Below are 56,095 nucleotides of genomic sequence, written 5' to 3' on the forward strand. Positions count from 1 at the left end.
CGGCGTGCGGGTTCGTGCCCGCCGAGGGCGGCGCGATGTTCGTGGTGGAGGAGGAGGACTGGGCCGTGGAGCGGGGGGCGCGGGTGCGGGCCGTGCTCGCCGGGCACACGGCGACCTTCACCGGGCCGTCCCGCTGGGCCGAGTCCCGGGAGGGGCTCGCGCAGGCGATCCGGGGCGCCCTGGACGAGGCCGGCTGCGCCCCGGAGGAGGTCGACGTGGTCTTCGCGGACGCCCTGGGCGTGCCGGAGGCTGACCGGGCCGAGGCGCTGGCGATCACCGACGCGCTCGGCGCGCACGGCCGGCGGGTGCCCGTCACCGCGCCGAAGACCGGCATCGGCCGTGGCTACTGCGCGGCGCCGGTGCTGGACGCGGCGGCGGCGGTGCTCGCGATGGAGCACGGCGTGGTCCCGCCCACCCCGAACGTCTTCGACGTCTGCCACGACCTCGACCTCGTGTCCGGCCGGGCCCGCGCCGCCGAGCTGCGCACGGCACTGGTCCTCAGCCGGGGCCTCATGGGATCGAACTCGGCGCTGGTGCTGCGGCACGGCGCCGCCGACGCCTCGCAGCGGGGCGCCGGACAGCAAAGGAGAGGAACCGCATGAGCGACCGCATCACCGTGGAAGAGCTGGCCGAGCTGATGAAGAAGTGCGCCGGGGTCACCGTCCCGGCCGCGGAGCTCGCCCAGCAGCCCGACATCGGATTCGACAGCATCGGCGTCGACTCGCTCGGTCTGCTCGGGATCGTCGGCGAGCTGGAGAATCGTTACGGCACACAGATGCCCCCGGACGCGGAACGCTGCAAGACGCCGCAGGCGTTCCTCGACCTCGTCAACAGCGCCCTGCTGGCTGGAGCCTGACATGCCCGGACACACGCAGAACGAGATCACCATCGCCGCCCCGCTGGACCTGGTCTGGGACATCACCAACGACGTGGCGAACTGGCCGCGGTTGTTCAGCGAGTACGCCTCCGCCGAGATCCTCTCCACGGAGGGCAAGAAGACGACGTTCCGGCTGACCATGCACCCCGACGAGAACGGCACCGTGTGGAGCTGGGTCTCGGAGCGGGAGGCGGACCGCGACACGCTCAGCGTGAAGGCCCGCCGGGTCGAGACGGGCCCCTTCGCGTACATGAACATCCTCTGGCGGTACGAGGAGGTCGCCGGCGGCGTGCGGATGGTGTGGACGCAGGACTTCGCGATGAAGCCCGAGGCGCCGGTCGACGACGACTGGATGACCGACAACATCAACCGCAACTCCAAGGTCCAGCTGGCCCTGATCCGGGACCGCATCGAGAAGGCCGCCGCGGAGCGCGGGTCCGTGCCGCCCCTGTCCGACTGAGCGGAAGACGCGCGGAAACCGAGCACTACGGAGGAAGGCCCATGCACCAGGCCCTGATCGTCGCCAAGATGGCTCCCGGTTCGGCCCCCGACATCGCCAAGCTGTTCGAGGAGTCCGACCGGGGGGAGCTGCCGCACCTCGTGGGCGTCGCCCGGCGCAGTCTCTTCGAGTTCGGCGACGTGTACCTGCACCTGATCGAGTCCGAGCAGGACCCCGGACCGGCGATCGCCAAGGTCGCCGGTCACCCCGAGTTCCGGGGCATCAGCGATCGGCTCCAGGCGTACGTCAGCGCGTACGACCCGGCGACCTGGCGTTCGCCGAAGGACGCGATGGCCCGCTGCTTCTACCGCTGGGAGCGGGACGGGCGCGCCTGAACCCCGCCGCGTCACCGGTCGCCGGGCCCGCGAGTTCCGCGGGCCCGGCGACCGTTTCGCGGAGGATCGTCAGGCGGGGACGGTGCAGTCGAAGGCGTGCAGGTAGGGGTTGACCGGGCGGATGTCCTCGACGACGAGGCCGCCCGCGGTCAGCCGGCGGACCATGCTGTCGGTGGTGTGCTTCGCGCCGCCGACGTTGAGGAGCAGCAGCAGGTCCATGGCGGTGCTGAACCGCATGGAGGGGGTGTCGTCGACGAGGTTCTCGATGACGACGACCCGGGTCCCGGGGCCGCCCGCCTCGCGCACGTTGCGCAGGGTGCGGGCGGTGCTGTCGTCGTCCCACTCCAGGATGTTCTTGATGATGTAGACGTCCGCCCGGACCGGGACGGCGACCCGGCAGTCGCCGGGGACGACGTTCACCCGCTCGGCGAGCGCGCCGCCGGGGCGCAGCCGGGGGTCGGCGTTCTCCACCACGCGCGGCAGGTCGAGCAGGGTGCCGTGCAGGGCCGGGTACTTCTCCAGCAGGCTGGCCACCACGTGGCCCTGGCCGCCGCCGATGTCGGCGACGGAGGAACTCCCCGAGAGATCCAGGAAGTCGGCGACGTCCTGGGCGGACTGGGCGCTGGAGGTGGTCATGGCGCGGTTGAAGACGAGGGCCGACTCGGGGGCGTCCTCGTTGAGGTACTGGAAGAACTCCTTGCCGTACAGGTCCTCGACGACGTTGCGGCCGGTGCGCACCGCCTCGTCGAGCCGGGGCCACGCGTCCCACGTCCACGGCTCGGTGCACCACAGGGTGATGTAGCGCAGGCTGTGCGGGTCGTCCTCGCGCAGCAGCCGGGACATGTCGGTGTGCGCGAAGGCTCCGTCCGGCTGCTCGGCGAAGACGCCGTAGCAGGACAGGGCCCGCAACAGCCGCCGCAGCGGCTGGGGTTCGGTCTTCACCGCGGTGGCGAGGTCCTCCACGGACACCGGGGAGTCGCCCACGGCGTCGGCGACTCCCAGCCGGGCGGCGGTGCGCAGGGCGGCGGCACAGGCCGCCCCGAACACCAGCTCCCTCAGCCGCATGGACGGCGGTGGAGCAGTCTCTGCGGTCGTCATGTGCCGCCTTCCTTCTCTCTGTGAACCCTGCGGACTCCCGGTGCTCAGCACAGGCCGGCGGGCCGGGAGGAGCGGCAGGAGTTGTTCTCGAACCTGTTCCCGACGCCGGCGGTGTCGGTGTTGACGAGGTCGGCCGGGGAGTTGTCGCTCAGCGTGTTGCCGGTGACGCGGTTACGGTCGCTGGTGGCGCCCACGAAGCTCTTGAACACCACGATGCCGCCGGACAGCGGGGAGGCGCCGGCGTGGCCGGTGATCCGGTTCCGGGTCACCTCGGTGTCCTCGGCGCCGGTGAGCACGATGCCGGAGCCCTGGAGGGCGTCGAGGCGCGCGGTCTTCGGGCAGGACTTGTTGTTGTGCTCGACGCGGTTCTCGCGGACGCTCAGCGCGCCGGTCTTCGGCTTGTTCTCGTCGCCGACGACGAAGACGCCGGCGCAGTTGTCGATGACGAGGTTGCGCGCGACGGTGAGGTTGCGCAGGCGCCGGACCGTGACGCCGATCCGGTTGTCCTCCAGCCGGTTGCGCTCGACGAGGGTCCCTCCGGTGTCCGAGGCGCCCTTCTCGGCGGTGATGGTGTTCGCGAGGAACAGGCCGGCGTCGCCGTTGCCCCGGGCGGTGTTGCGCCGGTAGACGCTGCGGACGGAGCCCTCCTCGGCGATGCCCCACACGCCGTTCTTCTCGGCGGTCACGTTCCGCACGGTCAGCCCGTCGGTGGCCGCGGCCGACACGCCGGACTTGGCGAAGCCGCTCACCTTGAGGGAGGCGACGGTGACGCCCTTGAGCGGCTTCTTCGAAGTCCCCTCCACGCAGATGCCGTTGCCGGCCGCGGCGCAGGTGGCGACGGCCTTCGGCGCGACCGGCTTGGCGGGCTTGGCCGGCTTGGCCGGCTTGGCGGGAGCGGGCTTGGGGGGCTTGGCGGGGGTCTGCTTGGCCGGAGCGGGCTTGGCGGGAGCGGGCTTGGCCGGCTTGGCAGGGGCCGGCTTCACCGGGGCCGGCTTGATCACCGTGTCGCGTCCGACGCCGCGCAGGGTGATGCCGGGGGTGGTGATCCTGACGCTCTCCCTGAAGGTGCCGCGGGTGAGCTGGACGGTGTCGCCGGGCCGGGCGGCGTCCACCGCCTTCTGGATCGACTGCCCGGGACGGACCACGTGGGTCGTGTGGCCCGCGGCGGGCGAGGCGGCGCCGAGTCCGGTGCCGACGATCGCCGCGGTGCACGCCAGATACAGAACATGGCATTTCGTCATATGTGGGACGATATGCCCGCCCTTCTCGGGGCAGGCCGGGATGGGCCATCCGATGGCGTGTCACACGAGTGCCGCCCACCCCCGGAGCGCCGCCCCGCCGGTGACCGGCACCACCGTTAGTTCGGCGTGAGGCCGGGCACCTGGAAGTGGTCAGTGTCGGCCCGGGTGATGGAGGAACAGTGGCGACTGGCCGGCTTTCCGATGACGAGCGACGCATCCTGGCGGAGATGGAGCGGGCCCTGCGCCGCGACCGCCGCCTCGACAGGCGACTGAGCACCCTGCACTGGCGTCCCGGGCTCTCCCGGATGGCGTCCTACACCCCCCATCCCCTCACGGTCGCGCTGCTGCTCGCCGTGTCCATAGGCCTGATGGTCACCGGCGTCACCACCGCGCAGCCGCCGGTGATCTGGGCGTTCGCGGCGCTGTGGCCGCTCACGCTGTACGCGCTGTTCCGCCTGGCGTACCGGCGCGCGCAGACCTGATCCCGGTCCTACGGGCGGCCGCACCCGCCCGCGACCGCTCCCCCACCCCCCCGCTCCCGCACACCTCAACCGGCCTCCTCCGCCGGCCGGTAGGCCGCCACGATCGCCCGCTCGTCCACCAGGACGTGCTGGCGCGGCGGCCCGGACAGCAGCCCGCGCACAGCCGTGAGCAGGTCGGGCGCGACATGCCCCGCACCGGCGGTCTCCTCGGGCCGCACACCCGGCCCGGGGACGAGGACGCCCTGGGCGCCCGCCCGGCGCGCGGCCTCGACGCAGTCCCCGCTCGCGCCGACGACGGCGATCCGCTCGGGCGGCGTGCACGACCTGCCCGCCGCCCACAGCACCGGCCCGGACTCTCCACGGTCGCCGTCGCGTTCGGAGGCGTGCGGGCGGACCGCCCGGACGTCGAACGGGCCGAGGAGTTCGTCGATCCGCTCGTCCACGCGACGCCGGTCCGCCTCGGCCGGCCCGCCCCGACGGCGCGTCAGCACGCCGGTGCGGACACCGCGGGAGCGCAGCAGGTCGAGCGCCTCGCGGGCGCCCGGCACGGGCCGGATCCGGTCGGGGTCACCGCCGTCGCCGCCCTCGACCAGGATGCCGTCCTGGTCGACGAGGACGAGGCGAACGCTGCTCAAGGCGTTGTGAGTGGTCACCCCACCCGGGTGCCAACTGATCCACACCCCAAACACGCAGCCCTCATCACCGCAGGTCAGGGATTATACGCGCTGTGTATAGTCCCGCCATGCCAACTCAGATCAAGACTCAGATCAAGAAGACGCGGAAAACGGCGCTCCAGTTCCGCGCGGCCAGGATCGGGGCGCTCGCCGCCTGCCTCTCCCTCGCCCTGACCGGCTGCGCCGGCCTCGACACCACCGCGCCCAGCGCCGTCCGCGCGCACGGCGCGCCCACCGCCCAGGCGGCCCGCCTCGGGCCGGTCGACTGCGGCGAGGTGAAGTGCATAGCGCTCACCTTCGACGCGGGCCCGAGCGAGAACTCCGCACGGCTGCTGGACATCCTGAAGGACAGACAGGTGCCGGCGACGTTCTTCCTGCTCGGCGAACGGCACATCACCGCATACCCGCAGCTCGTCAGGCGCATGGCCGACGAGGGGCACGAGGTCGCCAGCCACACCTGGGACCACCGGATCCTCACGGAGCTCACGCCCGAGGAGATACGCGCCGAACTGGAGCGCCCGAACGCGGAGATACAGCGCCTCACCGGACGGCGGCCCACGCTGATGCGTCCGCCGCAGGGCCGCACGAACGACACCGTGCACGAGATATGCCGTGAGCTGGGCATCGCGGAGGTGCTGTGGACGGTGACCGCGAAGGACTACACGACGGAGGACCCCGAGCTGATCCAGCGGCGCGTCCTCGACCAGGCCGAGCGGGACGGGATCATCCTGCTGCACGACATCTACGCGGGGACCGTGCCGGCGGTGCCGGGGATCATCGACGCGCTGAAGGACCGGGGGTACGTGTTCGTGACGGTGCCGCAGCTGCTCGCGCCCGGGAAGGCGGAGCCGGGGAAGGTCTACCGGTGACCCGGGCGGCGCACGCTCCCGAAGGCCCGGTCGCGCGCACACCCGTGCGCAGAATCGTTTCGCGTGCGCCGGCGCGGAAAGCCGGGACGAGGCCGAGCGTGTGACCCGGCGGGGATGTCTGCGCGCGGCGGCTCGCACTGCCTACGATCACCGTGTGGTCACCTTCCAGTTGGAACGCACGGCGCCCCTCAGCCCCGACGAGGCGTGGCGCCGCCTCACCGCGTGGCCCCGGCACGGTGACGTGGTCCCGTTGACGCGCGTCACCGTGGTCACCCCCGGGCCGACCCGCGAGGGCACGGTGTTCGTCGCCCGGTCCGGGGTGCGGCCGCTCGTCTTCGACGACCGTATGGAGGTCACCGTCTGGCGTCCGCCGACCACCGACGCGGGCGGGGACGGCCCGGGGCTGTGCAGGCTGGAGAAACGCGGCCGGATCGTGCTGGGGTGGGCGGAGATCGAGGTGCGGCCGGGGCCGGGCGGGCGCGCCCGGGTCGTCTGGCGCGAGGAACTGCGGGTGCGCTTCCTGCCGTCCCTGTTCGACCCGCTGCTGCGGGTCTCGGCCCGCACCCTGTTCGGCCGCGCCGCCAACCAGCTCCTGCGCCGCCCCTGACCGATGACCTGACCTGCCAACGACCCCCTGGGCAGCGGCCGTTGCCCATGACACGCTGAGCACATGAAGGCGGCGGACGAAGAGGCGGCACCCACGGCGGACAGGGCCGGCGGGCTCGGCGAGGTCGAGGCACTGGCCGCGGACGGGCTGCGCTGGCTGCTCGGGGCGGCCCGGGAGACGGAGGGCGGCGGGCTGGGCTGGCCCGCCCGGCCCTCGGACGCGGCGCTCGAAGCGGAGCTGTACGGCGGGACGGCCGGGATCGTGCCCACCCTGCTGGAGGCGCGGCGGCACTTCGGGGACGACTCCTACGGCGACGCGGCCCTGCGCGCGGCGCGCCATCTCGCGGTCGCCGCCGAGGAGGCCGAGGACGATTCCCTGTACTTCGGCCGCACCGGCATGGCGCTCGCCCTGCGGGCCGTCCAGCGCGAGCTGGGCGACGACGCGGCCGGCGCCGCCGCCGACCGGGCGCTGGAGCGGGTGCGCTCCCGCTTCGACGGGACGCGCTGGGGCGAGCTGTTCGAGCTCATGGGCGGCAACGCGGGCATCGGCCTGGGCGCGCTCGCCACGGGGGACGAGGGACTGGCCGTCCTCGCGCTGGAGCCGTACACGCGCACGGCGGAGGAGACGGAGGCGGGCGTCACCTGGGCGCACGCGCACCGCCCGGGCTTGGTGCCCCGGCTGCACCACATCTCGCACGGCTCGCTCGGCATCGTGTACGCGCTCGCCGCCGTCGGCGGGGCGGCCGGCCGCGCGGACTTCCTGGCGCTGGCGCGGGCCGGGGCCGCGAACGTGACGGCCCGGGACGAGGCCGGCCCGGACGGCTTCCTGGTCGCCCACTCCGATCCGCAGTACCGGCCCGACCTGGTGGAGCGGCACAGCTACGGCTGGTGCCACGGCCCGACGGGCGACGCGCAGGTCTTCCGGCTGCTGCGGGACGTGCTGGCCGAGCCCGGCTGGCAGGATCTCGCCGACCGCTGCTGGCACACGGTGACGCACTCAGGTCTCCCCCGGCGGCTGAGGCCGGGCTTCTGGGACAACAACGCCCGCTGCTGCGGCACGGCGGGCGTGCTGGCGCTGGCCTGCGACCGGATGGCCGAGCAGGGCGACGCCCCGGACTTCGCGGGCGTGCTGGTGGCCGACCTCGTCGCCCGCGCCACCCGCGACGCGGACGGGGCCCGCTGGTCGAACGTCGAGCACCGGGCCACGCCGAGCGTGCTGGAACCGGCCACCGGCTGGGCCGCCGGCGCCGCGGGCATCGTGCGCGAGCTGCTGCGCTTCGTCCGGGTGAGCGGGAAGGGCGACCCCGACTACGCGTTCGCCTGGCCTGATCAGCCGGCGGTGCGTCCGCCCGGGGTCGTTCAGGCGACGGAGCCGATCCTCCCGGCGGGCCCGGGCGCGCCGTCGTGATGGATGGGGGTGTGCGCGCCGGCCAGGGGGACGCCACTGCCGCCCCGCCGTTCGGCGACGATCTCCGCGGCGATGGACAGCGCGGTCTCCTCGGGAGTGCGGGCGCCCAGGTCGAGGCCGATGGGTGAGCGCAGCCGCGCCAGCTCCAGTTCGGTGACGCCCACGTCGCGCAGCCGGGCGGCGCGGTCGAGGTGGGTGCGGCGGGAGCCCATGGCGCCGATGTAGGCGACGGGCAGCCGCAGCGCCAGCCGGAGCAGCGGGACGTCGAACTTGGCGTCGTGGGTGAGGACGCACAGCACGGTGCGGCCGTCCACGCGGGTGCGCTCGAGATAGCGGTGCGGCCATTCGACGGCGATCTCGTCGGCCTCGGGGAACCGCTCCCGGGTCGCGAAGACCGCGCGGGCGTCGCACACGGTGACGTGGTAGCCGAGGAACTTCCCGACGCGCACCAGCGCCGCCGCGAAGTCGATCGCGCCGAAGACGATCATGCGGGGCGGCGGAGCCGAGGACTCGACGAGGACGGTGAGGGGGGCCCCGCAGCGGGAGCCCTGCGCACCGATCTCCAGGGCGCCGGTGCGGCCCGCGTCGAGGAAGGCGCCGGCCTCGGCGGCGACCGTGCGGTCCAGTTCGGGGTGGCCGCCGAAGCCGCCCTCGTGGGAGCCGTCGGGCCGGACGAGCAGGGCGCGTCCGACGAGGTCCGCGGGGCCGGACACGATCCGGGCGAGCGCCGCCGTCGCGCCGCTCGCGGCGGCGGCGAGCGCGGCCGCGACCACCGGGCGGCCGGGGTCGGCGGCCCGTACCGGGGTGACGAGGACGTCGATGACTCCGCCGCAGGTCAGACCGATGGCGAAGGCGTCGTCGTCGCTGTGGCTGAACCGTTCGAGGACGGGTTCGCCGTCCTGGAGGGCCTGCCGGCACAGGTCGTACACGGCGCTCTCCACGCAGCCGCCGGAGACCGAGCCGACCGCCGTGCCGTCGGCGTCCACCGCGAGGGCCGCGCCGGGCCGGCGGGGCGCGCTTCCGTCGACGGCGACCACGGTGGCGACGGCGAAGTCACGGCCCTGCCCGACCCACCGGTCGAGTTCCTCGGCGATGTCCAGCATGTCTGGCGTCTCCTTGCTGTGCGCTCCTGGGACGGGTTCCCGCACGGACGGCCCGTGCACGCCCGGCCGGCCACCGATCGTGCGCGGGCGCGGTGACCCGCGCGAGCGCACGCTCAGCGGGGGTGCTGTTCCCGTGCCGTGCCCGTGAGGTGTTCCGGGCGGACGGGTGTCCGGTTCAGTTCCAGGCCCGTGGCGTCGCGGACGGCCGCGAGGACCGCCGGGGTCGAGGACAGGGTGGGGGCCTCGCCGATGCCGCGCAGGCCGTACGGGGCGTGGGTGTCGGCGAGTTCGAGGACGTCGACGGGGATGGTCGGGGTGTCGAGGATGGTGGGGATCAGGTAGTCCGTGAAGGAGGGGTTGCGCACCTTCGCGGTCTTCGGGTCGACGACGATCTCCTCCATGACGGCGATGCCGAGACCCTGGGTGGTGCCGCCCTGGATCTGGCCCAGCACGGACAGCGGGTTGAGGGCCTTGCCGACGTCCTGGGCGCAGGCCAGCTCGACGACCTTCACCATGCCCAGCTCGGTGTCGACCTCGACGACGGCGCGGTGCGCGGCGAAGGAGTACTGGACGTGCCCGTTGCCCTGGCCGGTGCGCGGGTCGAACGGCTCGGTGGGCCGGTGCCGCCACTCCCGCTCGACCTCGACGGCCTCCTCGCCGAGCACGTCCACCAGGTCGGCGAGGGCCTCGCCGCCGTCGGTGACGACCTTGCCGCCCTCCAGGAGGAGTTCGGCGGTGGCCCAGGCCGGGTGCTGGGCGCCGAACTTGCGGCGCCCGATCTCGAGCACTTTCTCGCGCACCAGCTCGCAGGCGTTCTTCACGGCCCCGCCGGTGACGTACGTCTGCCGTGAGGCGGAGGTGGAGCCGGCGCTGCCGACCCGGGTGTCGGCCGGGTCGATCGTCACCCGGGCGACGCCCAGCTCGGTGCGGGCGATCTGGGCGTGGACGGTGACTCCGCCCTGGCCGACCTCGGCCATGGCCGTGTGCACGGTGGCGACCGCCTCGCCGGCGACCACCTCCATGCGCACCCGGGCCGTCGAGTAGTCGTCGAAGCCCTCGGAGAAGCCGACGTTCTTGATCCCGACCGCGTAGCCGACCCCGCGGACGACGCCCTCGCCGTGTGTGGTGTTGGACAGGCCGCCGGGCAGCTGCCGTACGTCGGCGCCCTCGCTGCTCTCCCACTGGCGCTCGGGCGGCATCGGCATCGCCTTGACGCGGCGCAGGAGTTCGGCGACGGGGGCGGGAGAGTCCACCGGCTGGCCCGTCGGCATGATCGAGCCCTGTTCCATCGCGTTCAGCTGTCGGAACTCCACCGGATCCAGGCCGAGTTCCTTGGCCAGCTTGTCCATCTGCGCCTCGTAGGCGAAGCAGGCCTGGACCGCGCCGAAGCCGCGCATCGCCCCGCAGGGCGGGTTGTTGGTGTAGAGGGCGATCGCCTCGATGTCGACGTCGTCGACGACGTACGGGCCGACGCCGAGCGAGGAGGCGTTCCCGACGACGGCCGGGCTGGCGGAGGCGTACGCGCCGCCGTCGAGGACGATGCGGCACTTGACGTGGGTGAGTTTGCCGTCGCGGGTGGCGCCGTGCTCGTAGGACAGCTTGGCGGGGTGGCGGTGGACGTGCCCGAAGAACGACTCGAACCGGTTGTAGACGATCTTGACGGGTTTGCCGGTGCGCAGGGCGAGCAGGCAGGCGTGGATCTGCATCGACAGGTCCTCGCGCCCGCCGAACGCGCCTCCGACGCCGGCCAGCGTCATCCGCACCTTCTCCGGCGGGAGGCCCAGCACGGGGGCCATCTGCCTGAGGTCGCTGTGCAGCCACTGGGTGGCGATGTAGAGGTGGACGCCGCCGTCCTCCTCGGGCACGGCGAGCCCGGACTCGGGGCCGAGGAAGGCCTGGTCCTGCATGCCGAAGGTGTACTCGCCGCGGACGACGACGTCGGCCCCGCGCGCGGCGGCCGCCGCGTCGCCGCGGACGATCGGCTGCCGGTGGACGATGTTGGGGTGCGGGACGTGGCCCAGGTGGTGGTCGGTGCGGTTCTCATGGACCAGGACGGCGTCGGGGGCGGTCGCGGAGGCCTCGTCGGTGACGACGGGCAGCTCGCGGTACTCGACCTTGATCTTCGCGGCGGCGCGGCGGGCGGTCTCCGGGTGGTCGGCGGCGACGATGGCGACCGGCTCGCCGTGGTGGCGGACCTTGCCGTGGGCGAGGACCGGGGTGTCCTGGATCTCCAGGCCGTAGTGGCGCACCTCGGTGGGCAGGTCGTCGTACGTCATCACGGCGTACACGCCCGGGGTGGCGAGTGCTTCGGCGGTGTCGAGGGAGACGATCTCGGCGTGGGCGACGGTGGAGCGCAGGATCTGGCCCCACAGCATGTCCTCGTGCCACAGGTCGGAGGAGTAGGCGAACTCTCCGGTGACCTTGAGGACGCCGTCGGGGCGCAGGGTGGACTCGCCGACGCCGCCCTTGGCCTGCGTGCCCTGGGTGATCCTCGCGGGGGCTCCGTTCGTAGGCATGGTCAGCCCGCCTCCTGCTGCCGGGCGGCCGCGAGCCGGACCGCGTCCATGATCTTCTCGTAGCCGGTGCAGCGGCACAGGTTGCCCGAGAGCGCCTCGCGGATGTCCGCGTCGGAGGGGTCGGGGTCGCGTTCCAGCATCTCGTCGGCGGCGATCAGCAGGCCTGGCGTGCAGAAGCCGCACTGGACGGCGCCGGCGTCGATGAACGCCTGCTGCACGGGCGAGAGTTCGGTCTCGTCGCCGGGGTGGGCGGTGGTGCCGTCGACGTCCGCGCCGTGCGCGCGCTGCCGGGCGTACCGCGCGAGCCCTTCGACGGTGACGATCTCGCGTCCCTCGGCCTGGCCGGCGGCGACGAGGCACGCGCAGACCGGGACGCCGTCGAGGCGGACCGTGCACGAGCCGCACTCGCCCTGCTCGCAGGCGTTCTTGGAGCCGGGCAGCCCGAGCCGCTCGCGCAGCACGTACAGCAGGGACTCGCCCTCCCATACGTCGTCGGCCTCCTGCGGACGGCCGTTGACGGTGAAGTGGACGCGCATCAGGCGGCTCCCTCGCTCGGGCGGCGACCGCCGCGGTAGGACTCCCAGGTCCAGGTCAGCGTGCGGCGGGCCATGACGCCGACGGCGTGGCGGCGGTAGCTCGCGGTGCCCCGTACGTCGTCGATGGGGTTGCAGGCGGCGGCGCACAGGTCGGCGAACCGCTTGGCGACGACAGGGGGGACGATCTTCCCGTTGTCCCAGAAGCCGCCCTCTTCGAGCGCAGCGTTCAGGAACTCCTCGGCGGTCCCGGCCCGGACGGGGGTCGGCGCGGCGGAGCCGATGCCGGTGCGCACGGTGCGCGAGGACGGGTGCAGGGCGAGGCCGAACGCGCAGACCGCGATGACCATGGCGTTGCGGGTGCCGACCTTGGAGAACTGCTGCGGCCCGTCGGCCTTGCGGACGTGCACGGCGCGGATCAGCTCGTCGGGGGCGAGCGCGTTGCGCTTCACGCCGGTGTAGAAGGCGTCGATCGGGATCATGCGGGTGCCGCGCACCGAGACGGCCTCGACCTCGGCGCCGGCCGCGAGGAGGGCGGGGTGGGCGTCGCCTGCCGGGGAGGCGGTGCCGAGGTTGCCGCCGACCCCACCGCGGTTGCGGATCTGCGGGGAGGCGACCGTGTGGGAGGCGAGGGCCAGCCCGGGGAGCTCGGAGCGCAGGTTCTCCATGATCCGGGTGTACGGGACGGAGGCGCCGAGCCGCACGCTGTCCTCGCCGACCTCCCATTCGTACAGGTCCGGAACGCGGCTTAGGTCGAGGAGGTGCTCGGGACGCCGGTGGTCGAAGTTGAGCTCGACCATCACGTCGGTGCCCCCGGCGATCGGCACGGCGGCGGGGTGCTCGGCCTTCGCGGCGAGCGCCTCCTCCCAGCCGGCGGGGCGAAGGAAGTCCATGACCGGCTCTCTTCCACGTCTCGTGATCGGACGGAGTCTCGGGATGGGTCGGATCAAGCCACTGCGCGCTCGGGCGGGGCCCGGCTCGCACAGGTGCTGTTCACGCCGGGTGGGCTCAGTACACAGCGCCGTACGCCGAGCGGGTCAGTCACCGAAACCATGAAGGAGTTGGCTGGCCAGGGAGGTCATCTTGTAGATTCGTATGAAAGGAGGCCCTCCGTAACCTCGGGGCTTTCCGATGGAAACGCACGACACACACCGTGTGACCTGGGACACAGGCTCTCGCCGATGATCCTCTCGGATTCGGCGCGATCCATCTGCCTTCATCGTGTTTTCCATTGTGTTTTCCATCGTGGTTTTCGAGACAAGGAACGGCGGCGACGAGAATGCGGCTGCGCGCACTGCTGGACACCGACGCCCTGGGCCTCAGGCTGCTCGGCGGCGAGGCCGAGCTGGACCGCACGGTGCGCGGTGTGATGACCACCGACCTGCGCGACCCCAGCCGCTACCTCTCGGGCGGTGAGCTGGTGCTGTCCGGTCTGGCCTGGCGCCGGGACGCCGCCGACTCCGATCCTTTCGTACGGATCCTGACGCAGGCGGGCGTGGCCGCGCTGGCGGCGGGCACGGCGGAACTGGGCGACGTCCCCGAGGACCTGGTGGTGGCCTGCGCCCGGCACCGCCTGCCGCTGTTCGCGGTGCACGAGTCGGTGGCGTTCGCGACGATCACCGAGCACGTGGTGCGGCAGGTGTCCGGGGAGCGGGCCGGGGACCTCGCGGCCGTCGTCGACCGGCACCGCCGGATGATGACCTCCGGTCCGGCGGGCGGCGGCCCGGACGTGGTCCTGGACCTGCTCGGCACCGACCTGGACCTGCGCGCCTGGGTGCTGTCGCCCACGGGTCGGCTCATCGCGGGGGCGAAGGGCGGGGGCGGTGCGGCGGTCCGGAACGGCGGCTCGGCGGTGGGGGCCGGTTCTGGGGCCGTGAGCGGTTCCGGGGCCGTGAGCGGTTCCGGGGCCGTGAGCGGGGGTTCCGCGGGCGTGGCCGGTTCCGCGTCCTCGTCCGCTCCTGCTGCCGTGAGCGGTTCCGCGGCGGGTGACCGGGGGGCGTCGTCGGGGTCCGGGACGGGGCCCGTGCCGTCGGCCGAGGTGTGCGCGCGGCTCGCCGGCGAGCATCTGGCGGCCGTCCGCACGGGCCGTCGCGGCCCGCACCGGGTCATCGTCGGCCAGACGACGTACTCGCTCTTCCCGATCCGCAGCGCCGGCCGCCCACCGCAGTCCGGGCACAGCGCGCAGCCGCAGAGTGACGTGCGCGAGACCGTGCTGTCGGACTGGCTGCTGGCCGTCGAGGCGGACGCCGGGGACTGGGCGGAGGAGCGCCTCGACCTGCTCCAGGGCGTGACCCAGCTGATCGCAGTCGAGCGCGACCGCCGGGACGCGGCGCGCACGGTGCGCCGCCGGCTCGCGCAGGAGGTGCTGGAGCTGGTGCAGACGGGTGCCGCGCCCGCCGAGATCGCGGCGCGACTGCGGGTGGCGGCCCCGGTGCTGCTCCCGGGGCTGGGCGCGGCCCCGCACTGGCAGGTGGTGGTGGCCCAGGTCGAGTGGAGCGGCGCGGGCGTCCCGGCCGGCGGCGCCGACGGGACGTACTCGGGCGGTGTGGCGGCGGCCGGCGCGGGTGGGTCGGGCCGGGCCGCGGCTTCGACGGCCGCTCCCGCCGGCGGCCGTCGCCCGGGCGGCGCGAGCGCCTCGCAGACGTCGGGCGCGACCAGCGCCGCAGGCTCCGCCCCGGGTGGGGACTTCGCGGGCGGTCCGGTGGCGCAGGCGCTGCTGGAGGAGATCCTCGTCGACCCGCACGCCACCGGCCCCGAGCCGTCCGACCGTATCGCCGTCGCGCACACCGGCGGCGAGGCCGTCGCCCTCGTCCCGCTCCCGGCGGTCGCCGCGGAGCACGACGGCACGGAGACCGGCGTCATCGCCGACGCGCTCCTCGCCGCCGTGCGGGAGCCGCTGTCGGCGGGGCTGGGCGACGACGGCCGGATCACGCTGGGCGTCAGCGCGGCGGTGCATTCGGCGGAGGGGCTGCGGGGCGCGCTGGAGGAGGCGCGGCACGCACGCCGGGTGGCGGCGGCCCGTCCCGGCCGGGTGTGCGCGGCGGGACACCAGGAGCTGGCCTCGCACGTGCTGCTGCTGCCGTTCGTCCCGGACGACGTACGCCGCGCGTTCACCGCCCGTCTGCTGGACCCCCTGCGCGACTACGACCGCCGGCACCGCGCCGAGCTGATCCCGACGCTGGAGACGTTCCTGGACTGCGACGGCTCGTGGACCCGGTGCGCGTCCCGACTGCACCTGCACGTCAACACGCTGCGCTACCGCGTCGGCCGGATCGAGCAGTTGACGGGTCGTGACCTGTCGCGGCTGGAGGACAAGCTGGACTTCTTCCTGGCGCTGCGGATGAGCTGACGAATCGGCGTGCGCGGGCCGAAACCCCGACGGCCCGGGGATCCCACGACTTTGTGAAATCCTTCACCCGCCCCCTTGGCCCGGCCCCGCGATCCGTGCTGAGATGCCGCCACCACTCATAGCTCGATGGCGTGCTCGGGGAGGGCAACGTGGCGCACTCCGCCATGTCTGGCAACGGAACGACCGCCGGCGACGATCCGCTCCAGACCGCGGTATGGCGGCTGCGCTCACGCGCCTGCTGGGCCGACGCCGCGGCCCTCCTCCCGGCCGGGACCGCGGCGGGGTCGGCGCAGAGGGCCGCGCTGCTGGTCGAACGGTGTCTCTACACCGAGCAGGGCTGGCAGGAGGCGGAGGACGCGCTGCGTACGGCGGAGGCTCTCGCCCACAGCGACGAGGAGCGCGGGGCGGCGGCTTGTGAACGGGGGCACTTGGCGTACGCGGCGACGGTGCACCGGGTGCGCGACCGGGTCGACGAGGCGCGCGCCGCGCTCGGCCGGGCCGCCGCGCTGATCCCGCCGGGGGCGCCGGGCCGGGCGCTGCTGGACTTCCGGCGGGGGCTGCTCGCGGAGAACCTGACCCGTGCCCCGCAGGCGGCTCGGGCCGCGTACCGGCGGGCCCACGCGGCCGCGGCGGAGCACTCGGACACGCTGCTGCTGTCGTTCACCTGGCGGCACCTCGCGGGTCTGGCGCTGCGGGACGGGGAAGTGGCGGAGGCTCGCAGGGGGTTCGCCGAATCGCTGCGGATCAGGGAGGAGCTGGGCTACCTCGTGGGCACGGCGCCGGCGCTGGCGTCCCTGGCGGACGCGGAGACGGAACCCGAGGCGTCCCGCCTCCGGGAGGAGGCCCGCCGTCTGCACCGCCTCCTCGGAGGAGTCCCGACCTGGCTGACACGCCACCTGACCCCACCGGCGGCGACGGCATGACGCCGCCCACCTACAGCCCGTCCGGCGCTTGAGGACGAGGCCGTCCAGGCCGAAACGGGGGGTCCGGGGGCGGAGCCCCCGAGGCTGTATCCGGCGCTACCCCCGGAGGGAGGCCGCGCCGGCGAAGTGCTCGCGCACCAGCACCTGCACCACGTCCAAGTCCCCCGCCCCCAACGCCTCCAGCAGAGCCATGTGCTCCGCCGCGTCCGCGAGGAGGTCGGCCCGTCCCCGCGCCGCCGGCCCGCCGCCGCCCACCAGCGGCCACTGCGACCGCCGATGCAGTTCCTCCGCGACGCCGACCAGCTGCTCGTTGCCGCACAGTCCCAGCACCGCCCGGTGGAACGCGCGGTCGGTCTCCGCGTACGTCGCACGGCAGCCGGAGCCGGCCGCGCGGACGGTCGCCTCGGCGAGGGGGCGCAGTTGCGCCCAGCGTTCGGCGGGGACCGTACGGGCGAGCCGCAGCATGACCGGGACCTCGATCAGCGCGCGCACCTCGGCCAGTTCGGCCAGCTCCCGCGCGCCCCGGACGACGACCCGGAACCCCCGGTTCGGCACGACCTCCACCGCGCCTTCCAGCGCGAGCTGCTGCATCGCCTCGCGGACCGGGGTCGCGGAGACCCCGAAGCGCTCGCCGAGGACGGGCGCCGAGTACACCTCGCCCGGTGTGAGCTCCCCGCCGACGAGCGCGGCACGCAGGGCGTCGAGGATCTGCCCGCGCACGGAGGCCCGCTGCACGGCCGGCCGGGGCCGGGGCGGCATCGCCTCACCATGGGTGTGCTCGCCGCGCACGGCGCCGGCGCCCCCGCCGCTCCCGGGCCCGAGGCCCGCCGCACCCCGGACCGGCCCGCCGGAGGTCCGCCCCCCGCCACCGCCGGCGCTCCCGCCGGGCACCCGCTCGGCCCGCGTCTGCGCCGGCACCCGCGCACCGCCGTCGAGCCCCCCGGGAACCCCCGTCCCGGCAAAGCCCTGGGTGCTTCGCTCCACGGGGTCCTCCTGACGGACGTGTCGGTACTCGGGGTCATTACGGCGGCTTGTTACTCGTCCGTCAAGAACCATAGGCGTACCGACCGCCAGTTCAAATCCCCGCCCAGTTGGGTAAGGTAAGGCTTACCTCTCACCCCCTCGCGATTCGGTGGTCCCGGAATGCCCGTACCCCCGTCGGCCATGTCCGCCGTGACGGACGCGTACGCCCGCCTCACCGAGGTCTTCCCCGGCCTCACCGTCACCGAGGTCCCGCAGGGCGACCCGGCCCCGAGCGGCGGCGGCTGGGTCGCCGCGGCCGAGCTCGCGCAGGGCGGGGCGGCCCTGGACGCGTTCCTGGCCTGGGACGACGAGCAGGTCACGCGTGACTACGGCCACAGCGCCCGCCCGGACGTCGTCGCGAGCTTCGGACTGCACCGCTACTCCTGGCCCGCCTGCCTGCTGATCACCGTCCCGTGGTTCCTGCACCGCCGCGTGCCCCGCTTCCCCGTGACGCACGTCTCCTACGACCGCACCGGCGCCGGCATGCGGATGGCGGTCCGCGCCCCCGTCTCGTTCGCCTGTCTGCCCGGCGATCCGGCGGCCGCGCTGCCCGGCGCCCGGGTGGTCGCGGACGAGGAGGCGCTGCGCGCGGAGGTCCGGGAGGCGGTGGCCGAGCACCACGAGCCGGTCCTCGCCGCGTTCGGACCGCGGGCGCGCCGCCGCGGGCGGGCCCTGTGGGGGATGGTGACGGACGAGATCGTCGAGGGCCTGTGGTGGGTCGCCGAACTGCTCGGCGAGGGCGAGAAGGAGCGGGCGCGGCACGAGCTGGGTCTGCTGCTGCCGGGCACGACCCGGCCGTACGTCGGTTCGGCGGCGTTCCGTGAACTGCCCGGCCCCGACGGGCAGTCGCTGCCCACCCGGGACCGGGCGAGCTGCTGCATGTTCTACACGGTGCGCCCCGAGGACACCTGCGCCACCTGCCCGCGCACCTGCGACGCGGACCGGGTTGCCAAACTCACGGCGGCGGGCGTGAGTTGACGCCCGCTCCGCGGCATGATGCACGACTTCCCCACCCGGCTCGGGAACTATCCGTGGAACCACGCGTACGGGTAGTGTTATTCGAACTCAACTCCTGTCGGCCACGCGGCAGTTCGAGCGGATCGTCGCCCTGGGCATCCCCTTGCACCTCCTTGGCGGCCTCTTGCCCCGAAATCCCCTGAGCGCGGACGGGAGTGGGCCACTATGGCGGGCGTCACGCCCTATCCCAATGCAAGGGACCCCAGATGAGACTGACCGACATATCGCTGAACTGGCTGCTTCCGGGCGCCGTGCTGCTCCTGGGCATGCTGGCGGCGGTGGCGGTGCTCGCGCGCGGGAAGCGCACCTCGGGGGAGAACGCGAGCGCGGACGATTCGTGGGAACGCAGTGAGGAGCGCCGCAGGCGCAAGGAGGCCCTGTACGGGACCGCTTCCTATGTACTGCTGTTCTGCTGCGCGGCGGTGGCCGCCGCGCTCTCCTTCCACGGACTGGTCGGCTTCGGCCGGCAGAACCTCAACCTGTCCGGCGGCTGGGAGTACCTGGTGCCGTTCGGCCTGGACGGGGCGGCGATGTTCTGCTCCGTGCTCGCCGTGCGCGAGGCCAGCCACGGCGACGCGGCCCTCGGCTCCCGGATACTCGTGTGGACGTTCGCCGGCGCCGCCGCCTGGTTCAACTGGGTGCACGCGCCGAGGGGTCTGGGACACGACGGCGCGCCGCACTTCTTCGCGGGCATGTCGCTGTCGGCGGCGGTCCTCTTCGACCGGGCGCTGAAGCAGACCCGCCGGGCCGCGCTGCGCGAGCAGGGCCTGGTGCCGCGCCCGCTGCCGCAGATCCGCGTCGTGCGCTGGATGCGTGCCCCGCGTGAGACCTACAGGGCCTGGTCGCTGATGCTGCTGGAGGGCGTGCGCACGCTGGACGAGGCGGTCGACGAGGTGCGTGAGGACAAGCGCCAGAAGGACCAGACCCGCCTGCGCCGCCGCGAGCAACAGCGCGTGGAGCGAGCCCAGTTGAAGGCGATCAGCCGGGGACACCGGGGCTTCCCGGGCCGTGGCGGACGTCAGGGGGAGACACAGGCGACCCTGGAGCGGGCCACCGCCGAGCGGGTCTCCGCGGAGCCTGCCATAGCGAACGCGCCGGAGCAGCTGCCCGTGCGTACGCGGCCCTCCCTGCAGCCCGTCCGCCAGAGTTCTGATCCGATCACCGTCGACCTCACCGCCGAGGACGACACCATGGCGCTGCCGCGTCTGGACTCCCTGGAGCGCAAGCTCAAGGACCTGGAGCAGCAGTTCGGCTGACGCCACGCGGTACCGGGAAGGGGGCGCGACCACAGCGGTCGCGCCCCCTTCCGGTCGTCCGCCGGCCGCCTTCTCACGGCCGTGACGTCGCCGGTCGCGGTCAGGCCGCTCCCGCCGCCAGTTCGAACCAGACCACCTTGCCGACGCCGTGCGCGCGCACTCCCCACGCGTCCGCGAGGGACTGCACGAGGAGCAGGCCCCGCCCGTGGGTGCCGTCGCCGGACGCGGCGGACGGCGGGCGCGGTTGCGGGCGGCGGGCCACGAAGTCCCGTACCTCGACCCGCAGTCCGTCCGGTCCGACGGTGGCCGTCAGGACCGCGTCGTGATCGGTGTGGACGAGCGCGTTGGTCACGAGCTCGCTGGTGAGCAGTTCCGCTATGTCGGAGCGTCCGGGCTTGCCCCAGTGCCGCAGCAGCTCGCGCAGCGCGCGGCGGGTCTCGGGCACGGCCCGTAAGTCGGCCCGCCCGAGTCTGCGCCGCAACTGGGGCGCCCCCGCTCCCCCGTCGCCGCCGTCCGCCTCGTCCTCCCCCGTCCGTGTCGCCGTCGAGGATCCCGCGATCGTCGAACCGCTGCCTCGTGCCTGCCTCTTCATGACCCCCGCCCGCGTGCCGATGTCGGTTTCCCTCCTGCTCGAACACGTTCACGGGGATGCTTGCCCCGCCGACACGGCGGCAGTCATGTCCAAGGGTCAACGACCATGTGTTCGGCCAGAGTTGAGCGGGCAACCGGATCAGTTACCGCCGGGCGCGCCGGTCCGTGCCGGTGGACGCCCGACGCCGCGGCGTCACCGTCAGGCCCCCGGAGGGACATCCGGCGAACCGCCGGGCGCTCCGAGGGGTCTGAGACGGCGGCGCGAACACGGCGCGGGGCCGGGCGGGACGTGCGCCCGGCGCGTCACAGGGCGCGGGCGCATCCGGTCCCGCCCGGGGAAAGCGCTGTAGTGCGCGCGGTGAAGTTGGCCTGAATCAGGCGGTCGTCCGGGGTCGCGCCCAGGACATGGTCCTGAGCGCGGCATGTCACGGCCGGGGCACGTTGCGCAGGTTGGACCGTGCCATCTGGAGCATGCGGCCGACGCCGCCGTCCAGGACGATCTTCGACGCGGACAGCGCGAAGCCGGTCACCATCTCGGCGCTGATCTTCGGCGGGATGGACAGGGCGTTGGGGTCGGTGACGATGTCGACGAGGGCCGGCCCCTTGTGCTTGAAGGCCGACTTCAGGGCCCCGGCGAGATCCTTGGGCTTCTCCACGCGCACCCCGTAGGCGCCGCAGGCGCGGGCGACGGCGGCGAAGTCGGGGTTGCTGTTGGCGGTGCCGTACGAGGGCAGACCGGCGACCAGCATCTCCAACTCCACCATGCCCAGCGAGGAGTTGTTGAAGAGGACGACCTTCACGGGCAGGTCGTACTGGACGAGGGTGAGGAAGTCGCCCATCAGCATGGAGAACCCGCCGTCGCCGGACATCGACACCACCTGCCGTGACCGGTCGGTGAGTTGGGCGCCGATCGCCATGGGCAGCGCGTTCGCCATGGAGCCGTGGGAGAAGGAACCGATGATCCGGCGGCGGCCGTTGGGCGAGATGTAGCGGGCGGCCCAGACGTTGCACATGCCGGTGTCGACGGTGAAGACGGCGTCGTCGTCGGCCATGTCGTCGAGCACGGAGGCCACGTACTCCGGGTGGATCGGGACGTGCTTGTCCACCTTCCTGGTGTACGCCTTGACGACGCCTTCGAGGGCGTCGGCGTGCTTCTTCAGCATCTTGTCGAGGAAGCGCCGATTGGTCTTCTCGCGCACCCTCGGGATGAGACAGCGCAGCGTCTCCCGTACGTCGCCCCACACGGCGAGGTCCAGCTTCGAGCGCCGGCCCAGGTGTTCGGGGCGCACGTCGACCTGCGCAATCTGCACGTCGTCGGGAAGGAAGGCGTTGTAGGGGAAGTCCGTGCCGAGGAGGATCAGCAGGTCGCACTCGTGGGTGGCCTCGTAGGCGGCGCCGTAACCGAGGAGCCCGCTCATCCCGACGTCGTAGGGGTTGTCGTACTGGATCCACTCCTTGCCGCGCAGGGCGTGTCCCACCGGGGACTTGACCTTCTCGGCGAACTCCATGACCTCGGCGTGCGCGCCGGCGGTGCCGCTGCCGCAGAACAGGGTGACCTTGTCGGCCGCGTCGATCATGCGGACCAGCCGGTCGATCTCCTCGTCGCCGGGGCGGACGGTGGGCCGGGAGGTCACGAGCGCGGTCTCGGCGGCCTTCTCCGGGGCGGGCTCGGAGGCGATGTCGCCGGGCAGCGAGACGACGCTGACGCCGCTGCGCCCGACGGCGTTCTGGATGGCCGTCTGCAGCAGTCTGGGCATCTGCTTCGGGCTGGAGATCAGCTCGCTGTAGTGGCTGCACTCCTGGAAGAGACGGTCGGGGTGGGTCTCCTGGAAGAAGCCCAGGCCGATCTCGCTGGAGGGGATGTGGGAGGCGAGGGCGAGCACGGGCGCCATGGAGCGGTGGGCGTCGTAGAGGCCGTTGATGAGGTGCAGGTTTCCGGGACCGCAGGAGCCGGCGCACGCCGTGAGCTTTCCGGTGATCTGGGCTTCCGCGCCGGCGGCGAAGGCGGCGGTCTCCTCGTGCCGGACGTGCACCCAGTCGATGGCGGCGTTGCGGCGGACCGCGTCCACCACCGGGTTCAGGCTGTCGCCGACGACGCCGTACAGGCGTTTGACTCCGGCGCGGACGAGGATGTCGACGAACTGCTCGGCAACGTTCTGTTTGGCCATGACGCTCTCATGCCCCTTCGGTCCCCGTACATCGGTTTCGGACCCCCGCGGCTTCCATGAATTCACAGCGGACGACGTCATGCCTCCCAAACGGCGGCGGCCGTACGGTCGTCCGCATGACCCTTGACCCGGATCTGGGTGTCGGCGAGGAAAGCGGCGAGCCCGGGCGGGGCGGGCTCGGACCAGCGTTCGACCAGGTGTGCGGGGAGAGCGGGCTCGTCGCGGAGCGGTTCCGCCAGACCGGCGGTGCACATGAGCAGCGTGTCACCCGGGCGGGCGACGGAGGCCCGGAAGCGGAAGGGCTCATAGGGGGGCGGCGGACCGTCGGCGGTCTCGGGGGCTGCCGGGACTCCGGGCACGCCGGGAGCCCCGGTAGGCCCGGGGGTTCCTGGGGCCGGCGGCGTCGCGGCTCGCGGGGAGCCGAAGCCGACGACCGCTTCGCCGGCGACCGCGCCGACCGCCGGTTCGATGTCCTGCCACCGGCCGTCCCGCAGCCGGAACAGCCCGCCGGGCCCGACACCGAAGAAGATGCGGGTACGGCACTCCGGGTCGGCCGGCAGCAGGAGGCAGCGCAGCCCGGCCGCGTACTCCTCCGCGCGCAGCCCCCGTTCGGCGGCGGCGGCGCGGAGCCGGCCGAGGCTGCGGTCGGTGAGGCGGTGCAGTCCCGACTTCAGGTCGCCGCGGCGGGCGGCCCTCAAGTCCTGCGCGAGCCGGACGTGACTGCGGCCGACCGCCTGCCCTATCCACCGGCACGCCTCGGCGGCCGCCCGGTGCGCCCCCGGCGTGGTCCGCGCCCCGGTCGCCATCGCGACCAGGACGAGGGCCTGGTCGCCGGCGCCGAAGCGGGCGGTGAGCATCGCGTCGCGGCGCGGCTCGCCCCGGTACCGCGCGGAATCCCCCCGCACCGACGCCGCCCGCAGCGTGCACGTCCCGTACCGGGCCCCGTCCAGAACGGTGTCCGCGACCAGGTCGTCCAGCCCGTCGGGATCGGCGGCGGGCAGCGCGGTGGGCTCGGCGTCGTAGGTGGGCGGCCCGGAGCCGACGCGGGGCGGGGGCGCGGGCCGGGGCGCCACCGCCGGTTCCGCCGAGGGCGGAGGATCCGCGGACGGCGAGGGCTCCTGCGGCCCCGTCGCCCACCACTCCTCCGGCCGCGGCCCCGGCGACGGACGCTCGCCCTCCCCCGGGCCCGCGGAGTTCACCGTCTCCGCCGCCGAGGCGAAGCGGTCCTCCAGCGAGTCGGCGGAGGGCGCGGGGCCGGCGTCGCCGGTGGAGTCGTCGTACAACTGCCCCCACCAGTCGTCGTCGTGACCGGTGGGCCTTCCCCCCTGCTGGCTCATGCCTCTGATTGTCACCGCAGGGGCCGCGCGGAAACGGGACATCGGGAAAACGCGCCCCGGACGGGGCTCGCCCCCGGCCGCGCCGGCCTGCGCGTCCGGTGGGCGTCCGGCAATCTGGCCAGATGGAGGCGTGGGAACTCCTGCTGGTCGGGCTGGTCATCCTGTTCGGCCTGTGCGGGGTGCTGCTGCCGGGCGTGCCGGGCTCGTGGCTGGTGTGGGCCGGGGTCCTGTGGTGGGCGCTGAAGGACCCCGAGCCGGTCGCCTGGGCGGTGCTGGTGGGTTCGACCGCCGTGCTCTTCCTGTCGCAGGTGGTGCGCTGGGCGCTGCCGCCCCGCCGGCTGCGGGTCAGCGAGGCCACCCGTCACATGGCGCTGTACGCGGGCACGGGCGCTTTCCTCGGCTTCTTCCTCGTCCCCGTGGTCGGCGCGATCGGGGGCTTCGTCGGCGGCGTCTACCTCGCCGAACGCCTGCGCCTCGGCAGCCCCGACGCCGCCCGGGCGTCGCTGCGGACGGTGATGCGCGCGGGCGGCACCAGCGTCCTCACCGAGCTGTTCACCTGCCTGCTGATCATGGGTGCGTGGATGGGCGCGGTGGTGTGGGGATGACACCGGGCGCGGGAAGCGCCCGCTCGGGGACGGGAAGCGCCCGCTCGGGGGCCTCCGGCGCCCCCTGCGCAACCGGCAGCGCCCCCTCCAGCGTCAGCAGCCGCACCTTGCGGTCCAGGCCGCCCGCGTAGCCGGTCAGCGCGCCGTTCGCGCCGATGACGCGGTGGCAGGGGCGGACGATGAGCAGGGGGTTGGCCCCGATGGCCCCGCCGACGGCGCGGACGGCGGCCCGGGGCGCTCCGACGCGGGCCGCGATCTCGCCGTACGTCGTCGTGGAGCCGTAGGGCACGGAGTCGAGCGCGGCCCACACCCGCGTCCGGAACGCGGTGCCCTCGGCCCGGACCGTCAGCCGGAACTCCTTCAGGTCGGCCGCGAAGTAGGCGTCCAGCTGCTCCACGGCCGCACGGAACGGTCCCCGATCGCGCCGCCACCCCTCCTGGACGCTCCGCCCGCCCTTCTGGCCGGGCACGGACACCGACGTCAGCACGCCGTCGGGATCGGCGGTGAGCAGCAGCGGCCCGAGCGGGCTGTCGACGTCAGTCCAGAACACGGTGTGTCTCCGTTTCCCCCGCGATACGCAGGTGGTGCAGGGCGTACGTCCGCCAGGGACGCCAGCTGTCGGGGACGCCGGCGCCGGGCGGCGCGACGTCGGGGTCGCCAAGGGCGCGAGCCCGGATCCGCGCCACGACAGCGGCGTCCAGGCCGGGCAGGGCGAGCAGCGCCGCCTGCGCGTCGTCGCGGTCGGCGCCCGCGTCCAGGCGTACGGCGCCGTCGGCGAGCGCGGTGGCGAGGGCTCCGAGCGGGCCGGGGCGCCCCGCCAGTGCCGCCGGTTCGGGGAAGAGGTGGGTGAGGGCGCCGCTGGGCGCGTCCAGGGTCTTGCCGTGCGCGCGGACCAGGCGTTCCGCCTCCGCGCGGCCCGTCAGCGCCCGCAGCGCGTACTCCTCCGGGTCGGCCGCGCCCGGCGCGCGTAGCCCGGGGCGGGCGGCGACGAGCGGGGCGAGCCGGGGGTCCGCGCCGAGCCGCCCGTCGACGGCGTACGGGTCGGCGTCGAGGTCGAACAGCCGGCGCAGCCGCTGCACGGCGGTGGTCAGGTCGCGTGGGTCGGTCAGCCGCAGCCGCGCGTCGAGCCAGCCGCCGGGGCGGACGGCACCGCCGGGCGCGGAGCCGGTGCGCTCCTCGACGGCGGCGATCCCGGTGCCGTACGGCAGGCGCAGCGTCCGGCGGTACGTGCGCCCGCCCGCCGGGCCGCTCACCTCCTCGACGCCGGCGACGGCCTCCCGGGCCAGCAGGTCGAACACGGCACGCGCGTGATAGGGGCCCCGGTGGGCGAGCCGCAGCTCGATCCCGGCGCCCGGGGCGGCCGTACGGCCCGTGCGGGGCGCGGCGGCCCGCAGCTCGGTGGGGTTCGCCGCGTACACGGCGCGGACGGTGTCGTTGAACTGGCGCACGCTCGCGAAGCCGGACGCGAAGGCGATCTCGGTGACCGGCATCGCGGTCGTCTGGAGCAGCACGCGCGCGGTGTGCGCGCGCTGCGCCCGGGCGAGCGCGACGGGACCGGCGCCGAGTTCGGCGGTGAGCTGCCGCTGCACCTGCCGGGCGCTGTAGCCGAGGCGGGCGGCGAGCCCGGCGACGCCCTCCCGGTCGACGACCCCGTCGCCGATCAGCCGCATGGCGCGGCCCACGACGTCGGCGCGCACGTTCCAGTCGGGCGAGCCGGGGCCGGCGTCGGGCCGGCACCGCCGGCAGGCCCGGAAGCCCGAGCCCTGCGCGGCGGCGGCCGTCGCGAAGAAGCGCACGTTGCGCCGCTTCGGCGTCACGGCGGGGCAGCTGGGCCGGCAGTAGACCCCGGTCGTCGCGACGGCGAAGAAGAAGGCGCCGTCGAAACGGGCGTCCCGGCTGCGGACGGCCTCGTACCGGGTGTCCTGGTCGGGGGTGTCCTCATGCGTCACGGGTCCCAGTCTTGGCCCGTGACGCACGTGCCCGCCAGCGGGAATCGGACATGGCGTTCAGTGATCCCCGTGACTCACCACTCCCCGCGCTTGGCGCGCGCGGCCGCGCGCCCCGTCGCCTGCCTGCGCTTCCACTCCTTGCGCTGGCCGGCCCGGGAGCGGGCGTCGGACTTGGCGACGATCCACTGGTTCTCCCGGACCAGCTTGCGGTAGCTGTCCAGCCGTCGGACGGACAGTTCGCCGCTGTCGACGGCGGCGAGCACCGCGCACCCGGGCTCGGCCTGGTGCGCGCAGTCCTGGAACCGGCAGCGCGGGGCGAGCTCCTCGATCTCGGAGAAGACCTGCCCCACCCCGTGCCCGGCGTCCCACAGCCCGACGCCGCGCAGTCCCGGCGTGTCGATCAGGACCCCGCCGCCGGGCAGGGGCAGCAGGTTGCGGGTCGTGGTGGTGTGCCGGCCCTTGCCGTCCATATCGCGCGTGGCCTGCACGTCCATGACGTCCTCGCCGGTGAGCGCGTTGGCGAGCGTCGACTTGCCCGCGCCGGAGGCGCCGAGCAGCACGGAGGTGCCCCGGCCGAGGAGAGCGGCCAGCGCGTCGACGCCCTCCCCCTCACGCGCGCTGACGGTGAGCACGGGCACCCCGGGGGCGCTGCGGACGACGTCCTCGACGAGGTGCGCGAGGACGTCCGCGTCCGGCACGAGGTCGGCCTTGGTGAGCACGACGACGGGCTGTGCGCCGGACTCCCAGGCCAGCGCCAGGAACCGTTCGACCCGGCCGAGGTCCAGTTCGACCGCCAGTGACAGGGCGACGACGGCGTGGTCGACGTTGGCGGCGAGGATCTGCCCCTCGGACCGCTTGGAGGAGGTGGACCGCACGAAGGCGGTGCGGCGCGGCAGGTACGCGCGCGCGTAGCGGGGGTTTCCGCCGGGATCGACGGCGACCCAGTCGCCGGTGCAGACCACCCGCAGGGGGTCGTGCGGGGTGACGAAGGCGGTGTCCGCTCGGAGGACGCCGGCGCCGGTGACGACGTCGCACTGCCCGCGGTCGACCCGTACGACCCGGCCGGGCACGAGGCCCTGCTCGGCGTACGGGACGAACTGCGCCTGCCAGTCCTCGTCCCAGCCGTACGGAAGGAGAGGGTGCGACGAAGCGGAAGAAGCCGAAGAAGAAGAGGAACTCAAGGGGAACCCTTCACAGGGCGGCCCCGGCACTGCGCACGCGTGCGCCGTGAGAAAGGTCAGCCGGAGGCCACGGAGGTGGAGTGAACGGACTTCTGATCGCGGGCAACGCCCGTCGTGAAGACAGTCATCGGTCAACACCTCCCGTTTCTCACCTGCCGAACGACGGCGGCCGCCGGCCACCGCCTGAAGCGGAACTCAGCCTAGACACGGCCGCATTCCGGCACCACCGGTTTTCTCCCGCCGGCCGCATACCTGAAGAAGGCCCGTGCGTGCCCCGGCGAGAGCCTCGCCTGTGACGATCCGACCCGGCGTTCGGGCGTGCTGCCGTACTGGGCCGGACCAACGGGGGCAGGGCCCCTCGGCGGGCGGACGGTTTGGTCGTCCGGGGTGGCGAGGGGCCCTGCTGTCGTGCGTGTGCGTCGGCTGCGACGGGTCAGAAGGCGTCGGCCGTCTTCGGGTCGGGGCCGTACTCGTTGGGGCCGCGCTTGCCCTCGCTGGCGAGGAACACGATCAGGACGATCGCGCCGATCAGCGGGACGAGGGCGATGAACAGCCACCAGCCGGACCTGTCGGTGTCGTGCAGCCGGCGGATCGCGACGCCCAGGGAGGGCAGCAGGACGGCGAGGGAGTAGATGATGCCGAGGATGCTCGACCCGATCACCGCGTCGATGATCGCCAGCACGATGCTGACGATCACGCTGAACAGGGTGAACATCCAGTATTCCTGCCGACGCGCACGTCCGCCGAACACCGCGTACTTCTTCAGTACGTCCACGTACCAGTGCATTGCTCGTCCCCCCAGGAGAAGTCCTCTGTGTGATCTCCAGCAGATCAGGCCAGTTGGCCGGAATCCAGAGTTCTTGGCGTGTGCTGGTCAACCTGTTATACGGCCGCAGCGCTACGGTTACCAGGCGTGAGGACGTGATCGACTGCTCCACGGCGCCGATCCCGCCGTAAGATCTCTCGGCAGCACACCCGTGGGCCGTGGGCGGCCCGATCGAGAGGCCTTGGGGGTACGCGTGGCAGACGCCCATGGAGCGGACGTTCCGCAGAGGCTGTCCGTGTCCCGCAGCACCGTGGACGGCGTCGACGTCGTCAGCCCGCGCGGTGAGATCGACCATGACACCGGCCGTCTTTTCCGCGCGGCCCTGGAGGCCACCGACGGCTGGGGCGGCGGCCGGATGGTCGTCGATCTGAGCGAGGTGACCTTCATGGACTCCACCGGGGTGAACGTCCTGGTCACCGCCCATCACGCGGCCCTGGCGGGCGGCGGGCGGCTGCGGCTCGCCGTGCCCCGGGGGCCGGTGCTGCGGGTGCTGGAGCTCGTCGGCCTGGACGGCGTCATCGCCATCTGCCCGACGGTCGAAGAGGCGCTGGCCGACTGAGCCGGAGCGGACGGCGGGCGGGTGCGGACCGGGGGCGGTTCCCGGCGGGGGAAGCTCTCGAACGGGCGGCCGGGCGCGGTAGGCTGCCTGGCCGGAAAGGCCATCACTCGTCCGTGCCGCGTTCGACCGGGCCGGGCGGTCGCGGCGAGACGCCGAGGGAGCCTGAGAGGAACGAGTGTGGATGCGGCACACGAGATGGGGGAACCCGCACTGGTGCAAAGCGGGACCGTGCTGGAGGTGAGTCCGTTGTCCGGTCGTCCCGGGATATGTGTCAGTGGCGAGATCAGTGTCGCGACCCGTCCCTCCTGGGAAGGCGCCCTGGCCGAGTTGGCCCGGCGCCACACTGACGTGTCCTACGTGGAGCTGTCGGGTGTGGGTTTCGTCGACGTCGCCGGGGTCTCCGCGCTCGCCCGCACGGCCATGAACCTGCCTGCCGGCCGGGTCGTGGTCGAGAGCCCGCCGCCGCAGGTGCCGCGGGTGCTGAACCTGTTCTGGCCGAGTCTCGGCGGGATCGAGGTGACGCCGCGATGAGCTCTGTGGCCGTGGAGGAGGTGTTCGCGCACCCCGCGCTGTTCTACAGCAGCGAGCACGAGTACGTGCGGGAGACGGTGTCCTTCGTACGGGAGGGCCTGGCCGCCGGCGAGCCGGTCGCCGTGGCGGTGCCCGGACCCAACCTGGAGCTGATCCGGGCCGGACTGGGCACGGACGCCGGGGACGTGCGGCTCCTGGACATGACGGAGGCCGGCCGCAATCCCGGACGGATCATCCCGCGCGTCCTCAGGGGCTTCGCCGACGCCCACCCCGAGCGGCGGGTACGCATCATCGGGGAGCCCATCTGGGCCGGGCGCAGCGCGGTGGAGTACCCGGCGTGCGCGCAGCACGAGGCGTTGATCAACGCGGCCTTCACGGGGCGCGCGGTGACGATCCTCTGCCCGTACGACGAGGCCGGGCTGGACGCCGACGTGCTGGCCGACGCGCGTGTCACCCACCCGACGGTCATCGCCGGGGGCAGTGAGGACGTCAGCGAGTCCTACGACTGGCGGTCCGTCGTCGAACGCTACAACGAGGCGCTGGTCCCGGCGCCGGACGCCGCCGCCTTCGCCTACGGCGCTCAGGAGCTGCCGGACGTGCGCCACTTCGCGGCCGGCGAGGCGGCGCGGCTGGGTCTCGCCGGGCAACGGCTGCAGGACGCGGAGCTGGCGGTCGCGGAGCTGACCACCAACAGCGTCGTCCACGGCGGCGGAGCGGGGACGCTGCGGATCTGGGCCGAGGCGGGACAGGTCGTGTGCGAGGTCCGCGACGGGGGCCGGCTGATCGACCCGCTGGCTGGTCGCAGGCCCCCGGAGCGTGGGCAGATCGGCGGCCGGGGCCTGATGCTGGTGCACTACGTCGCGGATCTGGTCCGCGTGCACACCTCCGACGAGGGCATGACGATCCGCTTCTACCTCGGCATGTGAGACGACGAGCCGCGCGCCCCGGCGGCGGGTCCGGACGCCGGCCCGGGGCGGCGAGGACGTGACCGCGAGGGGGGCGGCACGGCCCCGAGACCGGGGCGGTGCCTCCCCGGCTGCGCGACAGTCGCGCCGAACCCGCGGCCGGGCGTCCCCATCGGCGCGCCCCGGCCGAGAGCCCCCCGCCGCTGCCGGCCTCCGGCGCGCGAACCCGCGGTGAGCCCACCCGAAGCAGCACGCCGCCGGCGGCGGCCGCAGCCTCACGTCCCGGGCAGCAAGGAAGCGGCTGCGCCCCGCCGGTGGCACGCCCCCGGCCGAGAGCCCCCGCCGCTACCGGCCTTAGGCGCGCGAACCCGCGATGTGCGCACCCCAAGCAGCGCCCCCGGCGGCAGCCGCAACCCACGCAGCCCACCCCCGGTGGCGGCCGCAAGCGAACATCCCCGGCCGCAAGGACGCGCTGCGCGTCCCCCGCGGCATGCCGCCGCCCTCAGCGCCGTAACGGCGCGTCCCCGCCAGTGCGCCCTCCCGTGCGCCGTGCGCGGCGTGTGGCGTAAGCGGCCTGGCGTGGCGCGCAACTGACGGTCAGTCACACCTGCCCGGTATACGCGCTTCGTGTGCTTAGCATCGTCGTGCCTGCCGTCCCGCAGGCTCCGGCCCGCGGTGGCCGCAGACGTCCCTGAACACACCGGGAGCCGAGCCCCCATGCGTCCGACAGGCCGTCACCGACCCCTGCCCGAGCGCCGCTTCCCCGACCACGATCCAGTACTCCGCTCGGCCGCACGGCACTTCGCCGGGCGTCGTCGCTTCCTCACCCTCGGCGCCGCCGCTGCGGCGCTGGCGTTCGCCGTCCCCGCGCCCGCCGCGGGCGCGGCCACGGCACGGGCGCTCGACGCGGCGCGGATCACCGAGAACCCCTTCACCCTCGGCGTCGCCTCCGGGGACCCGCTCCCCGGCTCCGTCGTCCTGTGGACGCGCCTGGCCCCCGACCCGTACGAGCCCGGCGGGGGGCTGGCCGGGCAGTCCGTGACCGTCGGCTGGGAGGTGGCCCGGGACGAGCGGTTCGCCGCGGTGGTGCGTCGCGGTACCGCGACGGCGGTGCCCGAGTACAACCACACCCTGCACCTCGACGTCGACGGCCTCCAGCCGGGCCGGGTGTACTACTACCGGTTCAAGGCGGGCCCCTGGATCAGCGAGACGGGCCGGACCAGGACCGCGCCCGCCCCCGGCGCCGCCGTCACCGGCCTGTCCCTGGCCGCGGTGTCCTGCCAGGCGTACCACGACGGGTACTACACGGCGTACCGCCATCTCGCCGGGGAGGACGTCGACGTCGTCTTCCACCTCGGCGACTACCTGTACGAGTACGCGGTGGACGCGGCCGGCGGGGCCCGCAAGTACACCGACCGGGTGCTGCCCGAGGCGTTCAACCGGGAGACCGTCACGCTGGAGGAGTACCGGCTGCGGTACGCCCTCTACAAGAGCGACCCCGACCTCAGGGCCGCCCACGCCGCGCACCCCTTCGTGGTCGCGTGGGACGACCACGAGACCGAGAACGACTACGCCGGCGGGATCGACGAGAACGGCGGCCCGCCGGAGGAGTTCCTGCTGCGCCGCGCCGCCGCCTATCGCGCGTACTGGGAGCACCAGCCGCTGCGCGCGGCCCAGTTGCCCGCCGGGCCGGACATGCGGATGTACCGGCGGCTGCACTGGGGCGACCTCGCCCAGTTCGACGTGCTCGACACCCGGCAGTACCGCTCCGACCAGGCCCACGGCGACGGCAGGCAGGTGCCGGGACCCGAGTCGGACGATCCGTCGCGCACCATGACCGGCGCGGCCCAGGAGCGGTGGCTGCTGGACGGCTGGCAGGCCTCGCGGGCGCTGTGGAACGTGATGCCTCAGCAGGTGTGCTTCTCCCAGCGCAAGCTGGACCTGAACGAGCGGGCGCTGATGTCGATGGACGCCTGGGACGGCTACCGCGCCTCCCGGCGGCGCGTGCTGGACGGGGCCAAGGCCGCCGGTGTGGACAATCTCGTCGTCCTGACGGGTGACGTCCACGTCGGCCACGCCTTCGACATCAAGGACGACTTCGACGATCCGGGGTCGCGGAACCTGGGCGCCGAGTTCGTCGTCACGTCCATCGCGAGCGGCCGGAACGGCGCCGAGCGCCCTTCCACCTGGCAGACCTATCTCACGGCCAACCCGCACATGAGGCTCTACGACGGTCGGCGCGGCTATGTGCGGGTGGGGCTGGACCGGGAGGCGGCGCGCGCCGACTTCAGGACCGTCTCGGCGGTCACCACGCCCGGCGCGCCGCTCTCCACGGCGGCGTCGTTCGTGACCGAGGCGGGCAATCCGGGGCTCGTGCCCGTGTGACGGGCGCGAGCCCCGCGAGAGCGTGCTGCGCCGGGCGTCACGCCCCGGTGCAGGGCGCGCCGTTGAGGGTGAAGTCGTACGGGGCCGAGTTCCCGCCCTGCCAGGAGGCGAGGAAGCCGAAGGAGAGGCTGCCGCCGGCCGGGACCTTCTTGTTGTAGTCGGCGGACGTGGCGATGACGCGCGAGCCGTCCTGAGAGAAGCCCGCGTCCCACATCTGGTCGACCCGCTGCCCGTTGCGGAAGGCCCAGGCGACGCTCCAGGAGTCGACAGGGGCGGTGCTGGTCACGGTGACGGTGGCCTGGAAGCCGGCGGGCCACTGGTTGACGAGTTCGTAGCGGACCTCGCACGCCGACGCGTCAGGGCTCTCGTCGGCGCCGGGGCCCGTGGTGGCGGAGGAGGTGCCCTGGGGTTCGGGGTCGGGCTTCTCCTTCGCCGTGGGCGTCGCGCCGCCGGAGGGCTTCGCCGAGCCGGAGCCGGACGCGGAGGCGGGGGCGGGCCCCCGGGAGGTGGCCGAGGTGGTGGGCAGCGTGGAGGGCAGGGCGGGGACGCCGGGGCCGGCCACCGGGGTGCTGTCGGCCGGCGAGCCGCTGAGCGCGCTGTCGTCGGCCTTGCCGCCGAACGGCGTCAGCGATGCCGCGAGGGCCAGCCCGGAGACGAGGACGGCGGCCACGAGGAGGCTGTTGCGCACCGTGCGTGCCCTGCGCGCCGCGGCGTCGACGGGCACGCCGTCGGCGCCGGGCGCGGTGGGGCGGCCGGCGCCCATCCGCACCTCGGCGGCGCGGCGGCGGCGCTCCAGGTAGGCGAGTCCGCCCCAGCCGATGACCCCGCCGGCGAGGGCGGCGGGCAGTCCGCCGCCGTGCAGGCGCAGGCAGGCCGCGGCCTCCGCGCACTCCACGCAGGTGGCGAGGTGCCGGGAGAGGTCGTCGGGCGTGTCGGCGACGGGCGAGCGGGTGACGGCGTCCAGGAGGCGGACGTAGCCGCGGCAGTCCGAGTTGATCGGCGTGTCGAGGTGGTTGCGGTGGCAGCGGTCCCGGAACAGGCCGCGGACCTGGTTGAGTTCCTCCATGGCGGCCATCGGGTCAAGGCCCTGACGGCGGGCCACCGCGTGCAGCGGCAGCGCCTCGACCTCCGCCAGCCACAGCAGGGCCGCGTCCGCCTCCTGCATGTCGCGCAGACCGCGCAGGGCGAGGGGGCGCTGCAGGGGCGGCCCGGTGTAGCGAGCGGCCTTCTCCGAGTTCAGCCACAGCCGCAGGTCCGGGTCGAGCTTGTGGCCCTGCCCCTCGAACTCCCAGGCGGCCGCCGTGGTGCGTACGGCGGTCAGCAGCAGCGGGATCCGGGGCAGCCGGGAGGAGCGCCGGCCGGCGGAGTGCCGGGGGTCGTCGTCGGCGGCGCGTGCCTCGCGGATGCCGAGCGCGAACGCCTCGCGGGCCAGTTGGTTGGCCGCGGCCGATCCTGACGTGCACAGGTCGGCGTAGGACAGGACGGCGTCCCAGCACTCCGAGAAGAGCGCGGCCTCGGCGGCGTCCTTCGGGGTCGGCAGGTCGGGCATGAGTCTCCTGCATTGAAAAGCGAGGTCAACTCAGCATGACGGCAATGGAGTTGGGGGGAACCTCGCGGCAGGGGCGAAGTTTTTCACGCCGCCTGCACAAATGACAAGCGCCCTGTTCAGATGTCAGCACAGGGCGGCCTCGCCGCGGTTCCGGTCTCCCGTACCGCTTCTTACGGACGGCGGCCGCCCTGTGTTCAACGTCGCGGCGACTTCATCCGCCGACGTGTCCGGGCTCCTCGGCGACCGGGGCGCCCCGCTCCGGCAGGCTGTCCATGAAGGAGCTGACGGAGAACACCGCGCGGCCGGGGCCGGGCGGGCCGTAACCGGGGGGCGAGGAGAGCCCGAACTCGTCCATGGTGGCCCGGTAGGCCTCCAGCAGCCGGATGTGGTACTCCAGCGGCGCGCCCTGCGGGTTGGCCTTGCCGAGCGGGGTCGTCGGCTCCGGGCACCAGGTGGTGAACCGGGGCGTGATCCCGTGCGACATGAAGAAGCGCAGGCCCTCGGTGGTCGAGGCGATCGCCTCGTCGACGGTGGTGAAGCCGAACGGCTCGGCCATCTCCACGCCCGCCACGAAGTTGGGGATGACGTTGCGCGCCCCGAAGACCTCGGCCGAGTCGAGGATCCGCTTGTGCCACTCGTCGCGGCCGACGTACCGCTCCTTGCCCGGGCAGTACATCTTGAACAGGTACTCGTCCCACACCTCGTAGTTGGGGTGGTAGATCTGCACGCCGTAGTCCTTGAAGCGCTGCACGTCGTCGCGGGGCAGCGCCTGGGCGACGACCTTGCCGATCCAGCGGCCGGGGAAGCGCTCCTCGATGGCCTTGGCGTAGTGGCCGTAGAAGTCGGCCTCGTCGCGGCCCGAGACCGTCTTGGTGATGGCGCCGCCGGTGAGGGTGTAGGCGGTGGAGGCCTTGGCGGTGTCGTAGCGGTCGATGATCTCCAGCGCTTCCAGGACCTCCTCCACGTCCTTGACGCCGGTGTACGGCCGGCCGGCCGCCTTGTGCTGGCGCCAGTTGTGGTTGATGTCGCAGTACTGGCACTCCTCCTTGGCGCCGAAGTACTGGCAGACCCGGAAGACGGTCAGGTAGATCAGATAGCCCCACTGGATGGTGGGGGCGACCTCCATGACGGACTTCCCGTTGGAGAGGGTGTGCCGGTAGTACTCCGGCATGGGCGGCACACCGACGTCGGAGATCCGCTTCCCGTCGAGGTACAGCCCGAGCATGCCGTCCTGGTCGGCGGCCACACGGTAGGGCGAGGACGGGTTGACCCGCACGGAGACGACGGTGCGCCGCAGGTCGTAGGGGCCGCCGGTGAGGATGATCTCCTCCGGCGGGCGCCTGAGCGCCGCCTCGCCCAGCTCGGGCAGGGTGCCGTGGTCGAAGGAGAAGATGAAGTACGACTTCGGCTTCACCTCGCCCGACTCGTTGTCGCTGAGGGCGGAGGGGTCGAAGGCCACTCCCCCGCGCAGCAGGTCCTCCTTGAAGACGGCCTCCCGCGGAACATGCGGAAACCGCTCCATCAGATCCTCGACCAGCGCGGTACGGCTGCCCATCCGACTCTCCTCCCGGCTCAGGCGTACGACTCCTCACGGTATGCCCCGGCGCGGACGAGGGTGGGGGCGGGGGGCCCGGTGTCGCCGGCGAGGTAGGTTTCACCTGGGAACTCGGGGTTCCCACCGGCTCGGGAGGGGCGACCGCATGACGGAGAGCGTGAGGAACTGGGCGGGCAACGTCACCTTCGCGGCGAGCGGCACGCACCGTCCGCGCACCCTCGACGCGCTGCGCTCGCTCGTCGCGTCCGCCGCCCGGGTGCGGGTGCTGGGCAGCGGGCACTCCTTCAACCGGATCGCCGACCCGGGTGCGGACGGGATGCTGCTGTCGCTGGACGCGCTGCCCGCCGAGACCGACGTGGACACGGCCGCCCGCACGGTGCGGGTGGGCGGCGGCGTGCGGTACGCGGAGCTGGCGCGCCGGGTGCACGCGCGAGGGCTCGCGCTGCCCAACATGGCCTCGCTGCCGCACATCTCCGTGGCCGGTTCGGTGGCGACCGGGACGCACGGCTCGGGCGTGCGCAACGGCTCGCTCGCCGCCGCCGTGCGGGAGGTGGAGATCGTCACCGGGGACGGCTCGGTCCTCACCGTCGGGCGCGGGGACGAGCGGTTCGGCGGGGCCGTCACCTCGCTGGGCGCGCTCGGGGCCGTCACCGCGCTCACCCTCGACCTGGAGCCGGCCTTCGAGGTCGAGCAGCACGTGTACACCGACTTGCCCCTGGAGGGGCTGGACTTCGAGGCGGTGGCGGGGGCCGCCTACAGCGTGAGCCTGTTCACCGACTGGCGGGAGCCGGGCTTCAGGCAGGTGTGGCTGAAGCGGCGTACGGACCAGCAGGCGGCGGTGTTCCCGTGGGCTGCGCCGGCGACGCGGGCGCTGCACCCGGTGCCGGGGATGCCGGCGGTCAACTGCACCGAGCAGTTCGGGGTGGCCGGGCCCTGGCACGAGCGGCTGCCGCACTTCCGGGCGGAGTTCACCCCGAGCAGCGGCGACGAACTGCAGAGCGAGTACCTGTTGCCGCGTGCGGACGCGCTGGGCGCGCTGCGCGCGCTCGACGGCGTCCGGGAGCAGGTCGCCCCCGTGCTCCAGGTCTGCGAGGTGCGCACCGTCGCCGCCGACGAGCAGTGGCTGAGCCCCGCGTACGGCCGTGATTCCGTCGCCGTCCACTTCACCTGGGTCGCCGACGCCGAGACGGTGCTGCCCGCGGTCCGCGCGGTGGAGGCGGCGCTGACGCCGTTCTCACCGCGGCCGCACTGGGGGAAGGTCTTCGCGATGCCGGCCGCCGAGGTGCGCGGCCGTTTCCCGCGGCTGGGCGACTTCGCGAAGCTGGTGCGGGAGACGGACCCGGCCGGGAAGTTCACGAACGCGTTCGTCCGGGACGTCCTTTCCGGCTGACGCCGCCACACCCGCCCCACGACTTTGTACACCCCCTTTCCTAACCCCTTGTAGAACCTCGTGCCGCGTCATAGCCTGGCGCGGCGCCGGTGCCGTCGCGACGCCGGTCCGGCAACGGAAGGGATGGAGGCCCAGCCGGTGAAGCGCACGTCACGTGACATCCGGACCGCGAACCGCTACGAGGTGCTGCGCCAGATCATCGCCAGTTCGCCCACCTCCCGGCAGGAACTGGCCGCCGCCACCGGTCTGAGCCTCGCCACCGTCGCCACCCTGGTCGGCGAACTGCTCGACCTGCGCATGATCACCGAGGTCGGGTTCGAGGACTCCGCGGGCGGCCGCCCCCGGGGCCTCGTCGCCGTCAACGCGTCGGGGGGCGCGTTGATCGGTGTGGACATCGCCGAGACGTACGTCCACGTCGAGCTGTTCGACCTGGCGCTGAACGTGCTGGCCCGGGCCGAGGAGGACATGCGTCCCGGCGAGAGCAGGCCCGAGCAGGTGGTCGGCCATGTCGCCGCGGCGGCCGGCTCGGTGGTCGCCCAGGCCGGGGTGGAGACGGCGCGCGTCCTCGGCGTCGGGGTGAGCGTGCCGGGGCAGGTCGACCGGGACACCGGCATCTGCGAGTACGCCCCCAACTGGGACTGGCACGACGTGCCCTTGCTCGACCTGCTCTCCGAGCACATCGCCTACCCGCTCTACCTGGACAATCCGCTGCGCGCCTGCGCGGTGGCGGAGCTGTGGTTCGGGGCGGCGCGCGGACACGCGGACGCCGTCGTCGTCAACCTCGGCACCGGGGTGGGCGCCGGGCTCGTCCTCGGCGGGGGGCTGCACCGCGGGGTCAGCAACAGCGCCGGGGAGTGGGGGCACACCACGCTCGTGCTCGACGGCCGGCTGTGCCACTGCGGCGACCACGGCTGCGTGGAGACCTACGTCGGCGCGCCCGGCATCATGCAGAACCTGCGGGAACTCAGCCCCGACAGCGCCCTGCTGCACCCCGAGGACCAGACGGCGACCATCGACGCCCTGGCCCGCGGGGTCGCCGCCCACGACCCGGTGGCCGTCAAGGTGGTGCGCGACACCGCCCGCTACCTGGCGGCGGGCATCGCCGACCTGGTCAACCTGCTCAACCCCGAGGTCGTCGTGCTGAGCAGCTGGGTCGCCGTACGGCTCGGGGAGCCGCTGCTGCGCGAGGTCCGCGAGGCCGTGTCCCGGCACGCGCTGCGCCGGCCGCTGGACTCGACCGAGATCGTCCTGTCCCCGGTCCCCTCCGACCCCGTCTGCCTGGGCGCGGCGACCTTCGCGCTCGAAGGGGCGCTGCAGGCCGTCGGGCAGCGCAGACGGCACCCCTCCAGACCCGACCCCGCCGTCGGTTAGCACCCCCCTCGTCCGGTATCCCGAACGTCGCACAACGCTTCGTACAGACTTCGTCCAACCCCTTGCCGAAGGCTTAGCCGAAGGTTAACGTCCCGCACCGCAACGCCATTCAAGCCATCTGGCGCTGAAGCCGTGTGAGCCGCAGCCGTACTCGAGACAAGGACGTCAGCATGTCGGCAATGAGCAACAGCAACTTCTCCCGCCGTTCACTCTTCAGGGCCGCGGCGGGCATGGCCGCCGCCGGCTCCCTGGCCGCCTGCGGCGGGAACAACGGGCGGGGCGGCGGGGCAGGTTCGGGAGTCAACCTGACGCAGTTCTTCCACGCCTACGGCGAGGCGGGCACCGAGCAGGCCATCAGGAAGTACGCGAAGGCCTACGACAAGGCCCATGTGACCACGCAGTGGATCACCAGCGCCGACTTCGAGAGCAAGCTGTTCGCGACGCTGCTCACCAAGAACGCACCCGACATGTTCGAGTTCCACCCGCAGATCCAGATGGTCAAGAGCGGCCAGGTGGCGGACCTGACCGACATCATCTCCCCGGTCAAGGACGACTTCAACCCGGCCGACATCAAGTCGCACACGGTCGACGGCAAGATATACGGCGTCCGGATGATCGACGACCCGCAGTTCTTCTTCTACCGCAAGTCGATGCTGGAGAAGGCGAAGGTCGACGTCCCGACCACGTTCGACGAGCTGATCGAGGCCGCCGCCAAGCTCACCACCGGCAAGGTCAAGGGCCTGTACATGGGCAACGACCTGCACGGCGTCATCAACCCGATGATCTGGTCGGCCGGCGCGGACACCCTCGACGAGAAGAACCAGATCGCCTACCACACCCCCGGCGTCATCGAGGGCATCAAGAAGATGCGCAAGCTGTTCACCAGCGGCGACCTCCTCCTCGGCGCTCCGACCGACTCCTGGGACCCGTCCTCGTTCAACCAGGGCCTGTGTGCCATCCAGTGGTGCGGCATGTGGGCGATGCCCGCGATCCAGAAGGCGCTCGGCGACGACTGGGGCGTCTTCCCCTTCCCGAAGACCGTCGACTCGGGCAAGCCGTCGGTCTACAACGGCGGCTGGTCGATGTTCGTCAACGCCAAGGGCAAGAACGTCGACGCGGCCAAGGAGTACGTCAAGTGGCTGTGGATCGACCAGAAGGAGTACCAGGAGGAGTGGGCCACCTCCTTCGGCTTCCACATCCCCCCGCGCACCTCGCTCGCCCAGAGCGCCACCAAGCTCAAGTCCGGCAACGCCGCCGAGGGGGTCAAGCTCTTCAACGAGTTCGGGCACTTCGACAACATCGGCTGGACGCAGGCCATGATCACCTCCCTCGAGGACGTCTTCGCCAACAGCGTCCGCAAGGACATGGACCCGGAGGCGGCACTCGACAAGGCCGACGCGGCCGTCAACCGCGAGCTCAAGAAGCTGTTCGGATAGACCGCGGGACGGACCACGACATGTCGACGACCAAGACGCGTGTCCTCGCGCCCCCCGCCCCGGTGCAGGCCTCATCGGCCAAGCCGCGGCGGGGTCTGCGGGGCAGCCCCACCTTCAACTTCTGGCTCTTCTGCGGGCCGTTCCTCATCGGCCTGGCGATCTTCGTCTACGCGCCGATCGTCTGGAGCCTCTACCTCAGCTTCTTCGAGGCCCGCTTCACCGTCACACCCGACAAGTTCGTCGGCTTCGAGAACTACGTCTACATGCTGACGAACGACGACTTCGTCGGCTCGCTCGGCACCTTCACCGCCTTCGCCGCCTTCATCGTGCCCACCACCTGGGCCCTCTCGCTGGGTCTGGCCCTGTTGGTGAACCGGCTGCGCTTCATGCGGGCGTTCTTCCGGTCGGTCTTCTTCCTGCCGACCGCGTGCAGTTACGTGGCCGCCTCGCTCATCTGGAAGATGTCCATCTTCAGCGGGGTCCGCTTCGGCCTCATGAACACGGTCCTCGGCTGGTTCGGGATCGAGAACATCGCCTGGCTCGCCGACCCCAACCCGCCCTGGTACTGGCTGGTCATCGTCACCGCACGACTGTGGCTGCAGGCCGGCTTCTACATGATCCTCTTCATCGCGGCGCTGCAGAACATCCCGGACGAGCTGTACGAGGCCGCCTCCATCGACGGCGCCAAGCCCGGCTGGCAGACCTTCCGTCACATCACCCTGCCCCAGCTGCGCGCCACGTCCACCGCGGTGATCCTGCTGCTGCTGATCGCCGCTTACCAGGCCTTCGACGAGTTCTTCAACCTCCTGTCGAAGACCACGTGGGGCCGTCCGCCCCTCGTCGAGCTGTACTACAAGGCCCTGGGCGAGAGCCAGGACTACGGTTCCGGCAGCGCGGGCGCGGTCATCCTGACCGTGCTGATCTGCGCCGTGACCCTGCTCCAGGGCAAGCTCATGGGCTTCGGAAGGGGGGACGAGTCCAAGTGACCACCACGATGCCCGAGGCCGAGAAGGCCGCCCCGGAGTCAGGCAGGCCCCGCCGCGGCGGGCGCGGCGGCGGCGTGATGAGCTCGACCGGGCTCTACATCGCCACCGGGATCTCCGCCTTCTTCTTCCTGGTCCCGTTCTACCTGCTGGTGCGCAACGCGCTCTCGACCGACGCCGAGATCACCGGAGAGAACTGGAAGTTCTTCCCCACCGACATCCAGTGGGGCAACATCAGCGAGCTGTTCACCGACGAGACGGTCCCCTTCGCCCAGTCCCTGTGGAACTCGGCGGTGGTCGCCACCCTGCACACCGCCGGCGTGCTGCTGGTGTGCTCCCTCGCGGGGTACGCCCTCGCCCGCATCCCGTACAAGCACGCCAACAAGGTCTTCTACGCCGTGCTGGGGACCCTCATGGTCCCGACCGCCGTCACCTTCGTCCCGAGCTTCGTGCTGGTCTCGTCACTGGGCTGGGTGGACACCTACCGGGGCCTCATCATCCCGGGCCTGTTCAGCGGCTTCACCTGCTTCCTGTTCCGGCAGTACTTCCTGGGCTTCCCCAAGGAGCTGGAGGAGGCGGCGCGCGTGGACGGACTGGGCTACTGGGGTGCGTACTGGCGCATAGTGGTACCCAACTCCCTGAACTTCTTCGCCGCGATGGCGACGATCACCTTCATCGCGGGATGGAACGCCTTCCTGTGGCCCCTGGTCATCGGCCAGGACCCCGGATCGTGGACCGTCCAGGTCGCCCTCTCCAACTACATGACCAACCAGACCGTCGTCTTCCACATGATCTTCATGGCCACCGCCTTCTCCATCCTGCCCCTGATCTTCGTGTTCCTCTTCCTCCAGCGCTGGCTGGTGCAGGGGATCGCGCAGACCGGCATCAAGGGCTGATGCCGGCCACCCCGACCGCCCACGATCGAGCACCTGGAGACCGATGTCCTTCCCCATCACCACGGCCGTCGACTACGTCGAGGACGTCTCACCCGGCAGCGGCGCCCTCGCGCCCCGCGCCTGGTACGCGTCCTCCGACGCCGACTCCCTCTCACTGAACGGCAGCTGGCGCTTCCGGCTGTCGCCGACCGCCGACGCCCAGGACGACTCGTTCGCCGCCGAGGGGTACGACGCCGGGGACTGGGCCGAGGTCACGGTCCCCGGACACTGGGTCCTCCAGGGCCACGGCTCCCCGATCTACACCAACCACCTCTACCCGTTCCCGGTCGACCCGCCGCGCGTCCCGACCGAGAACCCGACCGGTGACCACCTGCGCGTCTTCGACCTGCCCGAGGACTGGCCCGCCCTCTCGGAAGGCGGCGCCGTGCTGCGCTTCGACGGCGTGGAGTCCTGCGCCCGGGTCTGGCTGAACGGCACGGAGATCGGCGAGTTCAAGGGCTCGCGGCTGCCGCACGAGTTCGCCGTCGGCCCGCTGCTGAAGACCTCCGGCAACGTGCTGGCGGTCCGCGTCCACCAGTGGTCGGCGGGCTCCTACCTGGAGGACCAGGACCAGTGGTGGCTGCCCGGCATCTTCCGTGACGTGACGCTGCTGCACCGCCCGGCGGGCAGCGCGGGCGACTTCTTCGTGCACGCCTCCTACGACCACCGCACGGGCGAGGGCACCCTGCGCGTCGACTCCGACGTCGCGGGCCGGGTGATCGTCCCCGCGCTGGACATCGATGTCGCGACGGGCGAGCCGGCCACCGCACGGGTGGAGCCGTGGACGGCCGAGACGCCCCGCCTCTACGACGGTGAGTTGGTCACCGCCGGCGAGCGCGTCCCCCTGCGCGTCGGATTCCGCACGGTCGTCCTGGAGGACGGCCTGATCAAGGTCAACGGCCGGCCCGTGCTGTTCAAGGGCGTCAACCGGCACGAGTGGCACCCGGAGAAGGGCCGCTCGCTCGACCTGGAGACGATGCGCGAGGACGTGCTGCTGATGAAGCGGCACAACATCAACGCCGTCCGCACCTCGCACTACCCGCCGCACCCGGCCTTCCTCGACCTGTGCGACGAGTACGGCCTGTGGGTGATCGACGAATGCGACCTGGAGACCCACGGCTTCGTCGAGCAGGACTGGCGGGACAACCCCGTCGACGACGACCGCTGGACCCCGGCCCTGCTGGACCGCGCCGCCCGCATGGTCGAACGCGACAAGAACCACCCGTCGGTGGTGATCTGGTCCCTGGGCAACGAGGCCGGCACCGGGCGCGGCCTGACCGCGATGGCCGAGTGGATCCACGGCCGTGACGCCTCTCGCCTCGTGCACTACGAGGGCGACCTCAACTGCCGTGACACGGACGTCTACTCGCGTATGTACGCCTCCCACGAGGAGGTCGAGCGCATCGGCCGCGACCTCGACGGCGGCACCCACAGGCGACGTGAACTCCCCTTCATCCTCTGCGAGTACGGCCACGCCATGGGCAACGGCCCCGGCGGCATCGCCGACTACCAGCGGCTGTTCGAGGCGCACGAGCGGCTCCAGGGCGGCTTCATCTGGGAGTGGATCGACCACGGCGTCAAGGACGACCGCTACGGATACGCCTACGGCGGCGACTTCGGCGAAGAGCTGCACGACGGCAACTTCGTCTGCGACGGACTGCTCTTCCCGGACCGCGAACCTTCCCCGGGACTCGTGGAGTTCGCGAAGGTCGTCGAACCCGTCGCGATCACCGGTGACGGCGCGGACGGCACCGTGCGCGTCACCAACAAGCAGGACTTCGCCGACCTGTCGGCGCTCGCCTTCGAGTGGGACTTCCAGGCCGACGGCGAGACGGTCGAGTCGGGCAGCCTGCCGGTGCCCGCGCTGGCGGCCGGCGAGTCGGCCGAGGTGAAGCTGCCGCACCCGGCGCACGGCGTCCCCGGCGGCACGGAGACGCGGTGGACGGTACGGGCCGTACTGGCCGAGGACACCGCCTGGGCGCCCCGGGGCCATGTCGTGGCCTGGGGTCAGGTGCTGCTCGCGGAAAGGTCGCTGCCGACGGTCGCGGCGACACGCGGCCCGGAGGCCGGCGACGGCGTCGTCACGCTCGGCCCCGGCGTCTTCGACGCCCGCACCGGCGCGCTGAAGACGATCGGCGGGGTCTCCGTCGAGGGACTGCGCCTGGACGTGTGGCGGGCGACCACCGACAACGACGACGGCGCCTCCTGGCAGACCGACGTCCGGCACGCCGAGGTGTGGCGCAAGCTGGGCCTGCACCGCATGCGGCACCGCCTGGACGCGGTGGAGACCGGCGAGAACGCGCTGACGGTCCGCACCCGGGTGGCGCCGGCCGCCTGGGAGGTGGGCCTGGCGACGGAGTACCGGTGGACGTCCGACGGCGACCGGCTGCGGCTGACCGTCTCGGTGACCCCCGAGGGCGACTGGACGGTGCCGCTGCCCCGCCTCGGCGTCCGCTTCGGGCTCTCCGAAGCCGACCGGGTGACCTGGTTCGGCGGCGGCCCCGGCGAGGCATACCCCGACACCAGGGCGGCGTCGATGGTCGGCCGCTGGGAGTCGACCGTGGACGCGCTGCAGACGCCGTACGTCCGGCCCCAGGAGAACGGCGCCCGCGCCGACGTCCGCTGGGCACGGCTCGGCGGTCTGCGCATCGAGGGCGACCCGGAGTTCTTCCTCACCGCCCGGCGCTGGACCACCGAGCAGCTCGACGCCGCGCGGCACCGCACGGACCTGACGCCGGGCGACACGGTGTGGGTCAACCTCGACCACGGCCAGCACGGCATCGGCTCGCAGTCCTGCGGACCGGGCCCGCTGCCGCAGTACTTCCTGAACGCCGATCCCGCCGAGTTCTCCTTCGTGTTCTCGGCGTCCGACTGAACCCGCCACGACGCACGGCATCGTCCGGCATCGATAAATCGATTGACCGACTGATCGACAATCCGACACGGTGTTGACGACTCCCGCGGCCGGCCGGCTCCCCAGCCGGCCGGCCGCGCTCCTCCGGAGGTTGAACGAGTGAGCGGCACCATCGAGGTGCGCGGCCTGTCCCGCACCTTCCACACCACTGTCCGCCGTCCCGGCTTCACCGGCGCGCTGCGCTCCCTGGTCGACCCGCAGCGGGTCGCCAAACACGCCGTCAGCGACGTCACCTTCGACGTGGCCGCGGGCGAACTCCTCGCGCTGCTCGGCCCGAACGGCGCCGGCAAGTCCACCACCATCAAGATGCTCACCGGCATCCTCACGCCCACCTCCGGTGAGGCGCGCGTCGCGGGCGTGGTGCCGTACCGGGAACGCGAACGCAACGCCCGTAACATCGGGGCGGTGTTCGGGCAGCGCACCCAGCTGTGGTGGGACCTCCCGGTGCGCGAGTCGTTCGCGATCCTCAAGGACATCTACGGGGTGCCGAGTGCCGAACACGCGGTCCGGCTGAAGGAGTTCGACAAGCTGCTCGACCTGTCGTCGTTCTGGGACACCCGGGTGCGCCATCTGTCCCTCGGCCAGCGGGTCCGCTGCGACCTGGCCGCCGCGCTGCTGCACGACCCGCCCGTGGTCTTCCTCGACGAGCCGACCATCGGTATGGACGTGGTGGTCAAGGAGCAGGTCCGCGAGTTCCTGCGGCACCAGGTCGAGGAACGCGGCCGGACCGTCCTGCTCACCACCCACGACATGACGGAGGTGGAACGGCTCGCCGAACGGGTGGTGCTGATCAACCACGGCCGGCTCGTCCTGGACGGCTCACTGGACGAGATACGCCGGGAGTTCGGCTCCACCTGGCAGGTGCGGGCCACCCTCGCCGACCCGTACGCCGAGGTCGTGCCGCTGCCGGGCATGGCGGTGCTGCGACGGGAGGGGGCGCGGGTCGTCTTCGGCCCCGACGGCGACGGCGCCCCGGCCGTCCACCAGGCGCTGAAGGCCGTCATCGAACGGTACGAGGTGAACGACATCGCGCTCGACGAGGCCGACCTGGAGGACGTCATGCGGGCGGCATACGCGCAGGCCGGGGAGGCGTGATGGCCGTCCTCCACGGCTGGCGCGCCGCGCGCGTCACCCCGCTCGGCGAGCTGAACACGCCGCCCCGGATGACGGCCGCGCTGCTGCGGCTGACCGTGCAGGTGGTGCTGGTGGCGTCCCTGTGGCGCGGCCTGTACGAGCAGACCGGCACCACCGCGGGACTCGACCGCGACCAGGCCGTCACCTACGCCGTGATGGCCGTACTGGCCTCCCGACTAAGGGAGTTGGATCAGTTCGCCGGCCGGGACACCGTGATCCAGCACATGCACTTCGGCACCATCGTCTACTGGTACCTGCGCCCGCTGCCCCCACAGCGCTACTACGCGCTGCGCGCCCTGGGCGAGCAGGTGTACGGGTTCGCGTGGGCCCTCGGCGGATACGCCGTCTGCCTCACGGCCGGCGTGGTGCGGCCGCCCCAGTCCGCGGCGGCGGCGGGGGTGTTCGCGGTGAGTCTGCTGCTCGGGCAGTGGGTGCTGTACTACGTGATGCTCGCCCTGGACCAGTTGTGCTTCTGGACCCTGCGCAACAACGCGGCGATGCTGATCCTCATCTTCGCGCAGAACCTGCTGTCCGGGGTGTACGCGCCGCTGTGGTTCTTCCCCGACTGGTTCATCACGCTGAGCGCGTTCCTTCCGTTCCAGGCCACGCTGAGCGTGCCGCTTTCGCTGTACGTGGGCCGGATCGAACTGGACGACGCGCCACTGCAGTTGGGCATCCAGGCGGCCTGGGTCGTGCTGCTCGCCCTGTTCACCCGGCTCCTGTGGCACCGGGCCGCCCGCCGAGTGATCTCCCAAGGAGGCTGAGGCCCGTGAACGGCGTCCGGATCATGTGGCGGGTCACGCTGCTCAACTTCCGCGCCCAGCTGGAGTACCGCACCGAGTTCCTGATGATGATCGCGATCGGCGCGGTCTGGCAGGTGTCGGTGATCGTGTTCGCGACGGTGCTGCTGTCACGGTTCACCGGGATGGGTGGCTGGGACAGCTCCGACGTCCTGCTGATACCCGCGACGCGGATGCTCGCGCACGGGCTGTTCGTGCTGTTCCTCGGCCGGGTCCACGGTCTGGGCCGGCACATCCAGGAAGGGGTGATCGACACCTGCCTGGTGCGCCCGATGCCGGTGCACCGGCAGATCCAACTGGCGTACTTCCCGACCAACGCGATCGGCGACCTGACGGTGGCGGCCGGTCTGATGGCGGGCGCGCTCAGCCGCAGCGACCTGGACTGGACGGCGGGCCGGATCGCGTACCTGATCGCCGCCGTGCTCGGCGGGATGCTCCTGGAGGCCGCCCTGTTCACGGCGCTGGCCTGCGCCTCCCTCCGCTTCCCGGCGGCCGACTACTGGGGCCGCTGGCTGGAGGAACTCCTCGGCACCTTCGGCAGCTACCCGCTCAACGTGCTCCCGAGGGCCGTGGGAGGCTTCCTGACCTACGGCCTCCCCCTCGCGTTCGTCGCCTACTTCCCCGCCGCCGTGCTCACCGGCCACACCACCGCCGTCCCCCACTGGCTGGCAGCGGCCTCACCCCTGCTCGGCGCACTGGCCTACCTGGCCTCCCGCCTCCTGTGGCGCTGGAGCCTGCGGCACTACACCGGGGTGAACGGCTGAGACCGCCCGCCACCGCCGCCCGTTGCTGCTGCGGCCCTGGCAGTGACCGTCCGGCTCGGGAAGGCGGTCGGGCGTCGTCGGGAGCTTTACACTCCTCCGTGTCGATCCCGACTTTCCCGCCACCGGCCCGAGTGACGAGCGAGGCCCCATGCCCCGAGCCGGCCTCACCGCGGACCGCCTGGTCGCGGCCGCCGCCGACCTCGCCGACGAGGTGGGCTTCGACGGCGTCACCGTCTCCGCGCTGGCCCGCCGCTTCGGCGTGAAGGACGCGAGCCTGTACTCGCACGTCCGCGGCCTGAAGGACCTGCGGACCCGCGTCGCGCTCCTCGCCGGCGGTGAGATGATCGACCGGATCGCCGCGGCCGTCGCCGGGCGGGCCGGCAAGGACGCGCTCGCCGCGTTCGCCGACGCCTACCGCGAGTACGCGCTGACCCATCCGGGCCGGTACGCGGCCACCCAGATCCCCGTCGACCAGGACCTCGTCGCCGACGCTCCCGCCCTCCGCCGCACCGCCGAGATCACCTACGGCATGCTCCGCGCCTACGGCCTGGAGGAACCCGACCTCACCGACGCCGTCCGCCTGCTGCGCAGCACCTTCCACGGGTACTGCGCCCTGGAGGCCGGCGGCGGTTTCGGCGCGCCCCGGGACGTACGGCGCTCCTGGGACAAGGCGATCGACGCGCTGCACATCGCCCTCACCCATTGGCCCCGTGAGCCCTGAGCGAGCGCGCGTCAGCCGGCGGCCGCCCGCTCCGCCGCGCTGCGCTCCACGCAGAACTCGTTGCCCTCCGGGTCGGCGAGCAGCGCCCAGCCCGTGCCGTCAGGCTTGCGGTGGTCGGCGACGAGGGTGGCGCCGAGGGCGAGCAGCCGGTCGACCTCCTCGTCGCGGGTGCGGTCCTGCGGCTGGAGGTCGAGGTGGACGCGGTTCTTGACCGTCTTCTTCTCCGGGACCGTGACGAACAGCAGCCCCGCGCCCTCGATCAACGCCTCCGGGTCACCCGGGTTGTCGTCGTCGTGCAGGGGCTCGCCGAGGGCCTCGGCCCAGAAGCTTCCGAGGGCGTAGGCGTCGGAGCAGTCGATCGTCACGTGCCGGATCTTCGATGTCATGCCGAGGATTGTTGTGCACACGGCGACATGCGGGCAACGGGTATTCGGCCGGTCAGCAGGGCGCGACCGACCACGAGGGGGATGCCGGCCCCGCGTCCGGGGAGCCGGGCGGGCCGGCGTCCGTGGACGCTTCCGGAGCGCCGAACCGGAACCGGGCCGACTTGCCCGAAGCCCAGCGGACGGTCAGCTCCCGGGCGTCCCGCCCCTCCCCGGACACCCCGACGGACACCAGGTCCGTCAGCGGCGCCGGATCGGGGTCGGCGGTGAGGCGGGCCAGCGCGACGAAGAGGGTCGCGGGGGTGTCTTCCGTCGTCCCGGTCAGCATGGTCGTGCCCGACAGGGCGTGCACGGGCAGCAGTTCGGCCCGCTGCCCTTCCTCCGCCGCCCAGCCCGTGACCCGCACCTCGGTGCCGGGGTCCGCGCCCGCCACCAGATGGGCGCGGACCTCCGCCGCGCCGTCGGCCACCACCAGGCTGGTGATCTCGGCCCCGGAGCCGACCGCGTGCCGGGACGCCGCCCAGCCCTCCCCCACACCCAGCGGGACGATGCCCTCGCGGTGCGGATCGCCGCCGACGAGGACGGAGTTGTCCGGGGGCGTGCCGCCCGAGGGGCGGGTCGCGGTCGAGTAGGCGAACCGCGTGTAGTGCGGGTCGTAGCGCACGTCCTCGCTCCCGTGGTTGTGCAGCCGCACCAGGCCGTCCGAACGTGTGCTCTGCAAGAGCCAGTTGGGAGGGACCAGGGAGGTGACGGCGTCGCAGCGTTCCACCGGTCCCGGCTCCTCCACCGCCGTCCACACCTCGTGCTCGGGGGGCAGGAGGAGGCCGATGAACCCCTTGCTCGCCCAGTACGGGGACGCCGGTCCCGAATAGCCTTGCAGCACGGTGGAGTCGGGGCCGTGCCAGCCGAGGGTGAGCAGCCCGCGGGAGTCGACCGCGCCGCGTTCCAGAAAGTACTTCAGCGCGCCCGACGCCAGCCGGCGGGTCTCGCCGGGCGCCAGCGGGGTGTGGCCGGCCAGCGCGCCCAGCCAGAGGGGGGCGGTCGTCGCGAAGCGGTAGGTGAGGGAGCGGCCTTGATGCAGGGGCGCGCCGTCACCGCCGAACAGGCGGGCGTAGTCGCTGAGATGGCGTGACAGACGGCCGCCGTACAGGTCGAGGAGCCGGGTGTCGTCGGCGAGCCAGGCGTGCAGCACCGTATAGAGGTGCATGGCCCAGCCGTTGTAGTAGTCGAAGGCGCGGATCGGGCCGTCGGTGTACCAGCCGTCGCCGACGTACCACTGCTCGATCCGTTCCAGGCCCCGGTCGACGGCCTTGCGGGAGGCGTCCGCCTCGAAGCCGACGGACTGGAGAAAGCCGCCCACCGTGACGGGGAACAACTCCCAGTTGCAGGGCCACGGTTCGGCGGTCAGCGCCTCGCTCAGCCAGGCGGCGGCCCGCTGTCGCACACCGTCGTCGAGGCGGTCCCAGAGCTCCCGCCTGGTGAGCCGCAGCGCGAGGGCGATGGACGCCGCCTCGACGAGCGGCTGGGTCCGGTCCTCGATCCGGGGCCAGACGCCGGACACGCCGGCCGCGAGTCCGTCGGCGTAGCGTTGGAGGGCCGTCTCGTCGCGGCGGAAGGCGGCGAGAAGGAGGGTGCGGGCGTAGCCTTCCAGGCCGTCGGACAGGCGGCCCGTCCAGCTCTGCCGGTCGCCGGGCAGGTGGTAGAGGGCGCGGTCGTCGGTCGCGTACGGCTCCACGGCGGCGAGCAGGCCGTCGGCGGCCGCCTCCCAGTGGGCGCGGGTGTAGCCGGTACGGGGACTGAGGGCGCGGTCGGGCGGGGGGAGGTGCATGGGCGGTCGCTTCCGGTAGAACAAGCGGCGGGACAAGGGGAGAGGGGCGGGAAGAGGCGGGAGAGGCGGGCGCGGGAAACCGGGTCGGAGTGGAGGGCCGGGCTGGGACCTGGGGGCGCCCCGGTTCCGGTCGGGGCGCCCCCAGGAGCTCATCCCACCCGCACCATGCCCTTCGGCACCAGATGCCGGGCGAGGAGTTCGTCGCGGACCAGACCCGCGTAGACCGTGGCGCCGTGCACGGACGTGTGAGTGTTGTCCCGCTTCTCGTTGTAGAGGTACAGCGCCTTGGAGCCCTCCACGCCCAGCGACTCCACCAGCGTCTTGGTCTTCGCCGTGAGGTCGACGACCGGGACGCCCCGCGCGGCGGCGACCGCGCGGACGACGGCCGGGTGGTCGACGCCGAGGCCGTTGACGAGCAGGGCGGTGCCGTTGTTCAGGGTGCCGTCGGCGTTGAACCAGCGGCGCACGATCGGTGTGACGAGGACCGGCTTGCCGCCCTTGTCCCGGACACCCGCCACCAGCGTCTCCAGGTTCGCCCGGTACGTCGCCTCGTCGGTGGTCTTGTCGTTGTGGGCGAGCTGGATCAGCACCAGGTCACCGCGGCCGATCTGCGGCTGGACGGTGGCCCACAGCTGCGGGTTCCCCAGATAGGTGACCGTACTCTCGCCGGAATCGGCGTAGTTGGCGACGGAGACGCCCTTGTGGAAGTACTGCGGGAGCCGCTGGCCCCAGCCGGCGTAGGGGTCGCCGGGCTGGTCGCAGACCGTGGAGTCGCCGACCAGGAAGATCTGCTGGGTGTGCCGGGCCGGCGTGACCCTGATCCGGTCGAGGGCGGGAGCGGCGCCGCCGAGGGCGAGGTCCAGGCCGTCGGTTCCGGCGGCGCCGGTCGGCTCGCCCTCGGGGGTGCGGACGTTCACCGTGAAGCTGAGGGCGAGGCGCTCACCGGCGGGGACGGCGGTCTCGGGGAGCAGAGCGCGCCGTGTCTCGCCGAGGATCGCGGTGCTGGACGCCTCGTCGCCACCGAGGACGACTCTCACGTCGTAGGTGCCCGCCGGGACGTCGAAGTGGCACGCGGTGGGAGTGCAGCCCTCGGTGCGGGAGCCCGGCGGCTGTGCGGCCTCGGCGGCGGGTACGGCCGTCAGCGCGGCGGTCAGGGTCAGCGCGGCCAGCAGGGCTGGGGTGAAACGTCTCACTGCGGTTCCTCCGTCAGGGCTACCGGTCCTGGCGGCTGGACCGTACCGCCTCCCGCAAGCGCTTTCTAGACCTCGGGCTCAATTCACGGCATTGTCAACCTCCTCTCGGTGAAAGCCCTTTCGGAAAATCGATTCAACTGCGACGCTGCCCAGCACACCCGCTCCCCCACACCTCCCGAAGGAGGCACCCCCATGTCCGGATCCACGCCACGACGGCCGGTCCGACGCCGCACCTTCGTGCTCGGCGCCGTCGCGGCCGGCTCGGCCGCCCTCGCCGGCCCGCTCGCCGCCCCCGCGGCCGCCGCGGGTTTCGGCTGGAGCGACGACGGCTCGCACTACGTCGTCGACACGGGCGCCCAACTGGTGTTCAAAGTCAGCAAGTCCAACGGCGACCTGACCTCCCTGGTCCACCGGGGCGTCGAGTACCAGGGCTACGGCGGCATGAACTCGCATGTCGAGTCCGGCCTCGGCGCCTCCACGGTCACGATCAGGCAGTCCGGAGCGACGATCCTGATCTCCGTCGCGCACGGCACGCTGAGGCACTACTACGCGGCCCGCAGCGGCGAGAACAACGTCTATCTCTGGACCGACAAGGCTGACGCCTCCGTCTCGGCGACCCGGTACATCGTCCGGGTGCGGAAGGGCCTGTTCCGCAACGACGAACCGGACTCCTACACCTACACCGACAGGACCGTCGAGGCGTCGGACGTCTTCGCGAAGTCCGACGGCCAGACCCGCAGCAAGCACTACTCGAAACTCCGCGTCATCGACTACACCCATACCGGCTGGTCGACGGGCTCCGTCGGCCTGTGGGTGGTGCGCAGCAACCACGAGAAGGCCTCCGGCGGCCCCTTCTACCGCTCGCTCCTGCGCCATCAGAGCGCCGACGGCGGCGGCCTGTACGAGATCCTGTACTACGGCCAGAACCAGACCGAGGCCCAGCGTTTCGGCCTCCAGGGGCCCTACGTCATCGCCTTCACCGACGGCGGCGCCCCCTCCTCGTCCCTGTTCCCCGGCACGCTGACCACCCCGTGGGCCGACTCGCTCGGCATCCCCGGGTACGTCGGCGCCGGCGGCCGGGGCCGGGTGGCCGGCGTCGGCATCACCGGGCGGAACACGGCCTACCCGTACACGGTCGGCCTCGCGAACGCGGCCGCGCAGTACTGGGGCCCGGCGCGGGCCTCGGACGGCCACTTCTCGATCGGCGGGGTGCTGCCGGGGACGTACACCCTCACCGTCCACAAGGGCGAACTGGCCGTCCACAGCACGCAGGTGACCGTGTCCGCGGGGGCGACGACCACGCTCAACACCCTCGCGATCCCGTCCTCGAACGACCCGTCCAACGCGAGCGCGATCTGGCGGATCAACGACTGGACGGGCACGCCGAGCGGTTTCAAGAACGCCGACCTGATGACGTACGCGCACCCCTCGGACGTCCGGGCCGCCGCCTGGACCGGCAACGTCGTGATCGGCGACGGCGGCGAGGCGGCCGCGTTCCCCTGCTACCTCTGGAAGGACGTCAACAGCGGCCTGCTCGTGTACTTCAGGCTCACCGCGGCCCAGGCCGCCGCCGCGCACACGCTGCGCATCGGCGTGACGACGGCCTACGCCAACGGGCGCCCGCAGGTCGTCGTCAACGACACCTGGACGTCGGCGATCCCCTCCCCGCCCACCCAGCCGAACACGCGGTCGCTGACCAACGGGTCCTACCGGGGCAACAACCACACGTTCACGTACAGCGTCCCGGCGAGCGCCTGGCTCACGGACACCGGCCGGTACAACGTGTTGAGGATCAACGTGGTGAGCGGGTCGGGGACCACGGGCTTCCTCAGCGCGGGGACCTCGATCGACGCGATCGACCTCCTGGCCTGACCGGCTGATTGGCCGTCATGTTCCGCGTGTCCACTGCTGGTTGGTCCCTCCGTTGCACGTGTACGTGATGACGGCGGCGGAGTCGGCGGTGGACGCGCCGTTCACGTCGAGGCACTTGCCCGTCGCGCGGGACTTGACGGTGACGTATCCGCCGGCCGCGGTGAGGGACCACTGCTGGCCGGCGGCCGCGGCGTCGCAGTTCTCCTGGGTCACCGTGCCCGCGTTCTCCCGCACGCACAACGAGCTGTTCCGTGCCACGAGTTGGTGGTAGCCGCCGCCGACCGGTTTCGACCAGTACCTCTGGTTGGCGCCGCCGTTGCAGGTCCACTGCTTGATCTGCGCGCCCGGCCAGAGGGACTGGCTCGTGACGTCCGCGCACTTGCCGCTGTGCCGGGCGGCCAGCGTGCCGTACGCGGCGCTCGTGCCGGTGACAGTCCCGGCGGCCGTGTCGACGGTGACCTCCGGCGACCACGACATGGACAGCGTGGCCGAGGTCGGGAAGGCCAACGGCAGCCAGACGTAACGGGAGTCGTTGACGGTCCCGCCGAAGGAGTTGCCCCAGCGGTCCCCCAGGTACAGATAGGAGGTGCCCGAGGAGCCCTGCACCGGCAGCACGTAGGCGGTCTGCGACCCGTAGGCCGTCGGGTCACCGACGTTCGCCATGGCGGTCCACGGCCCGGCGATGCTGGTGGCGGTGGCGTACTGCTGCTGGTTGGGGTTCCAGCCGGTCGCGCCGGAGGTCAGCATGAAGTAGACGCCGCCGCGTCTGAACAGCGCCGGCGCCTCGCGGTGCCCGCCGTGCCAGGGGTCGGCCACCAGGCTCGCGACGCCGGTGTAGTCGGCGGTGAGCCGGTAGATGTGGAGGTCGTAGTTCTCGCGGGCGGCGGAGATCATGTATCCGGCCCCGTCGGTGTCGACGAAGACGGTGAGGTCGCGGGACATGTGCCCGCCGAGCGGGCGGAAGCTGCCCCGCCAGGCGTAGTTCCCGTCGACGGTGTCGGACACGGCGACGGCCGCGCGGGCCTCGCTGTAGTCGACGCCGTTCTCCTTGTGCATCCAGAGCACGAACTTGCCGGTGGCCGCGTTGTACATGACCTTGGGCCGCTCGATGTTGGCGGTGGCCAGCTCGGGGGCGCTCGCCCGGGTCAGGACGTGGTTGCGGAACTCCCAGGTCTTCAGGTCGGTGGAACGGTAGGCGTCCACGTACCGGAAGGTGTTGTCGGCGTTGCGGTTCTCGCCGAACCAGTAGTAGTAGCCGCCGACTTTGAGGATCCCGCCGCCGTGGGCGTGCACGGGGTTGCCCGAAGTGTCCGAGAACTGCGTGCCGTTGGCGATCGTACGAGGGGCGGCCTGGGCCGGTCCGGCGGTGGCGAGGGCGGCGGTGAGCGCCAGGCAGAGGGCGAGCAGGACCGCGTGGACGCGTCTCATCTCACGAGGCCCCCTTCGCGGAGTCGGCGACGGGGACGCCGAAGTCGGGGGTGCCGTCCGGCTTCCAGCCCAGGCGCTGGACGCGGGTGTGCCGGTTGGGGTCGTTCAGCGGGTCGCCGACGATCTCCTTGTACTGGCGGGCGTGGTAGACGAGGACGTCGGTGCGGCCGTCCTCGGCGACCGTGAAGCTGTTGTGCCCGGGCCCGTACTGCCGGGTGGTGTCGTTGCTGGTGAAGACCGGCGTCGGGGACTTCGACCAGTTCGCGGGGTTCATGAGATCTGCGTCCGCGTCGACGGTGAGCAGGCCCATGCAGTAGTTGAAGTCGGTCGCGCTCGCCGAGTACGACATGAACAGCCGCCCGTTGCGCTTGATCACCGACGGCCCTTCGTTGACCTTGTAGCCGATGCACTCCCAGTCGAACTCCGGGGTGCTCAAGCGGACCTGAGGTCCCTTCAGGGTCACCGGATCGGCCATCTCCGACAGCCAGATCGCGGTGTTGTTGCCCATGTCCGGCTCGTGCTGCGCCCAGGCGAGGTAGCGGGTGCCGCGGTGGGTGAAGGTGGTGGCGTCGAGCGAGAACGTCTCCCAGGCGGTCTTCAGCTGTCCGCGCTCCACCCAGACGCCCTTGAAGGGGTCGCGGTGGCTGTTCTCCAGCACCCAGATGCGGATCGCCCAGATGTCCTCGGCGGGCGCGGAGGCGAAGTAGATGTACCACTTGCCGTCGATGTGGTGGATCTCCGGCGCCCAGATGTGGGCTCCCATGGCGCCGCTCGCGTGCTTGCGCCAGACGACGGCTTCGGCGGCCGAGCCGAGGCCCCGCAGGGTGCGGGACCTGCGCAGGATGATGCGGTCGTACTCGGGCGCGGTGGCGGTGAAGTAGTAGGAGCCGTCGGTGTGGCGGTGGATGTGCGGGTCGGCGCGGTTGCGGACGAGCGGGTTGGCGTAGGGGACGGTCGCGCCCGGGCAGGCCGGCGAACCGGCCGCGCGGGCGG

The 56,095-nt window shown here is 72.7% G+C and carries 50 protein-coding genes (2 of these 50 running past the window's edge); 28 read left to right on the forward strand and 22 right to left on the reverse strand.

All coding sequences use genetic code 11. The features are described from left to right. The 4 genes in view from EV567_RS07895 to EV567_RS07910 are tightly spaced (at most 41 nt apart) and all read left to right on the forward strand, a layout consistent with a single transcriptional unit that may run on beyond the window. A protein-coding gene (locus EV567_RS07895; protein WP_130437925.1) for a ketosynthase chain-length factor crosses the window boundary here: on the forward strand, nucleotides 1-602 show its 3' end. Its footprint begins 685 nt before the window's first position; 602 of the gene's 1,287 nt are visible here — the last part of the coding sequence; its start codon lies beyond the left edge, outside the window; it ends in the stop codon at nucleotides 600-602. Then, complete coding sequence (locus tag EV567_RS07900; protein WP_130437926.1) at nucleotides 599-856, forward strand: acyl carrier protein; 258 nt, start codon at nucleotides 599-601, stop codon at nucleotides 854-856. The genes EV567_RS07895 and EV567_RS07900 overlap by 4 nt, the downstream gene beginning before the upstream one ends. Before the next feature lies 1 nt (nucleotide 857). Continuing rightward, nucleotides 858-1,337, forward strand: coding sequence for an SRPBCC family protein (locus tag EV567_RS07905; RefSeq protein WP_130437927.1), 480 nt, complete (start codon nucleotides 858-860; stop codon nucleotides 1,335-1,337). Between the two features lie 41 nt (nucleotides 1,338-1,378). Beyond that, nucleotides 1,379-1,711: a TcmI family type II polyketide cyclase gene (locus EV567_RS07910; protein WP_130437928.1), complete on the forward strand. Its 333-nt coding sequence runs from the start codon at nucleotides 1,379-1,381 to the stop codon at nucleotides 1,709-1,711. A gap of 69 nt (nucleotides 1,712-1,780) precedes the next feature. On the opposite strand, the gene EV567_RS07915 is transcribed toward EV567_RS07910, so the two are convergent. Both EV567_RS07915 and EV567_RS07920 read right to left on the reverse strand, forming a co-directional pair. After that, nucleotides 1,781-2,809, reverse strand: a complete 1,029-nt coding sequence (locus EV567_RS07915; protein ID WP_130437929.1) for a methyltransferase — start codon at nucleotides 2,807-2,809, stop codon at nucleotides 1,781-1,783. Nucleotides 2,810-2,853: 44 nt separating this feature from the next. After that, nucleotides 2,854-4,050 carry a nitrous oxide reductase family maturation protein NosD gene (locus EV567_RS07920; protein WP_130437930.1) on the reverse strand — a complete coding sequence of 399 codons (1,197 nt, stop codon included), beginning with the start codon at nucleotides 4,048-4,050 and terminating at the stop codon, nucleotides 2,854-2,856. 179 nt (nucleotides 4,051-4,229) lie between these two features. Between EV567_RS07920 and EV567_RS07925 the strand changes: the two genes are divergently transcribed. Next, nucleotides 4,230-4,532: a DUF3040 domain-containing protein gene (locus EV567_RS07925; RefSeq protein ID WP_130437931.1), complete on the forward strand. Its 303-nt coding sequence runs from the start codon at nucleotides 4,230-4,232 to the stop codon at nucleotides 4,530-4,532. A gap of 65 nt (nucleotides 4,533-4,597) precedes the next feature. Here EV567_RS07925 and EV567_RS07930 read toward each other — a convergent pair whose 3' ends face one another. Beyond that, nucleotides 4,598-5,167 (reverse strand): haloacid dehalogenase, encoded by a 570-nt coding sequence (locus EV567_RS07930; protein ID WP_130437932.1) that lies wholly within the window; start codon nucleotides 5,165-5,167, stop codon nucleotides 4,598-4,600. Nucleotides 5,168-5,274: 107 nt separating this feature from the next. Between EV567_RS07930 and EV567_RS07935 the strand changes: the two genes are divergently transcribed. From EV567_RS07935 to EV567_RS07945, 3 genes are all read left to right on the forward strand, one after another. Further along, a complete protein-coding gene (locus tag EV567_RS07935) occupies nucleotides 5,275-6,075 on the forward strand; it encodes a polysaccharide deacetylase family protein (protein WP_130437933.1) in 801 nt (266 codons plus the stop codon). 154 nt (nucleotides 6,076-6,229) lie between these two features. After that, complete coding sequence (locus EV567_RS07940; protein WP_130437934.1) at nucleotides 6,230-6,682, forward strand: SRPBCC family protein; 453 nt, start codon at nucleotides 6,230-6,232, stop codon at nucleotides 6,680-6,682. A gap of 63 nt (nucleotides 6,683-6,745) precedes the next feature. Beyond that, on the forward strand, nucleotides 6,746-8,089 hold the full coding sequence (locus EV567_RS07945) for a lanthionine synthetase LanC family protein (protein WP_130437935.1): 1,344 nt from the start codon (nucleotides 6,746-6,748) through the stop codon (nucleotides 8,087-8,089). Here EV567_RS07945 and EV567_RS07950 read toward each other — a convergent pair. The 4 genes from EV567_RS07950 to EV567_RS07965 all read right to left on the reverse strand — a co-directional run bounded on the left by EV567_RS07950 (nucleotide 8,041) and on the right by EV567_RS07965 (nucleotide 13,134). Beyond that, nucleotides 8,041-9,192 carry an XdhC/CoxI family protein gene (locus EV567_RS07950; protein WP_130437936.1) on the reverse strand — a complete coding sequence of 384 codons (1,152 nt, stop codon included), beginning with the start codon at nucleotides 9,190-9,192 and terminating at the stop codon, nucleotides 8,041-8,043. The two genes, EV567_RS07945 and EV567_RS07950, sit on opposite strands and share 49 nt — an antisense overlap. A gap of 113 nt (nucleotides 9,193-9,305) precedes the next feature. Then, the gene (locus tag EV567_RS07955; protein ID WP_130437937.1) at nucleotides 9,306-11,708 is read right to left on the reverse strand and encodes a xanthine dehydrogenase family protein molybdopterin-binding subunit; all 2,403 of its coding nucleotides are present in this window, start codon (nucleotides 11,706-11,708) and stop codon (nucleotides 9,306-9,308) included. 2 nt (nucleotides 11,709-11,710) lie between these two features. Next, nucleotides 11,711-12,244 carry a (2Fe-2S)-binding protein gene (locus tag EV567_RS07960; RefSeq protein WP_130437938.1) on the reverse strand — a complete coding sequence of 178 codons (534 nt, stop codon included), beginning with the start codon at nucleotides 12,242-12,244 and terminating at the stop codon, nucleotides 11,711-11,713. Then, entirely contained in the window at nucleotides 12,244-13,134 is an 891-nt protein-coding gene (locus EV567_RS07965) for a xanthine dehydrogenase family protein subunit M (protein WP_130437939.1), read from the reverse strand. The genes EV567_RS07960 and EV567_RS07965 overlap by 1 nt, the downstream gene beginning before the upstream one ends. Before the next feature lie 386 nt (nucleotides 13,135-13,520). Between EV567_RS07965 and EV567_RS07975 the strand changes: the two genes are divergently transcribed. Both EV567_RS07975 and EV567_RS07980 read left to right on the forward strand, forming a co-directional pair. Beyond that, nucleotides 13,521-15,590 carry a PucR family transcriptional regulator ligand-binding domain-containing protein gene (locus tag EV567_RS07975; RefSeq protein ID WP_130437940.1) on the forward strand — a complete coding sequence of 690 codons (2,070 nt, stop codon included), beginning with the start codon at nucleotides 13,521-13,523 and terminating at the stop codon, nucleotides 15,588-15,590. A gap of 164 nt (nucleotides 15,591-15,754) precedes the next feature. Continuing rightward, nucleotides 15,755-16,513: a hypothetical protein gene (locus EV567_RS07980; protein ID WP_165430328.1), complete on the forward strand. Its 759-nt coding sequence runs from the start codon at nucleotides 15,755-15,757 to the stop codon at nucleotides 16,511-16,513. 96 nt (nucleotides 16,514-16,609) lie between these two features. Here EV567_RS07980 and EV567_RS07985 read toward each other — a convergent pair whose 3' ends face one another. Beyond that, a complete protein-coding gene (locus EV567_RS07985; RefSeq protein ID WP_130437942.1) occupies nucleotides 16,610-17,497 on the reverse strand; it encodes a GntR family transcriptional regulator in 888 nt (295 codons plus the stop codon). A gap of 159 nt (nucleotides 17,498-17,656) precedes the next feature. On the opposite strand from EV567_RS07985, the gene EV567_RS07990 reads away from it, so the two are divergent. Then, complete coding sequence (locus EV567_RS07990; RefSeq protein ID WP_130437943.1) at nucleotides 17,657-18,514, forward strand: (2Fe-2S)-binding protein; 858 nt, start codon at nucleotides 17,657-17,659, stop codon at nucleotides 18,512-18,514. Nucleotides 18,515-18,759: 245 nt separating this feature from the next. Then, a complete protein-coding gene (locus EV567_RS07995) occupies nucleotides 18,760-19,809 on the forward strand; it encodes a DUF2637 domain-containing protein (RefSeq protein WP_130437944.1) in 1,050 nt (349 codons plus the stop codon). A gap of 100 nt (nucleotides 19,810-19,909) precedes the next feature. Here EV567_RS07995 and EV567_RS08000 read toward each other — a convergent pair whose 3' ends face one another. The 3 genes from EV567_RS08000 to EV567_RS08010 all read right to left on the reverse strand — a co-directional run bounded on the left by EV567_RS08000 (nucleotide 19,910) and on the right by EV567_RS08010 (nucleotide 23,905). Next, on the reverse strand, nucleotides 19,910-20,401 hold the full coding sequence (locus EV567_RS08000; RefSeq protein WP_130437945.1) for an ATP-binding protein: 492 nt from the start codon (nucleotides 20,399-20,401) through the stop codon (nucleotides 19,910-19,912). 424 nt (nucleotides 20,402-20,825) lie between these two features. Next, nucleotides 20,826-22,568 carry a pyruvate dehydrogenase gene (locus EV567_RS08005; protein WP_130437946.1) on the reverse strand — a complete coding sequence of 581 codons (1,743 nt, stop codon included), beginning with the start codon at nucleotides 22,566-22,568 and terminating at the stop codon, nucleotides 20,826-20,828. Between the two features lie 77 nt (nucleotides 22,569-22,645). Next, on the reverse strand, nucleotides 22,646-23,905 hold the full coding sequence (locus tag EV567_RS08010; RefSeq protein WP_130437947.1) for a protein phosphatase 2C domain-containing protein: 1,260 nt from the start codon (nucleotides 23,903-23,905) through the stop codon (nucleotides 22,646-22,648). Between the two features lie 122 nt (nucleotides 23,906-24,027). On the opposite strand from EV567_RS08010, the gene EV567_RS08015 reads away from it, so the two are divergent. Beyond that, nucleotides 24,028-24,510 (forward strand): DUF456 domain-containing protein, encoded by a 483-nt coding sequence (locus EV567_RS08015; protein WP_130437948.1) that lies wholly within the window; start codon nucleotides 24,028-24,030, stop codon nucleotides 24,508-24,510. On the opposite strand, the gene EV567_RS08020 is transcribed toward EV567_RS08015, so the two are convergent. The 4 genes from EV567_RS08020 to EV567_RS08035 form a co-directional block, all read right to left on the reverse strand. Next, nucleotides 24,473-25,060 carry a methylated-DNA--[protein]-cysteine S-methyltransferase gene (locus tag EV567_RS08020; RefSeq protein WP_130437949.1) on the reverse strand — a complete coding sequence of 196 codons (588 nt, stop codon included), beginning with the start codon at nucleotides 25,058-25,060 and terminating at the stop codon, nucleotides 24,473-24,475. The genes EV567_RS08015 and EV567_RS08020 overlap by 38 nt on opposite strands. Then, complete coding sequence (locus EV567_RS08025) at nucleotides 25,047-26,459, reverse strand: bifunctional transcriptional activator/DNA repair enzyme AdaA (RefSeq protein ID WP_165430329.1); 1,413 nt, start codon at nucleotides 26,457-26,459, stop codon at nucleotides 25,047-25,049. The genes EV567_RS08020 and EV567_RS08025 overlap by 14 nt, the downstream gene beginning before the upstream one ends. Before the next feature lie 74 nt (nucleotides 26,460-26,533). Next, nucleotides 26,534-27,640 carry a ribosome small subunit-dependent GTPase A gene (gene rsgA / locus EV567_RS08030; protein ID WP_130437950.1) on the reverse strand — a complete coding sequence of 369 codons (1,107 nt, stop codon included), beginning with the start codon at nucleotides 27,638-27,640 and terminating at the stop codon, nucleotides 26,534-26,536. 433 nt (nucleotides 27,641-28,073) lie between these two features. Continuing rightward, nucleotides 28,074-28,427, reverse strand: coding sequence for a DUF805 domain-containing protein (locus tag EV567_RS08035; protein ID WP_130437951.1), 354 nt, complete (start codon nucleotides 28,425-28,427; stop codon nucleotides 28,074-28,076). A 274-nt stretch (nucleotides 28,428-28,701) separates the two neighbouring features. Here EV567_RS08035 and EV567_RS08040 point away from each other — a divergent pair, with 274 nt between their 5' ends. From EV567_RS08040 to EV567_RS08055, 4 genes are all read left to right on the forward strand, one after another. Then, entirely contained in the window at nucleotides 28,702-29,025 is a 324-nt protein-coding gene (locus tag EV567_RS08040) for an STAS domain-containing protein (RefSeq protein WP_242620717.1), read from the forward strand. A gap of 195 nt (nucleotides 29,026-29,220) precedes the next feature. Further along, entirely contained in the window at nucleotides 29,221-29,556 is a 336-nt protein-coding gene (locus EV567_RS08045) for an STAS domain-containing protein (protein WP_130438319.1), read from the forward strand. Then, the gene (locus EV567_RS08050) at nucleotides 29,553-30,482 is read left to right on the forward strand and encodes an anti-sigma factor RsbA family regulatory protein (protein WP_130437953.1); all 930 of its coding nucleotides are present in this window, start codon (nucleotides 29,553-29,555) and stop codon (nucleotides 30,480-30,482) included. The genes EV567_RS08045 and EV567_RS08050 overlap by 4 nt, the downstream gene beginning before the upstream one ends. Nucleotides 30,483-31,178: 696 nt before the next feature. After that, on the forward strand, nucleotides 31,179-32,846 hold the full coding sequence (locus EV567_RS08055; RefSeq protein ID WP_130437954.1) for an alkaline phosphatase: 1,668 nt from the start codon (nucleotides 31,179-31,181) through the stop codon (nucleotides 32,844-32,846). Between the two features lie 37 nt (nucleotides 32,847-32,883). Here the strand turns inward: EV567_RS08055 and EV567_RS08060 are convergent, their stop codons facing one another. Both EV567_RS08060 and EV567_RS08065 read right to left on the reverse strand, forming a co-directional pair. Then, nucleotides 32,884-34,395: a cellulose-binding domain-containing protein gene (locus tag EV567_RS08060; protein ID WP_130437955.1), complete on the reverse strand. Its 1,512-nt coding sequence runs from the start codon at nucleotides 34,393-34,395 to the stop codon at nucleotides 32,884-32,886. A 211-nt stretch (nucleotides 34,396-34,606) separates the two neighbouring features. Further along, complete coding sequence (locus EV567_RS08065) at nucleotides 34,607-35,950, reverse strand: radical SAM protein (RefSeq protein ID WP_130437956.1); 1,344 nt, start codon at nucleotides 35,948-35,950, stop codon at nucleotides 34,607-34,609. Between the two features lie 145 nt (nucleotides 35,951-36,095). Between EV567_RS08065 and EV567_RS08070 the strand changes: the two genes are divergently transcribed. The 10 genes from EV567_RS08070 (at nucleotide 36,096) to EV567_RS08115 (ending at nucleotide 48,398) form a co-directional block, all read left to right on the forward strand. Then, nucleotides 36,096-37,340, forward strand: a complete 1,245-nt coding sequence (locus EV567_RS08070; protein ID WP_130437957.1) for an FAD-binding protein — start codon at nucleotides 36,096-36,098, stop codon at nucleotides 37,338-37,340. A gap of 123 nt (nucleotides 37,341-37,463) precedes the next feature. Continuing rightward, entirely contained in the window at nucleotides 37,464-38,711 is a 1,248-nt protein-coding gene (locus EV567_RS08075) for an ROK family protein (protein WP_207228705.1), read from the forward strand. Between the two features lie 179 nt (nucleotides 38,712-38,890). Beyond that, nucleotides 38,891-40,147, forward strand: coding sequence for an ABC transporter substrate-binding protein (locus EV567_RS08080; protein WP_130437959.1), 1,257 nt, complete (start codon nucleotides 38,891-38,893; stop codon nucleotides 40,145-40,147). Nucleotides 40,148-40,167: 20 nt separating this feature from the next. Further along, a complete protein-coding gene (locus EV567_RS08085) occupies nucleotides 40,168-41,133 on the forward strand; it encodes a carbohydrate ABC transporter permease (protein WP_130437960.1) in 966 nt (321 codons plus the stop codon). An 8-nt stretch (nucleotides 41,134-41,141) separates the two neighbouring features. Continuing rightward, nucleotides 41,142-42,026 carry a carbohydrate ABC transporter permease gene (locus EV567_RS08090; protein ID WP_130438320.1) on the forward strand — a complete coding sequence of 295 codons (885 nt, stop codon included), beginning with the start codon at nucleotides 41,142-41,144 and terminating at the stop codon, nucleotides 42,024-42,026. 43 nt (nucleotides 42,027-42,069) lie between these two features. Beyond that, nucleotides 42,070-44,940: a glycoside hydrolase family 2 TIM barrel-domain containing protein gene (locus tag EV567_RS08095; RefSeq protein WP_130437961.1), complete on the forward strand. Its 2,871-nt coding sequence runs from the start codon at nucleotides 42,070-42,072 to the stop codon at nucleotides 44,938-44,940. A gap of 138 nt (nucleotides 44,941-45,078) precedes the next feature. Further along, the gene (locus EV567_RS08100) at nucleotides 45,079-46,074 is read left to right on the forward strand and encodes an ATP-binding cassette domain-containing protein (protein ID WP_130437962.1); all 996 of its coding nucleotides are present in this window, start codon (nucleotides 45,079-45,081) and stop codon (nucleotides 46,072-46,074) included. Continuing rightward, nucleotides 46,074-46,877 (forward strand): ABC-2 family transporter protein, encoded by an 804-nt coding sequence (locus EV567_RS08105; protein ID WP_130437963.1) that lies wholly within the window; start codon nucleotides 46,074-46,076, stop codon nucleotides 46,875-46,877. The genes EV567_RS08100 and EV567_RS08105 overlap by 1 nt, the downstream gene beginning before the upstream one ends. A 5-nt stretch (nucleotides 46,878-46,882) precedes the next feature. Beyond that, the gene (locus EV567_RS08110; protein WP_130437964.1) at nucleotides 46,883-47,677 is read left to right on the forward strand and encodes an ABC transporter permease; all 795 of its coding nucleotides are present in this window, start codon (nucleotides 46,883-46,885) and stop codon (nucleotides 47,675-47,677) included. Between the two features lie 148 nt (nucleotides 47,678-47,825). After that, nucleotides 47,826-48,398: a TetR-like C-terminal domain-containing protein gene (locus tag EV567_RS08115; protein WP_130437965.1), complete on the forward strand. Its 573-nt coding sequence runs from the start codon at nucleotides 47,826-47,828 to the stop codon at nucleotides 48,396-48,398. An 11-nt stretch (nucleotides 48,399-48,409) separates the two neighbouring features. On the opposite strand, the gene EV567_RS08120 is transcribed toward EV567_RS08115, so the two are convergent. From EV567_RS08120 to EV567_RS08130, 3 genes are all read right to left on the reverse strand, one after another. After that, nucleotides 48,410-48,784: a VOC family protein gene (locus EV567_RS08120; protein ID WP_130437966.1), complete on the reverse strand. Its 375-nt coding sequence runs from the start codon at nucleotides 48,782-48,784 to the stop codon at nucleotides 48,410-48,412. Between the two features lie 52 nt (nucleotides 48,785-48,836). Beyond that, nucleotides 48,837-50,609 carry a DUF2264 domain-containing protein gene (locus tag EV567_RS08125; protein ID WP_130437967.1) on the reverse strand — a complete coding sequence of 591 codons (1,773 nt, stop codon included), beginning with the start codon at nucleotides 50,607-50,609 and terminating at the stop codon, nucleotides 48,837-48,839. A gap of 149 nt (nucleotides 50,610-50,758) precedes the next feature. Further along, complete coding sequence (locus EV567_RS08130; protein ID WP_130437968.1) at nucleotides 50,759-51,802, reverse strand: rhamnogalacturonan acetylesterase; 1,044 nt, start codon at nucleotides 51,800-51,802, stop codon at nucleotides 50,759-50,761. 192 nt (nucleotides 51,803-51,994) lie between these two features. On the opposite strand from EV567_RS08130, the gene EV567_RS08135 reads away from it, so the two are divergent. Then, nucleotides 51,995-53,674: a rhamnogalacturonan lyase B N-terminal domain-containing protein gene (locus EV567_RS08135; protein ID WP_130437969.1), complete on the forward strand. Its 1,680-nt coding sequence runs from the start codon at nucleotides 51,995-51,997 to the stop codon at nucleotides 53,672-53,674. Between the two features lie 15 nt (nucleotides 53,675-53,689). Here EV567_RS08135 and EV567_RS08140 read toward each other — a convergent pair whose 3' ends face one another. After that, entirely contained in the window at nucleotides 53,690-55,102 is a 1,413-nt protein-coding gene (locus EV567_RS08140; RefSeq protein ID WP_130437970.1) for an RICIN domain-containing protein, read from the reverse strand. 1 nt (nucleotide 55,103) lies between these two features. Continuing rightward, nucleotides 55,104-56,095 carry the 3' portion of a family 43 glycosylhydrolase gene (locus EV567_RS08145; protein ID WP_130437971.1) on the reverse strand. It continues 142 nt past the right edge of the window, so 992 of the gene's 1,134 nt are visible here — the last part of the coding sequence; its start codon lies beyond the right edge, outside the window; it ends in the stop codon at nucleotides 55,104-55,106.

This window comes from Streptomyces sp. BK239, from assembly GCF_004217285.1.
Classification (GTDB): domain Bacteria; phylum Actinomycetota; class Actinomycetes; order Streptomycetales; family Streptomycetaceae; genus Streptomyces.

What these genes read in the sequence shown, in the direction of transcription:
- EV567_RS07900 (WP_130437926.1), top strand. Translation starts at nt 599, where the DNA reads ATGAGCGACCGCATCACCGTGGAAGAGCTGGCCGAGCTGATGAAGAAG.
- EV567_RS07905 (WP_130437927.1), top strand. Translation starts at nt 858, where the DNA reads ATGCCCGGACACACGCAGAACGAGATCACCATCGCCGCCCCGCTGGAC.
- EV567_RS07910 (WP_130437928.1), top strand. Translation starts at nt 1,379, where the DNA reads ATGCACCAGGCCCTGATCGTCGCCAAGATGGCTCCCGGTTCGGCCCCC.
- EV567_RS07915 (WP_130437929.1), bottom strand. Translation starts at nt 2,809, where the DNA reads ATGACGACCGCAGAGACTGCTCCACCGCCGTCCATGCGGCTGAGGGAG.
- EV567_RS07920 (WP_130437930.1), bottom strand. Translation starts at nt 4,050, where the DNA reads ATGACGAAATGCCATGTTCTGTATCTGGCGTGCACCGCGGCGATCGTC.
- EV567_RS07935 (WP_130437933.1), top strand. Translation starts at nt 5,275, where the DNA reads ATGCCAACTCAGATCAAGACTCAGATCAAGAAGACGCGGAAAACGGCG.
- EV567_RS07945 (WP_130437935.1), top strand. Translation starts at nt 6,746, where the DNA reads ATGAAGGCGGCGGACGAAGAGGCGGCACCCACGGCGGACAGGGCCGGC.
- EV567_RS07950 (WP_130437936.1), bottom strand. Translation starts at nt 9,192, where the DNA reads ATGCTGGACATCGCCGAGGAACTCGACCGGTGGGTCGGGCAGGGCCGT.
- EV567_RS07955 (WP_130437937.1), bottom strand. Translation starts at nt 11,708, where the DNA reads ATGCCTACGAACGGAGCCCCCGCGAGGATCACCCAGGGCACGCAGGCC.
- EV567_RS07960 (WP_130437938.1), bottom strand. Translation starts at nt 12,244, where the DNA reads ATGCGCGTCCACTTCACCGTCAACGGCCGTCCGCAGGAGGCCGACGAC.
- EV567_RS07965 (WP_130437939.1), bottom strand. Translation starts at nt 13,134, where the DNA reads ATGGACTTCCTTCGCCCCGCCGGCTGGGAGGAGGCGCTCGCCGCGAAG.
- EV567_RS07975 (WP_130437940.1), top strand. Translation starts at nt 13,521, where the DNA reads ATGCGGCTGCGCGCACTGCTGGACACCGACGCCCTGGGCCTCAGGCTG.
- EV567_RS07980 (WP_165430328.1), top strand. Translation starts at nt 15,755, where the DNA reads ATGTCTGGCAACGGAACGACCGCCGGCGACGATCCGCTCCAGACCGCG.
- EV567_RS07990 (WP_130437943.1), top strand. Translation starts at nt 17,657, where the DNA reads ATGCCCGTACCCCCGTCGGCCATGTCCGCCGTGACGGACGCGTACGCC.
- EV567_RS07995 (WP_130437944.1), top strand. Translation starts at nt 18,760, where the DNA reads ATGAGACTGACCGACATATCGCTGAACTGGCTGCTTCCGGGCGCCGTG.
- EV567_RS08000 (WP_130437945.1), bottom strand. Translation starts at nt 20,401, where the DNA reads ATGAAGAGGCAGGCACGAGGCAGCGGTTCGACGATCGCGGGATCCTCG.
- EV567_RS08005 (WP_130437946.1), bottom strand. Translation starts at nt 22,568, where the DNA reads ATGGCCAAACAGAACGTTGCCGAGCAGTTCGTCGACATCCTCGTCCGC.
- EV567_RS08010 (WP_130437947.1), bottom strand. Translation starts at nt 23,905, where the DNA reads ATGAGCCAGCAGGGGGGAAGGCCCACCGGTCACGACGACGACTGGTGG.
- EV567_RS08015 (WP_130437948.1), top strand. Translation starts at nt 24,028, where the DNA reads ATGGAGGCGTGGGAACTCCTGCTGGTCGGGCTGGTCATCCTGTTCGGC.
- EV567_RS08035 (WP_130437951.1), bottom strand. Translation starts at nt 28,427, where the DNA reads ATGCACTGGTACGTGGACGTACTGAAGAAGTACGCGGTGTTCGGCGGA.
- EV567_RS08045 (WP_130438319.1), top strand. Translation starts at nt 29,221, where the DNA reads ATGGGGGAACCCGCACTGGTGCAAAGCGGGACCGTGCTGGAGGTGAGT.
- EV567_RS08050 (WP_130437953.1), top strand. Translation starts at nt 29,553, where the DNA reads ATGAGCTCTGTGGCCGTGGAGGAGGTGTTCGCGCACCCCGCGCTGTTC.
- EV567_RS08055 (WP_130437954.1), top strand. Translation starts at nt 31,179, where the DNA reads ATGCGTCCGACAGGCCGTCACCGACCCCTGCCCGAGCGCCGCTTCCCC.
- EV567_RS08060 (WP_130437955.1), bottom strand. Translation starts at nt 34,395, where the DNA reads ATGCCCGACCTGCCGACCCCGAAGGACGCCGCCGAGGCCGCGCTCTTC.
- EV567_RS08065 (WP_130437956.1), bottom strand. Translation starts at nt 35,950, where the DNA reads ATGGGCAGCCGTACCGCGCTGGTCGAGGATCTGATGGAGCGGTTTCCG.
- EV567_RS08070 (WP_130437957.1), top strand. Translation starts at nt 36,096, where the DNA reads ATGACGGAGAGCGTGAGGAACTGGGCGGGCAACGTCACCTTCGCGGCG.
- EV567_RS08075 (WP_207228705.1), top strand. Translation starts at nt 37,464, where the DNA reads ATGGAGGCCCAGCCGGTGAAGCGCACGTCACGTGACATCCGGACCGCG.
- EV567_RS08080 (WP_130437959.1), top strand. Translation starts at nt 38,891, where the DNA reads ATGAGCAACAGCAACTTCTCCCGCCGTTCACTCTTCAGGGCCGCGGCG.
- EV567_RS08085 (WP_130437960.1), top strand. Translation starts at nt 40,168, where the DNA reads ATGTCGACGACCAAGACGCGTGTCCTCGCGCCCCCCGCCCCGGTGCAG.
- EV567_RS08090 (WP_130438320.1), top strand. Translation starts at nt 41,142, where the DNA reads ATGCCCGAGGCCGAGAAGGCCGCCCCGGAGTCAGGCAGGCCCCGCCGC.
- EV567_RS08095 (WP_130437961.1), top strand. Translation starts at nt 42,070, where the DNA reads ATGTCCTTCCCCATCACCACGGCCGTCGACTACGTCGAGGACGTCTCA.
- EV567_RS08105 (WP_130437963.1), top strand. Translation starts at nt 46,074, where the DNA reads ATGGCCGTCCTCCACGGCTGGCGCGCCGCGCGCGTCACCCCGCTCGGC.
- EV567_RS08115 (WP_130437965.1), top strand. Translation starts at nt 47,826, where the DNA reads ATGCCCCGAGCCGGCCTCACCGCGGACCGCCTGGTCGCGGCCGCCGCC.
- EV567_RS08120 (WP_130437966.1), bottom strand. Translation starts at nt 48,784, where the DNA reads ATGACATCGAAGATCCGGCACGTGACGATCGACTGCTCCGACGCCTAC.
- EV567_RS08125 (WP_130437967.1), bottom strand. Translation starts at nt 50,609, where the DNA reads ATGCACCTCCCCCCGCCCGACCGCGCCCTCAGTCCCCGTACCGGCTAC.
- EV567_RS08135 (WP_130437969.1), top strand. Translation starts at nt 51,995, where the DNA reads ATGTCCGGATCCACGCCACGACGGCCGGTCCGACGCCGCACCTTCGTG.
- EV567_RS08140 (WP_130437970.1), bottom strand. Translation starts at nt 55,102, where the DNA reads ATGAGACGCGTCCACGCGGTCCTGCTCGCCCTCTGCCTGGCGCTCACC.